Genomic DNA, 55,411 nt, shown 5'->3' with positions numbered 1-55,411 from the left:
CATACGGCACGGTCCCGCCGAGCACGAGTACGACCGGATCAAGGAGGACGGGCCGTGAACCACGGTGAGTGGAAGACCCGGCGGGCCAGGAAGCTCCTGGGTGAGACGGTCGAGGAGTCCGCGGCCTACGGGGAGGCGGGGTACGCGTTCGCGCTCGGCCAGGCGGTCTACGACCGGCGCACCGAGCTCGGGCTGTCCCGGACCGAGCTGGCGAGACGGGCCGGGATGACGCAGCCGCAGGTGTCGACGATCGAGGGCGGCGATTCTCTGCCGACCCTGCCGCTGCTCCGCCGGCTCGCGCGGGCGCTGGACGCGGCACTCACCATCGACCTCGACGGGGACGCCTCCTCGTTCGTGTTCTCGCCGCACGGGGAGCGGCCGCAGGGCGGCGGGGCAGCCGCCTGGCTAGGGGCGGTTGGTCAGGGGGGTGGTGTGGTGGGTGATGAAGGCCTGGGCCTGGTCGGGGGTGAGGGGGTGGGCGAAGAGGTAGCCCTGGCCGAGGGGGCAGCCCATGGCGGCGAGGAGGTCGCGCTGCTCGGGGTGCTCGATGCCCTCGGCGATGACCTGGACGCCGAGGGTGTCGGCGATCCGGGTGATGCCCTCGACCAGGGCGTACTGCTGCTGGGAGAGGCCGAGGCCGTCGATGAAGGACTTGTCGATCTTCAGCACGGAGATGGGGAACTCGCGCAGGTAGGAGAGCGAGGAGTAGCCGGTGCCGAAGTCGTCGATGGCGATGCCGACGCCGAGTTCGCCGAGGGTGCGCATGTCGGTGCGGACGCGGTCGTCGCGGCGCATCAGGACGGACTCGGTCAGCTCCAGGACCAGGGACTGCGGCGGGATGCCGGAGCTGCCGAGGGCGGCGCGGACCACGTCGACGAAGCCGGCGTCGCGGAACTGGCGGGCGGAGACGTTGACGTTGACGCGTAACGGGGGCAGGCCGGCGGTGGCGCGGGCCGGGGTGCTGAGGGCGTGCCAGGCGGCCGCCTCCTGGGCGGCGCGCTCCAGCACCCAGGCGCCGAGCGGCACGATCTGGCCGCTCTCCTCGGCGAGGGCGATGAACTCGTCCGGCAGCACCATGCCGCGCCGGTCGTGCGGCCACCGCACCAGGGCCTCGAAGGCCACCAGATCACCCGTCTGGAGGTCGACGATCGGCTGGTAGTACAGGCGGAAGGCGGATTCGGCGATCGCCGTGTCCAGGTTCTCGTTCAGCTCGTGCCGGGCCATCAGCCCGGCCTGCAGCGCCGGCTGGTAGAGGCACCACTGCCGCTTGCCCGCCGCCTTCGCCGAGTACAGCGCCAGGTCGGCGTGGCTCAGCAGCTCGGTGGCGTCCACGCTGTCCTCCGTCGTCGCCACCCCGATCGACGCCGACACCCGCACCGCGCCCGCGCTCAGCTTGAACGGCTCGGCGAACGCCGCCAGCACGCCCTGCGCGATCGCCCCGACGTCGGCCGGCTCCAGCGCGTCCTCCACCAGCACCGCGAACTCGTCGCCGCCGAGCCGGGCCGCCGTGTCGGAGGCGCGCAGCGCGGTGGAGATCCGCAGCGAGACGGCGACCAGCAGCTCGTCGCCGACCGCGTGGCCCTGGGTGTCGTTGACCACCTTGAAGTCGTCCAGGTCGATGAAGAGCACGCCGGTGACGGCGCCGCTGCGCTCGCCGCGGGAGAGCGCGTGGCCGACCCGGTCCAGGAAGAGCACCCGGTTGGCCAGTCCGGTCAGCGAGTCGTGGAAGGCCCGGTGGGTGAGTTCGCGCTCCATCTGCCGCTGCTCGGTGACATCGCGCAGGGTGAGCACCAGGCCGCCGACCGTCGGGTCCTCGCGCAGGTCGTTGCAGCGCACCTCGACCTCGATCGGCGAGCCGTCGGCCCGCAGCAGCCGCCAGTGCTCGCGCTGGGTGTCCAGGCCGGAGCGGGCGCCGCCGGCGACGGCGGGGCTGCGCATCCGGGCCAGCGCCTTGCCGACCGAGCGGCTGTCCTCGGGCGGGACGAGGTCGGTCAGCAGCGTGCCGTCGAGGCGGGGGTAGCCGAGGACGCGTCCGGCGGAGGAGGCCGAGGCGTAGCGCACCGAGTCGTCGCCGTTGAGGATCAGGATGACGTCGTTGGCGCTCTGCACCAGGGTGCGGAAGTAGGCCTCGCTGTCGCGCCGGGTGATCTCCTGGCTGAGCATGACGCGCTCGACGGCGAGGGCGGCCTGCGCGGCGAGGATCTCCAGTGAGCCCCAGAGGCTGGTCAGCTCCTGCTCGGTGCCGGTGACGATCAGCGCGCCGATCAGCGGGTCGCCGGAGGGGCGCTCGGCGAGGGTGAGCGGGCAGAGCAGGGCGCTCGGCATGCCGTCGAGCCGGACGGCCAGCTCGTTGCCGATGTCCTCGACCGGCAGCAGTCGGGTCTCCCGGTAGGCGGCCAGGGCGAGCACCTCGTCGGAGTCGCGCTCCGCGCCGAGGTGGTGGCGGCCGGCGCCGCGCTCGGCGTGCCGCACGTGCAGCACGCCGCCCTCGGTGACGGCGAGCAGCGCGACATGGCCCGGCTCGGTGGGCATCAGGGTGGAGGCGGCGGCCTGGACGGCGTCGGCGACCTCCTCGACGCTGACCGCCGCGGTGAGCGCGGAGCCGGCCTCGCGCAGCGCGCGCTCGCGGGCCACGGCCTGCCGGCGGGCGCGCACCACGACCGCCAACCGGGCGAGCACGAGCAGGTAGAGGACGGCGGAGAAGGCGCCGATCACCCCGGCGTTGCTGGTGTTGCCGTTGCTGGCCTCGACCATCAGGATGGTCGGCGCGACCAGCGAGGCGCCGGCCAGCAGGGCGAGCCGGCCGGGGCCGATGTCCGGCTGCTGGCTGGGGATGGGCCTGGTCAGCTCGACCATCGAGGGGTGCAGCGCGGCGGCGCCCCAGGCGGTGTAGAAGGCGGCCCAGCCGAGGTCCACGGGCGTGCCGATGTGCCAGTCGCCGTGCAGCACGATCAGCCCGTACAGGATGTCGGAGACCAGCAGGCCGACCGTGCCGGCGGCGAGCAGTTGCAGCGAGCGGCTGACCCCGCCGCGGGGCACGATCAGCCGCAGCAGCAGGGCGAGCACCACGACGTCGCCGAGCGGGTAGGCGATCGAGACGGCCTTCTGGAACCAGTCGAGGTCCGGGTTCCGGGCGTAGGGCAGGATCAGGTAGATCCAGACGAGCAGCGCCAGGCCCATGGTGAGGATGAGCGCGTCCAGCAGGCTGGCGCGGTCCTGATGCGCCGTCCGCCAGCGGATGAAGCCCAACACGCCCGCCGCGTAGAGCAGGTACTCGGCGAGGTAGAAGCCGTCGGCGATGGACGGGAAGGGGCTGCCCAGGTGCAGGAACTGCATCTGGACGACCTGCACCACCTCGCCGGCGGTGAAGCTGAGGTTGGCCAGCGCCAGCAGGTACCAGTAGACGGCGTGGGAGGGGCGGTTGAGGCGGACGCCGGCCACGATGGCGGCGACGCCGCCCAGGCCGATGCCCGTCCACCAGATGATCCGCTGGGAGGGGTTGGTGTAGTAGATGCCGGTGAACAGCACCATCCACGCCAGGTAACAGACCATCAGGCGTTGGCGCCGACGTGTCAACGAGCTACCTCCTCCTCGGCGTCACCGCTCCCGCCCGGAGACGGGCGGCGAGGCGGGTTCCGGGCAGGGGCTCGCGAGCGTCCGAGCCGGGCCGGGGAGGTCCGGTCTGACGTTCGAAATGGGCCTTGAGTGCGTATAGTCGGAAATGTCGCACCTCCCAGCATTCTGCCGCCACAGCACGAGGTCAAGCCGGTGGATGACGCAGTAGAGAGCGCACGGGGAGCACGTCCCGGAGTGCGGTCCGGACGTCACGCCGTGCTGGTCAACGAGGACGGTCAGTATGCGATCTGGCCGGGTGACCTCACCGTGCCGGGCGGCTGGCGCACGGTCTTCGGGCCCGCCCCGCACGAGGAGTGCCGCCGCCACGTCGACCGCGCGTGGCGCCCCGCCGGCCTCGGCGTCGGGCACGGCGCGGGGACGGACGGCGCCCGGACGGACGGCGCCGGGACACCCGGGACGGGCGCCGGGACACCCGGAGCGGGGACCGGGTTAGCGGCCCGCACCGTGCACGGACTGGTCCGGGCGCGCGCCGCGCACGACCCGCGCGCCCTCGCCGTGCTCGACGAGGACGAGGCGCTCGACTACGGCGAGCTGGACGCGCGCAGCGACCGGCTGGCCGCCGTGCTGCGCGGCCTGGGCGTGGGGCCCGAGCGGATCGTCCCGGTCTGCCTGGAGCGCGAGGCCGACCTGGTGACCGCCTGGCTCGCCGTGCTCAAGGCCGGCGGGGCCTTCCTGCCGCTGGACCCGGCCCACCCGCAGCGGCGGCTGGCCGCCCTGGTCGCCGAGTGCGGGGCACGCCTCGCCGTCGCGGCGGAGGGCCGGCGCTTCCCCGGCGTGCGGATGGTGGCGCCGGGGGAGGGCGTCGAGGGCACCGCGCCCGTACCGGACGTGAGCGGGCCCGACGACCTGGCGTACCTGGTCTACACCTCGGGGACCACCGGCACCCCCAAGGGCGTCGCGGTCACCCACCGCGCCCTGGCCTTCACCCTCGACCGGGTGATCGACGCCTACGGGCTCACCCCCCGCGACCGGGTGCTGCAGGTCGCCGCGCTCGGCTTCGACACCTCGCTGGAACAGGTCTTCGCGACCCTGGCCGCCGGAGCCACCCTCGTCCTCGGCGGCGCCCGCACCTGGGCGCCCACCGAGCTGGCCGAACGGCTGGACGACCTGCGGCTGACCGTCGCCGATCTCACCCCCGCCTACTGGCACCACCTGCTCGGCCTCTTCCCGCCCGGCGGGCCCGCGCCCGCCGCCCTGCGGCTGATCGTGGTGGGCGGCGACACCGTGCACGAGGACGACTGCCGCGCCTGCCTGGAACGGCTGCCCGGCGTGCGGCTGGTCAACGCCTACGGCGTCACCGAGGCCGCCGTCACCTCCACGCTCGGCGAGATCACCCCGCGGGTACTGGCCGCGCCCGGCCCGCACGGACCCGGCGCGCCGGTGCCGATCGGCCGGCCGCTGCCCGGGGTGCGGGTGCACGTCCTGGACGCCCGGCTCAGCCCCGTCCCGCCCGGCGAGAAGGGCGAGATCCACCTCGGCGGGCCGGGCCTGGCCCGCGGCTACTGGAAGGCACCCGGAGCGACCGCGGAGGCCTTCCTGCCCGACCCCTACGCCCCCGCCCCCGGCGCGCGCATGTACCGCACCGGCGACGCCGGACGCTGGCGCGCCGACGGCACCCTGGAGGTCCTCGGCCGCTTCGACGACCAGTTGAAGGTCCGCGGCCACCGCGTCGACCCCGCCGAGATCGAGTCCGTGCTCGCCGCCCACCCCGACGTCCGGCAGGCCCGGGTCGCCGCCGACGGCGGCGACGACACCCGCGTCCTCACCGCCTACTACACGCTCACCGAGCGGGCCGTCTCCGGCCCCCGCGCCCGGCGCGGCCGGATCCGCGCCTACCTCGCCGAACGGCTGCCCGACTTCATGGTCCCCGCCGCGTTCGTGCCGCTCGACAGCATGCCGCTCACCCCCGCCGGCAAGATCGACCGCCGCCGGCTGCCGCTCGCCCCGCCCCGGGTGCGGCCCGGCGGCGCGCCGCCGGACCGGGCCGCGCCGGCGCCCGTCCACGCCGACCCGCCCCCCGACGCCCCGGCGGTCCGGAGCGGCATCGCCCAGCTCTGGTCCGAACTCCTCGGTGTCGAGGAACCCGGCCCCGCCGGCGACTTCTTCGAACTCGGCGGCGACTCCCTGCTCGCCATGGAGATGCTCGCCCGGGCCCGGATCATGTTCGGCATCGACGTCACCCGGATCCGCCACCTCACCCGCGCCCTGCTGCGCGACGCCACCCTGCGCGCCTTCGCCGCCGCCACCCACGCCGCCCGCACCGGCACCGTCACCCCCGGCCCCCGCGAGGCCGCCGTCGACTGGAGCGCCGAAGCCCGCCTCGACAGCCCCCTGCGGCAGTCCTGGAGCCCCGCGCCCTCCCGCGCCGAACCCGCCGAGATCCTGCTCACCGGCGCCACCGGCTTCTGCGGCGCCCACCTGCTGGACGCCCTGCTGCACACCACCGACGCCCGCGTCCACTGCCTGGTCCGCGCCCCCGACGAGGAACACGCCCTCGAACGGCTGCGCGCCGCCCAGCAGCGCTACCTGCGCCACGACCTCGCCGACCGCCGCGTCCTGCCGCTCGTCGGCGACCTCGCCGAACCGCGGCTCGGCCTGACCCGGCAGCGCTTCGAGCACCTCGCCGACAGCCTCGACGCCATCCACCACCTCGGCGGCCAGGTCAACTTCATCTACCCCTACCACCAGCTGCGCGCCGCCAACGTCGCCGGCACCCGCGAGGTCGTCCGCCTCGCCGGACACTCGCGCGGCATCCCCGTCCACTACCTCTCCACCCTCGCCGTCCTCGCCGGCTTCGGCCCGGCCGGCGTGCACGAGGTCGCCGAACGCACCCCGCTCGCCCACCCCGAGCGGCTCGCCGTCGGCTACGTCGAGAGCAAGTGGGTCGCCGAACAGCTGCTCCACCACGCCGCCGCGGGCGGACTGCCGGTCACCGTGCTGCGCACCAACGACGTCACCGGGGACCTGCGCACCGGGGTGATGAACACCGGCACCGAGATCTGCGCGCTGATCAAGTACATCGCGGAGAGCGGAAGCTGCCCGGACGTCCGGCTGCCGCTCGACTTCGTGCCCGCCGACCGGTTCAGCCGGGCGCTGTGCCGGATCGTCGCCCACGCCCCCGCCATCGGGGAGGTCTACCACCTGACCTCGCCGCGCCCCGCGGACCTCGCCGACCTCGCCGACCGGCTGCGCGCCCGCGGCCACCCCGTCGACCGGATCCCCTACCGGCCGTGGGTGCAGGGTCTGGTCCGGTTCGCCGCCGGCCACCCCACCCACCCGATGACCCCGTTCGTGCCGCTCTTCGTCGACCGGGTGCCCGGCACCGAGCTGTCCATCAGCGAGCTGTACTTCCGCCCCACCTTCCCCCGCTTCGACCGGGCCAACACCGAACAGGCCCTGGCCGGCAGCGGTGTGGAACTGCCCGCCGTGGACGACGCCCTGCTCGACTTCTACCTCGACCGGCTGACCGCGGAGGGCTTCCTCGCCCCGCCGCAGGAGGCCTCGCCGCTGGAGGCCCTGCGATGACCGCCACCGCCCCCGAGGAGCTCTTCGCGACGCTCGACGTCGACCGGGCGCCCGCCGACGGCCCGGCCGCGTTCGGCGCCGACCTCGCGCCCGCCACCCTGCTCGCCGCCTACCGGCGCGGGCTTTTCCCGCTGCCCGCCGCCGACCCCTACGCGAGCGCCTTCAACGAGGCCCGCTCCGAGGCGGCGGTGGCGGCCGGCCGGGTCCCGCTGCTGCCCGGGCCCGACCACGGCGGCGACGGCGGCGGCCCCGACGGCGGCCCCGGTGGTGCGGACCCGTACGCGCTCGCCTGGTGGTCGCCCGACCCGCGGCCGCTGCTCGCCGCCGACGGCGTCCAGCTCGGCCGCAAGCTCTCCCGGCTGCTGCGCAACCGCCTGGACTGGTGGACCACCGCCGACCAGGCCTTCGAGGAGGTGCTCGCCGCCTGCGCCGAGGGGCGCGAACCCCCGTGGCTCACCCCGGAGTTGCAGGAGGCGCTGACCGGGCTGCACCGGCTCGGCGCGGCCCACAGCGCGGAGGTGTGGCAGGACGGGGAGCTGATCGGCGGGGTGTTCGGGATCGCCTCCGGGCCGGTGCTCAGCCTGGACTCGATGTTCCACCGCCGCCCGGACGCCGCCCGGGTCGCCGTCGCCGACCTCGCCGCCCGCTTCGCCGCCGCCGGCGGCCGGCTGCTGGACGCCCAGTGGGACTCCCCGCACGTGCGCTCGCTCGGCGCCGCCCCGCAGCCCCGGTCCCGCTACCTCGCGGCGCTCGCCGAGGACGCCGGGCCCCTCCACCCGCTGGACACCAGCCTCCTGCCGGCCGCCCGGCTCGCCCCCGAACGGCCCCGCCAGCCGCGCCCGCACGGGCTGCCGCGCGACCACCGGCACCCGTACCGCAACGCCCGCCGTCCCTGACCGACCGTCACCCGCCGTTCTTCGACCCGACGGTGATCCGGGTGGTGGTGGTGCGGACCGGACCGGCCGGGCCGCCGGCGGTGAGCGTCGCGGTGTAACTCCCGGCGGCCGGGTAGTCGTGGTCGACGGACCCGTACCCGGGGTCGACCGCGCGCGGCGCGCTGCCGTCCCCGAAGTCCAGCGTCGCGGCGCCCGGCACCCAGCCGGCCGAGTACCCGACCGCGAACCGCGCGTTGAGCGGGTGGCCCGCCCGGGGGCGGGGGCGGGCGCTCAGCTGGACGCGCAGCGGGTCCTGGAGCTCGATGGCGCCGCGGTCCCGGTAGCCCCAGGCGGTGGGGCTCGGGAAGCGCGGGTGGTCGGCCGGCTCGGCGCCCAGGAGGTCGGTGGCCAGGGTGCCGAGGGCGTTCGGGTCGGCCGCGTCCGTCACGCCCGTCACGGCGGCCGGGGTGTAGTCCTCGCGGTCGGCGGCGAACCCCGGGTCGACGGCGTTGTCGCTCGCGCCCTGCCCGATGGCCCGGAAGGCCTCGGGGGTGGCGAACGGGGTGCCGCCCCAGGAGTAGGCGTACGGGCCCGACGGCACGATGGTGTTGTAGTCCACCCTGGTGCTCCGGATCGATTCGGCCGACACCACCAGCGGGATCGCGGTGGGCGGAGTGCCGCCGCAGCGCGGGGCGGGACGCTTGGCCAGGATGTTGTTCTCGGCCACCGACCCGGTGGAGGCACCGGCGAACTCCAGGTCGCTCCCGCAGTTCCGCCCGAAGGTATTGCCCACCACGATCGTGCCGGGCGCGTCGGTGACCAGCACGCCCCGGCCCGCGCCCCCGGTGATCAGGTTGGTGGTGACGACCACGCCGGAGGTCCCGGCGTCGACCGCGACGCCGCTCACCGGCGCGGCGGAGATCCGGTTGCGGCTCACCGTGACGTACGAGCCCGCCCCGGTGATCCGGACGCTCGGGGTCGCCGCCGGGAAGGCCCGCACGCCGCCGCGGACCGGGTCGCCCGCCGCCACGTCGTTGTGGTCCACGGCGATCCGGGTCGAGTCCTTGACGAGCACGCCCTCCTGCGGGGCGTCCAGGCGCAGGCCGGTCACGGTGACGTCGTGCACGCCCTCGAACACGAAGGCGTGCGGAGCGGGGGTGGACCCCCGGCCCCAGTGCCGCGTCCCCACGGAGGTGTTCGGCGCGTGCACGGTCGGCTCGGCGCCCTGGAAGACGATCGGACGGCCGGGCTCGCCGGAGCGCCGGACGGTGACCTGGCCGGTGAACCGGCGGTCCGGCGCGAGCTGGACGGTCTGGCCGGGTTCGGCCACGTCGGCGGCGGCCTGGACGGTGCAGAACGGCCGGTCCCGGGTGCCGGTCCCGGAGTCCGAGCAGTTCGAGCGGGGGCCGTTGTCGACATGGAGCACGGTGTTCTCGGCGTGCGCGGTGCTTTCGGCGTACGCGGTGCTTTCGGCGTACGCGGTGGACGGGAGCACGGTCCCGGTGACCGCGGAGCCCGCTATCGCGAGGGCGAGGCCGACCTGACGGGATGTTGGCATGGGCGAGATCCTTCTGGAGTCGTCAAGCTGACGTATCGGCAGAAACCTTGCGTGCAGGGGTGGATGCGAGAGTCGCCACGAGTATCCCCGGCCCCGCGCGCCGCCTCAACCGTCGGCCGGCCGCGCCCCGCACCGCCGGTCGGGGGGTCGTTCCGGCGCGCACCGGTTTGGGTGGCGGCGCGCGGGGGGACTGGAGCGGACATGTTGTCAGTTGTGGTGGCCCCCTGGGGCGATGAACCGGTGTTCGAGCGGAACGGGGACGAGCCGCACGACGCGGCGAGCACGATGAAGGTGGCCGTGCTGGCCGCGCTGCGCCGGGCCGGCGCGGATCCGCGGGAACCGGTGTCGGTGGTGAACACCTTCCTCTCGCGGGCCGGAGGGGAGTTCGCCAATGATCCGGACTGGGACAGCGACCCGGTGCCGTGGACGCTGCTCGGCGCCACCGTGCCGCTGGGGCTGCTCACCGAGCGGATGATCACCCATTCCTCCAACCTCGCCACCAACCTCTGCCTGGCCCGGGCCGGGCACGCGGCGGTGGAGGAGGTGTGGCGGCGGGCCGGGGCCGCCCGCAGTGCCAGCCCGCGCGGGATCGAGGACTACCCGGCGCGCGACGCGGGCGTGCACAACCTGGTCACCGCGCGCGACCTGGTGAGGCTACTGCAATCCCTGGACGGCGAACCGGAGTTGCTGGAGCTGCTGGAGCGCAACTCCTTCCGGGTCGACCTGGCGGCCGGGCTGCCGCCGGGGACCAGGGTGGCGTTCAAGAACGGCTGGTTCCCCGGCGTGCGGCACTGCGTCGCGCTGGTCCACCCGGAGGACTGCCCGCCGTACCTGCTGGCCGTCTGCTACACCGGCCCGCTCGCCTCGGGCGCCGACGAGGCCGCCGCCGACCCGGCCGCCCGCCTGCTGGCCCGGGTCTCGGCGGCGGTGTGGGAGCGGCGGCACGCGATCAGCGCCGTCGGTGCCGGCTCAGCCGCGCCCTAGCTCCTCCAGGCCCGCCAGCGCCGGCTCGTTGAGCAGGTTGATCCGCACGAAGCCGGGGTGGCCCGGGAGTTCGAAGTAGCGGCCGTCCAGCGCGAGCAGGCGCTCGGGCGGGGCGGTGGGGCGGGCGAACAGGAAGTAGCCGGTCTCGATCCGCTCCTGGTCCTCCAGCAGGCCGGCGGCGGTGAGGCGTTGGTGGTTGGCGCGGACGTGGTCGAGCAGCCGGTGGTTGCCTTCGAGCAGCATCAGGTCGGCGGCCCGGTGCGCGAACAGCCGGTCGGCCAGGGTGACATCGCCGTGCAGGTTGAGGTGCAGCTCGGCGAGCTGTTCTCGCAGCGGCTCCGGAACCAGCAGGTGGGCGCAGCGGTAGCCGTGGATGGACAGGTACTTGGTGGGGCAGACCATCCGCAGCGTGAGGGCGGCGGGCAGCGCGGCGGAGTGCTCGCGCCGTCCGCCGTCCCAGCGCATGTACTGGAAGGTGCCGTCGACGAACACCAGGGAGCCGGTGGCGAGTTGCCACTCGGCGAGCCGCTGGAGCACCGGCTCGGGCACCCGCCGGCCGGTGTACCAGACCGGGTCGGTGAGCAGCAGCACGGTCCGCTCGTCCGGCAGCCGCAGCTCGAAGCCGCTCTGGTGGGCGTGCCCCTCGGCGACCGGGACCGGCTCGATGCCGAACCGCCGGAAGAAGTAGGCGAACTTGTAGTAGACCGGCGGCAGGTAGTGGATCCGGGTGCGGCCGGTGGTGCGCAGCCAGGTGCAGAAGGTGCCGACCAGCGCGCTGGAGCCGCCGGCCGGGACGACCTGGGCCGGGGAGCACGGTTCGGCGTCGTAACTCTCGTGCAGCCGGGCGATCTTGGCGCGCAGCGCGGCGTCCTCGTCGATCCCCGCGTAGCGGCTGACGTCGCCCAGCCGGTACGGCGGGGTGTGCGCGAGGTCGCCGAGGTAGTCGGCCACGAAGGGGTGGCCGCCGTTGTAGTCGGAGACGAACAGCCGTCCGTCCGGGCGCTGCCGGGCCCGTTCCACGGCCTCGTGCAGGTCGAGCATGCGGAACAACGACGGCGTCATCCGTCCCCCCTCGGGCGCTGGCCACTTTGTCGGACGGGTGTCAAGTCTGTCCGGGGCCCGGCGCGGACACAAGTCCGCACCGGGCCCGGGTGGTTCGCGTGCGGGCGACCGGGCGGGAGGGGCGTCCGGGTCAGTAGGGCTTGACAAGGACGTGCGCCGCGCCGGGGATGCCGACCTTCAGCAGCTCGTCCTCCTCCGGGGTGGTCGGCGTGCCGGTCTCCTGCTTGAGGATCGCCCGGGACAGCGCCTGCACGAACATGGCGCGCGGCCGGCGCCGCTCCTCCCAGGCGGCCAGCGCCGCGGGCACCGACTCGGCGGCGTCCAGGCTCTGCGCCAGCACCAGGGCGTCCTCGACGGCCATCGCGGCGCCCTGCGCCAGGTGCGGGGTGGAGGCGTGCGCGGCGTCGCCGGCCAGCACCACCCGACCGACGTGCCACGGCTCCTCGACGGTGACCTGCGAGATCCGCGAGTACACCACCGCCGCCGGGTCGGTGACCTGCGCCAGCGCCTCGGCGATCGGGCCGCCGAAGCCGGCCAGCCGCTCGCGGAGCTGCTCGTGGGCGCGCTCCGGGTCCGGGCGGAAGTCCTCGGCCTCGGCGAACACCGAGCCCAGGTACATGAGGTCGGCGCTGATCGGGGTCAGCAGCGCCTTGGCCGCGAGGTTGCCGGTGGACATCACCACGCCCTGCACCTCGGGCGAACGCGGCAGGGTGACCCGCCAGTTGGCGAAGCCGGTGTACTCGGGCGCGTACTTCTCGCCGTAGAGCCGCTTGCGCAGCGGCGAGCCGATGCCGTCGAAGCCGACCACCAGGTCGTAGCGGGCGCTGCTGCCGTCGGACAGGGTGACCGCCACCTCCTCGCCCTCGTCGACGAGTTCGGCGACGGTGGTGCCGAAGCGCAGGGTCGCGCCGGCGGCGGTGGCGGCCTCGCCGAGCACCCGGGCCAGGGCCGGGCGGGGGATGCCGTTGTTGGACGGCGCGTCGTCCATCCGGGGCTGCGGGATCTTCGCGACCACGCCGCCGGCCGGGTCGCAGATGGTCAGCACCTCCCACTCGAAGCCGGCCGCCAGGCACTGCTCCAGCACGCCGATCCCACGCATCACGTGCAGCGCGTTGGAGGGCTGGATGATGCCGACGCCGAGCGCCTCCAGGGCGTCGCGCAGCTCGACGACGTCGACCCGGTGGCCGCGGGCGGCGAGCGCGGTGGCGGCGGTCAGGCCGCCGATGCCGGCGCCGTGGACGAGGACGCGCAGGGGTGGGGTCATGGTGGTACTCCAAGAGGAAGGGGGGAGGAGAGGAAGGCGGCGGGGGGCGGCTTGGGGAAACGTTTCAGCGGACCGGGGTGCCGGCCGACAGCTCCATCAGGTGGTCGACCAGCGCGAGCAGCAGGTCCCGCCCGAACAGCCGCACCCGCACGTCGCCGACCAGCATCGGCACCTGCGGGTCGAGATCCAGGGCGGCCCTGATCTCCGCCACGGTGCGGGTGTTCTCGCCGTGGAAGCAGTTGATCGCCACCACGAACGGGATGCCCCGGCTCTCGAAGAAGTCGATCGAGGCGAAGCTGCTCTCCAGCCGGCGGGTGTCGACGATCACGATGCCGCCGAGCGCGCCGTTCACCAGGTCGTTCCACATGAACCAGAAGCGTTCCTGGCCCGGCGTGCCGAACAGGTAGACCACCAGCTCCGGGCTGACCGTGATCCGCCCGAAGTCCAGCGCGACCGTGGTGGTGTCCTTGTTGTCCACCCCGGACAGGTCGTCCACGCCCTCGCTGGCGCGGGTCAGGTACTCCTCGGTGCGCAGCGGCGCGACCTCGCTGACCGAGCCGACCAGGGTGGTCTTGCCCACCCCGAAGCCGCCGGCGATCAGGATCTTCAGCGCCGCGGGCGCCGCGCCGGTGAGGGGGGACGGGGAGGAGGGGAGAGGTGCGGATGGTGCCATGGTTCAGAGCCTCCGGAGTCCTTCGCGTACGGCCGTCAGCAGCCCGAGGTCCAGGCCGCCGTCCCCCGAGGCCCGGGCCACCGAGATCGGTGCCCGGGCCCGCAGCAACCCCTGGGCGATCAGGTCGCCCAGGAGGATCTTGGTCACCGAGACCGGCAGGTCGAGCCCGGCCGCCACCTCGGCGACGGCGGCCGGCCGGCGGCACCGCTCCAGGATCCGGCGGTGTTCCGGCTGCAGCCCGCGGACACCGGACGACCGGGCGGCCAGCACCGGATCGGCGAGCTCCTCCACCGTGGTCAGCAGCGTGATCAGGGTGAGGTGGTCGTGCTCCGGCGCCGTCCGGCCGCGGGTGATGGTGTACGGGCGCACCATCGTCCCCGCGCCGTAGTCGTCGTCCTCGTCCTCGTCGGGCAGCTCGCTCCAGTGCGGCCTCACCGTGGCGTCACCCCCGGTTCCTGGCGGCGAAGGCGTCGAACTCGCTGCGGACCGGGGTGCTCAGCTTCTGGCCGACCTGCTGGACGAGCTGGTGCATGGCCACCGACATCACCTCGGCGTCCACCTCCTGGTCGGCGACCACCGCCAGGTGGGTGCCCTGGGCGGCGGCGATGACGAACAGCCAGAGCTCGGCCAGCTCGATGATCACCTGGTGCACCGGGCCGCCGTCGAAGAGCTGGCCGATGCCCCGGGCGAGGCTCTGCTGGCCGGTGGCGACGGCCGCCAGGCGCTCGGCGTCGGCGCGGTCGATCGAGCGCGAGTGGCTGACCACCAGGCCGTCGTCGGAGAGCAGCACGGCGCTGCGCGTCCCGGGCACCGAGTCGACGAGTCCGTCCAGCAGCCAGTCGAGGTCCTGGTGGGTGGCGATGGTGCGGTTCATGACTGCTCTTCCGTCCTCGTGGTTCGGGGGTCCGCGGCCGGCAGGGCCCAGGGGGAGGGACCCGGCGCGGGAGTCGGGGGGCCGGTGACGGCCGCGGGGGCGGCCGGGCCGGGCGGCAGGCCGCGCTGCGCCGCGGTGTGGTCCGCGGCGGTGCGGTCGGGGCCGCTGTGGTCGTGTGCGCTGTGGTCGGGGCCGCCTCGGCCGGGGTCGGTACCGGGCCGGGGGTCGCCGAGGCCGCGGGCGGCCCGGGATTGGCGCTGGAAGGCGCCGACCGTGGCGCCCGAGCGGCGGGCCGGGCGCTGGAACGGGCCCGCCGCCGGGCCGGTGGCGCCGCCGGCGTTCGCGGTGCCGCCGGGAGCGCCGGCATAGGGGGACCGGGGCGGCGGGGGGACGCGCAGCTCGGCGGCCAGGCTGGCCTGGCGGACCCGCTGCGGCAGCGGCGGCTGGGAGCCCGGCACCGGCGCCGCCGGAGCCGTCGGCGCGGCCGGGGTGGTCGGCGCGGGGGCCTGGGCCGGCCGGTCCGCCGGGCCGGTGCCGTCCTCGCGGCGCCGCTCGGCCAGCCGGTAGTGGTCGGCGGGCCGGTACTGCTCGTCGGCGTACGGGGCCTCGGCGGGCGTCACCGTCGCGTAGGCGATGTCCGGGTAGGCGGGGTCGTCGTACCCGGGCTGCGCGGGCCCGCCGTACGGCGCGCCGTGCTCGGCCGGTCCGCCGCCCGAGCCGGCGAGCGGGTACAGGTAGCCGTCGGTGCCGTCAGTGCCGCCGTGCGCGAAGGCTCCGTCGAAGCCGTCGAACCCGTCGAAGCCGACGTACCCGGCGCCCTCGACGGCGCCGTCGCCGCCGGGGTGGGAGTCGTCGAAGCCGTCGCGGACCGGGGCCTTGAACACCTCGTCGTCCGACGGCGGCACGTACTCGACGTAACCGAAGGCCTGGGCCGCCGGCGCCGGGTGGGCGCCGGGGGTGAACCAGTCGGCGCCCGTCGGGTCCGGGTCCGCCCCGGGCGCCGTGCGGGCCGCGCGCTCCTCCGCCTCGTCCACCGCGACGACCGGCGAGGACGCCGGCGCCGTCGGGGCCGAGGGGGCCGTCGCGGCCGAGGGCATCTCGGTCACCGAGGCGAGCGGCGCGGGCTCCTTGCGCTGCTCGGGCCGCTGGCGCCGGGCCAGCGGGATCGGGGTGACGTCGGCGCCGTCCGGCAGCCCGGCGTCGCCGTCCAGCACGTACTCGCCGGGGACGAGCACGACCACTCTGGTCCCGCCGAAGGCCGACGGGCGGAACTCGATCTGCAGGCCGATCGCGGCCGCCAGCCGGCCCACCACGTGGAAGCCGAGGCGGATGTCGTCGCCGCGCGCCAGCATGTCCGTGCGCGGCGGGTCGTCGGCGAGCGCGGCGGCCATCAGCGCGTTGGCCGCGTCGTACTGCTCCAGGTCCATGCCGAGGCCGCGGTCCTCGATCTCGATCGCCAGCCCGCGCCCGACGACGGCTGCCCGCACGTCGACCGGCGTCGGGGGCTTCGAGAAGCTGGCCGCGTTCTCCATCAGCTCGGCGACCACGTGGGCGACCGGGCCGACCGCCCGCTCGGAGAGCCACGGGTGGCCCTCGACGTCCAGCACGATCCGGCGGTACTCCTGCACCTCGCCCTGCGCCGAGCGCAGCACGTCCAGCAGCGGCACCGGCTTGCGCCACTTCCGCTGCGGCTGGCCGCCGGCCATGATGACCAGGTTCTCCTCGTAGCGGCGCAGGCGGGCCGTCAGGTGGTCGAGGTCGAACAGGCCCTCCAGCACCTCCGGGTCCTCGTGCCGGCGCTCCAGGGCGTCCAGCTTGCGCAGCTGCTGGCCGATCAGCAGCTGGGTGCGGCGGGCGATGCGCTGCAGCAGCCGCTCGAAGCCCCGGTGCTGCTCGGCCTGCCGCACGGCGGTCTCCAGCGCGGCGGTGCGGGCCAGGTTCATCGCCTGGCCGAGCTCGGCCAGCTCGTCGCCGCCGCGGGCGTGCGCCCCGGCGGTGATCGCCCGGCTCTCCGCCTCGACGTCGACCTGCTCGCCGCGGGCGAGCCGCTCGACCACCTCGGGCAGGGTGCGCTCCAGTTCCTGCGCCTGGTGGTGCAGGTCCTTGATCCGGCGGCGCAGCGAGCGGGTCAGCCGCCAGCTGGCGAGGACCACCGCGATCACCGCGAGCAGGCCGATCACGGCGGTCAGCGCGACCCGGGTGAGCAGCGAGAGGATCGAGCCCTTGCCGACCTCGACCACGCCGTCGGTGCGGGTCTCCATCAGCTTCACCAGCTGCGGGTTGATCTGGTCGACGGCCTGGCGCCACTGGTCCTGCAGCTGCGGCAGCCGCACGGTGCCGGTCGCCTCGGCGGCGGCCGGGCGGGTGAGCGCCTGCTCCACGGAGGCCTTGGCCTGCCACGCGGCGCCGCTCATCAGCTCCGACCAGGCGCCCCGCTCGTCCTCGGGGAGATAGGGGACGATCTGGACGGTGAAGAGGTGGTCCTGGGCGCCGATCGCCGCCTGGACGAGCTGGTGGTCGGAGGCGCTGAGCTTGCCGGAGGGCCAGCCGCGGGCGAGGATCGCGTCCTCGCGGGCCAGCATCTCCTTCGCCCAGAAGGCGTTGACCAGGGTCTTGGAGATCCAGGTGACCTCGCCGGTGTCGACGTGGCTGAGCGCGGTGAACAGCCGCAGGTCGACGGCGATCAGATCGGTGTAGTACGCGTAGACGACCTGCTGGTCGACGCCGCCCCGGTCGACGGCGGCCCGCTGGTCGCCGAGCTTCTCCATCGCGCGCCGGGCCTCGGCGACGGCCGAGAGCACCTCGGCGGGCGCGCTGTCGGCGGTCTCCCGGGACAGCGCCTGGAACTTCTGCACGGCCTCGTCGGTGAGCTGGCGCTGGCGCTTCAGCTGGTCGGTGACCGTGCCGGGCCGGGCGAGCGCCTCGGCGCTGAGCCGGCGCTCCTCCTGGAGGTTGTAGTAGACGATGTTGGACGGCTGTCCCGCCTTCTGGGCCAGCAGGCCCTGGGCCGCCAGGCGCTGGAAGTCGAAGAAGGTCACACCGCTGGTGACCGCCCACAGGACGGCCAGGGCGATGCTGGGGACGAGGGCGAGGACGAGCAGAGCCGTCCGCAGTGACAGGCGCGGACGACGCCTGCGGGGGGCCTTCGGCGTCGGGGGCCGCCGATTCGCACGCGCGCGCAGAGCTGACTCCTTGGGGCTGGCGGCCGGCCCGGGAGGGGCCGTGCCGACCGGGGCACGGGCTTTATGACGAGGCGATACTAGTCATACGGTGTGTGAGGAGTGAAAGCCCGTTCGATCTTCGGGCGGTGCACACACAAGTCCTTAACACGGCCGCAGCAGGGGGTTCACGGCCCTTCGGAGCGCCGGTCGGCGTCCCGTCGGGCGGGCTCGCCGGCGTCCCGCCGGGGCGGTGCCGGACGTGCCGGACGTGCCGGCGCGGCCGCTCCGTGCCCGCTCGTACCGGCCCCCCGGGCACGTCCCGGTGGATGGAACGGGGTTGTCCCGACCGGTGGTTCACCGCTACGGTACCCGGCATCATGCAGACGTGGAGCCTTCTTCTCGGTGGCCGCAGCGGGGTCTGACAGACCGGCACCCCGCTGCGGGTCGCCGTGCTGCCGGTCGTCGTCCCCTCGACACCGAACCAGGGAAGGACGCCGCACCCCGTGCGCTCCACCGAATCCGCACAGAACGTCAAGCCGTTCGCCACCCTCCGGACGCCCGCCGGACCGGTCCCGGCCGACGCCCCCGCCTGGAACACCCAACGCGGGAGCGCCATGCCGTTCCACCGCTACCGCCCCGCCCACGCCCGCGTCCCGCTGCCGGCCCCGGACGCCCTGCCCGGCGGGCGCCAGTGGCCCGCCCGGCGGCTCGAACGGGCCCCGCTGTGGGTGCCGGTCGACCTGCGCGACGGCAACCAGGCGCTCGCCGAACCGATGGACCCGGCCCGCAAGCGCCGGATGTTCGACCTCTTCCTCGCGATGGGCTTCAAGGAGATCGAGGTCGGCTACCCCTCCGCCAGCCGCACCGACTTCGACTTCGTGCGCCACCTCGCCACCACCCCCGGCGCGGTGCCCGAGGACGTCACCGTGGTGGTCTTCACCGCCGCCCGCGCCGACCTGATCGACCGCACTTTCGAGTCCGTCGCGGGTCTGCCCCGGGTCGTCGTCCACCTCTACACCGCCACCGCCCCCGTCTGGCGCGACCTCGTCCTCGGCCGCGACCGCGCCCAGGTACGGGACCTGGTCACCGCCGCCGCCGAACGGATGGCCCGCCGGGCCGGCGACCACCCCGGCATCCGCTTCCAGTTCTCGCCCGAGGTCTTCAACCTGACCGAGCCGGACTACGTGCTGGAACTGTGCGACGGCCTCACCGAACTGTGGGACGCGAGCCCCGACCGGCCGGTGATCCACAACCTGCCCGCCACCGTCGAGATCGCCACCCCCAACGTCTACGCCGACCAGATCGAGTACCTGCACCGGCAGCTGGCCCGGCGCGACGCCGTCATCCTCTCCGTCCACCCGCACAACGACCGGGGCACCGGCGTCGCCTGCGCCGAACTCGCCCTGCTGGCCGGCGCCCAGCGCGTCGAGGGCTGCCTGTTCGGCAACGGCGAGCGGACCGGCAACGTCGACCTGGCGACCCTCGCGCTGAACCTCCACACCCAGGGCGTCGACCCGATGGTCGACTTCTCCGACATCGACGAGATCCGCCGCACCGTCGAGCACTGCAACCGGCTGCCCGTGCCCGAACGCCACCCCTACGCCGGCGACCTCGTCCACACCGCCTTCTCCGGCACCCACCAGGACGCCATCAAGAAGGGCCTCGCCCACCACGCCGCCACCGCCGCCCGACTCGGCGTCCCCGAGCGGCAGGCGCCCTGGGACGTCCCCTACCTGCCGATCGACCCGGCGGACCTCGGACGCGACTACGAGGCGGTGATCCGGGTCAACAGCCAGTCCGGCAAGGGCGGCATCGCCTATCTGCTTCAGACCGGGCACGGGCTGGACCTGCCGCGCCGGCTGCAGATCGAGTTCTCCCGGGTGGTCCAGGAGTCCACCGACGACAGCGGGCGCGAGATCACCGCCGACGAGCTGTACGCGCTGTTCGCCGCCACCTACCTGGACGCGGTGCCGGCGTCGGCGCGCTGGCACACCGGGGAGGCCGGCGGACGGCACCGGGCCTCGCTCGAACTCGCCGGCGCCGCGCACCGCGGCGAGGGCAACGGGCCGCTGGCCGCCGTCACGGCGGCGCTCGGCGCGGCCGGGCACGCCGTGGACATCCTGCAGTTCACCGAGCACGCCGTCCGCACCGGCCCCGACAGCGACGCCGTCGCCTACGTCGAGGCGCGGGTCGACGGGCAGGTGGTCTGGGGCGCCGGGCGGGACTCCTCGGTGCTGGCGGCCGGCGTCCGGGCGGTGCTCAGCGCCGTCGGGCGGGCCGTGCCCACCGCCGTCGGGCGGGCCGGCGCCGCGCCGGCGGCGGTGGGGCAGGATGGGGCGATGACCGACGACACGTCCCTGCCCAGCCGCAGCCGGGCGGTGGCCGACGCCCTCGCCGAGGCCGGCCTGCCCGGGGAGATCCGCGTCCTGCCCGACTCCGCCCGCACCGCCGCCGAAGCGGCCGCCGCCCTCGGCTGCGAGGTCGGCGCCATCGCCAACAGCCTGGTCTTCGTCTGCGACGGCGCGCCCCTGCTCGTCATGACCAGCGGCGCCCACCGCGTCGACACCGCCCACCTCGCGAGCGCCCTGGGCACCGGCCCGATCACCCGGGCGAGCGCCGCCCAGGTCCGCGAGGCCACCGGCCAGGCCATCGGCGGCGTCGCCCCCGTCGGCCACCCGGCCCCGCTGCGCACCGTCGTCGACACCGACCTGGCCGGCTACGACCTGCTGTGGGCCGCCGCCGGACACCCGCACACGGTGGTGCCGATGACGTACGAGGAACTGCTGAAGCTGACCGGTGGCACGCCGGCGGCGGTCGTCCCGCCGCAGGAGTAGCGGCGGGACGACCGGTGTGGTGCCGGGACGACCGGTGTGGTGCCGGGACCGCCCGCGGACGGGCGGTCCCGGTCCGGTCACCCGATGCCGAACGCGGCCGCCCAGCGGGCGGTCCCGGACGGCAGCGGGTGGCGCTCCGGATCCAGGCCGAGCGCCATCCACGCCTCGTCCGGGGCGTCGACGGTGAGCGCTATGCCGTGCGCCGAGGCCCGGCCGAAGCCGAACCGCGGGTAGTACGACGGGTGCCCGAGCAGGATCACATACCGCTCGCCCCGCGCGCGGGCGGCGTCCAGCACCGCCCGGACGGCGGCCGAGCCGGCGCCGGCGCGCTGGCGGTCCGGGTGCACCGACACCGGCCCCAGGGCGAGCGCCGGCACCTCGCCGATGAACGCGCGGGTCAGCACGACATGCCCGACGGGGGAGCCGGCCGGGTCGGCGGCGTCGGTGACGACGACCGACAGGCCGTCGAGCCACCCCTCGTCGGCGCGGAGCGCGTCGAGGATCCCGGCCTCGGCCGGCCGCCCGAACGCGGCCAGCGTCAGTTCACGGACGGCCGGGACGTCCGCGGGGGTCTCGGCGCGGGTGCGCCAGGTGGTGGGGGAGGTGGAAGCGGAAGAAGACATGGGAAACCCTTGGGAGGGGGCCCCGGAGAGCGAGGTGTCAGACCGGGACCCGGGGAGTGAGGACAGTCCGGGTGCCGCGCAGCACATGCGCAGCGGCTATCACCGTGACCACGGTCCACCTCCCCCTTCTTCCGCCGGTTCCGCCGGTTCCGCCGGTTCCGTCGGTTCCATCGACTCGGACGAGCCCGACAGGCCGTCCGGCCGGGCTCGTCGGGGACCGTAACACGCGGTCCGGACGGGGTGCGAGCGATTTTCCGCTCAGCGTCGGCGGGAGGCGCGGGCGACCAGGAGGAGGAACAGGCCGCAGGCCGTGACCAGCAGCCAGCCCGGCCGGGAGGCGGCGGTCAGGTCGGCCGGGGTGGTGCCCGCTCCCGCGAGCAGGCCGCCGGCGGCGGCGATGCCGACGGCCGAGCCGAGCTGGCGGGCCGTCGAGGTGATCGCCCCGGCCACCCCGGCGCGGTCCGCCGGCAGGCCGCCCACGGCGGTGTTGGTGATCGGGGCGTTGGCGAAGCCGAACCCGGTGCCCAGCAGCAGGAGGGCGAGCAGCAGCAGCGGCACGTCCGCCGCGCTGCCGTCGGACAGGTAGCCGCGCACCAGCAGCAGCGCCCCGCCGCCCGCCGTGAACCAGGCCGCCAGCAGCAGCGGCCGGCGCGGCCCGCCCCTGCTCACCAGCACACCCGACAGCGGCGCGCACACCGTCGCCCCGAGCGCCATCGGCAGCGAGGCCAGCCCGGCGGCCAGCGGCGTCCACCCGCGCGCGTGCTGCAACTGGAAGGTGGTGAGCAGCAGGCTCACCGTCAGCGCCACGAACACCGCCACCGCGCCCAGGACGGCCGTGCTGAACGCCGGCCGCCGGAACAGCCCGAGGTCCATCAGCGGCTCGGCCCGGCGCCGCTCGGCCACCACGAACCCGGCGGTGGCCGCCGCCGCGACCGTGTACCCGGCGAGCGCCCACGGCGAGGACCAGCCGAGCCGCGGCCCCTCGATCAGCACGGCCACCGTCGCCGACACCGCCGCGGTGAGCAGCAGCTGGCCCGGCAGGTCGAGCCGGCGGGTGCGCGGCGCGCGCGACTCCGGCACGAACAGCACGCTCAGCACCACGGCCGCCGCCACCACCGGCACGTTCACCCAGAACACCGACCGCCAGCCGAACGCCGCGACCAGCGCGCCGCCGGTCACCGGCCCGGCCGCCATGCTCAGCCCGAACACCGACGCCCACACCCCGATCGCCCGGGCCCGCTCCCGGGGGTCGGGCATGGCGTTCACCACGATCGCCAGCGCCACCGGGCTGAGCATCGAGGCGCCCACGCCCTGCACGGCGCGCGCCGCGACCAGCGTGCCCGTCGACGGCGCGAGCGCGCAGCCGAGCGAGGCGAGGCCGAAGACCAGCAGCCCGCACTGGAACACCCGCCGCCGCCCGAAGCGGTCGGCGAGCGCGCCGGAGGTGATCAGCAGGCTGGCGAGGACGACCGTGTAGGCGTCCACGATCCACTCCAGATCGCGGGTGCCCACGTGCAGGCCGCGCCCGATCGCGGGCAGGCCGACGTTGACGATCGTGGTGTCCAGGCCGACCAGGAACAGGCTCAGCGCGCAGACGGCGAGCACCGTCCAGCGGCGGCGGGCGCTGAGGAGGACGGGCGGCGGTGGTGCGGTCGCTGCGGTGGTGGTGCTGCTCATGGGGCGGGGCCCGCCTTCCGGTCGGATCGTCGTAACGGCGCGCCCATGCTGGAGCCGGGTGACGACATCGGCCCAGCGTCCTTGCCGAAACCGCAAACCGGTGGCCGGGAGGCAGAATCGGCCCCATGGACGCCGACCCCACCACGACCGACGACGTCGCCGAGACGATCGCCGCCATCGGGCCCCGGCTGCGCGCGCTGCGCCTCGCCCGCGGCCTCACCCTGGAGGCCCTCGCCACCACCACCGGCATCTCGGTGAGCACCCTCTCCCGCCTGGAGTCCGGCCACCGCCGCCCCACCCTCGACCTGCTCATCCCGCTCGCCCGCGCCCACCGCATCGCCCTGGACCACCTCATCGCCGCCCCCGCCACCGGCGACCCCCGCCTCCATCTGCGGCCCCGCCACCGCGACCCCGGCAGCGTCCTCGTCCCGCTCACCCAGTACCCCGGCCGCGTCCAGGTCTTCAAACAGGTGCTCGCCCCGCGCGAACCCAGGCTCGTCAGCCACGCCGGCTACGAGTGGCTCTACGTGCTCGCCGGCGAGCTGCGCCTGCTCGTCGGCGGCCGCGACCTCACCCTCCACCCGGGCGAGGCCGCCGAGTTCGACACCGCCGAACCCCACTGGTTCGGCCCCGCCGGACCGGACGCCGTGGAGATCCTCCACCTCTACGGCCCGCACGGCGACCAGGCCGTGCTGCGCACCGGCGCCGCCCCCGGGTAGGTGCACGGGGGCGGGAGTCAGCGGGCCGCCCGGTGGGCGGAGCGGTGGGCGGAGCGGTGGGCCGGGTGGCCGGCCAGGGCCAGCGAGACGGCTTCCAGCGCGCTGGTGAACGAGACCTCGCTCAGCACCCCCGGGGCGGCGACCTGGTCGCCGACCAGGTAGACGCCGTCGCCGCGGTCCACGGCCGGGCGGTCGCGCCAGGTGGTGCCGGGCCGGTCCACGGCGCCGGTGCGCCCGGCGGCCACCGCGGCGCGGCGCCAGAGCAGCCGCTCGGGCCAGTCCCGGAAGCCCAGGTCCAGCAGGTGCTCGGCCCGGGCCAGCCCCGACTCCCTCGACTCGTCAGGGGCCAGCGGCAGTTGGGCCTGGACCAGCTGCTCGCCGGGAGGCGCCAGGCTGTCGTCCTGGGTGCTGAAGCGCTCCGCCCAGCCGGTGCCGTCGAGGTCCGAGACGAAGAAGGCGTCGCCCCGCCGCGACCGCAGCGCCACGTCGAGCAGCAGCGTCCGGCCGCTCGCCCCGTACAGGCCCGGGTCGTCCAGCAGCCGGCGCGCCGACTCCAGGGAAGTCGCCACGACGATCGGGTTGTTGGTCGGCGGCAGCGCCCCCAGCCGTGAGCCGGTCTCGATCCGCACGCCCGACTCCCAGGCGCGGGCCGTCATCCGGTCGATCACCGACTGCCAGCCGCCCACCGGGTACACCGCCTCCGGCGGCAGGCTCGCGGCCCGGCGCAGCCGCTCCTGGGTGAACGCGGCCGACAGCAGCCCCGGGTCGTGGTGGAAGGTCGCGACGGCCGCGAAGTTGGCCGCCGCCCGGGCCGTCCGCTCACCCGCCACCTCGCTCGCCCAGCCCAGGAAGGTCCGGCCGACGGGCGCGTCCCGGCGGGCCGCCAGCCGGGACAGCGCCAACGGCGGCAGCGCGCGCGTCCGGCCGTCGAGGAGGTAGCGGGTGCGCAGCAGCGCGCCGAGCGGGATCCGGGCCAATGGCCCGACCAGCCCGCGCCGGCGCAGCCACGCCCAGTGCGGGCCGCGCCGGTAGAAGGCGTGCGGCCCCTCGTTCGCCCGGTACGGCGCCCGGGTGGTGCGCGCCCGGCCGCCGAGCCTGCGGTGCGCCTCGTGGAGCGTCACCTCGGCGCCGGCCTCGGCGGCCGCGATGGCCGCCGTCAGACCGCCGAAGCCCCCGCCGATGATGGTGATCCGCCGCCGTGCCATGGGCCCGTCCTCCGTCGCTCGTCGCTCGTTGCTCGTTGCTCGTCGCTGTCCGGCCGGTTCCGGTCGACCCGGTGGCGGACGCTGTCGAGGCTGTGAGGCTGTCGAGAGGGAGACGACGCGGCGCGCCCGGATGTGACAGCCGGTCGGGCGGGATGTCCGGGGCGGCACGGGTCCGGCGCCGCCGGCGTGTGCGGGGACGCCCGGGCGGCGCGCGTCCGGGGGCGGGCGCCGGATGGGTTCCCGTCAAGTCGGCGCGGGGTGTTTCCGCAGGTCGGTGGTGGTGTGGGGCCGCCGGGGCGGCGTACACGGGGAGGAGCGGACGGGGTGCGCGTGGCCGGATCGCGGCGGTGCGGTGGTGCGGGTACCGAACAACGGCCCGCCGCTGTCGGTCGCCGCTGCTAGACCGAAGGCTGTCGCTCGGGAGGAGGAGGCAGATATGGCAGGTGACGGCGAGTGGGTCCGGGTGCGCGCCCACGTCCGGCGCAGACCCGGTTCGGGCGGTGGCGGGAACGGTGGCGGTGCGGGGCGGCGGACCAGCGGGTGGGTGATCGCCGGGGCGCTCGCCGCCTTCTACCTCCACGGCCACTTCGTCGGCCACCGCGACGACGCCGCCGCGCCGCCGGCCCCCGCGTCCTCCGGCACGGTGGCGCCCTGATGGCGGGCCGCTTCCGCGCCCCGCGCGGACCGGTGGAGCGGCTGGCGGCGGCGCTCGTCGCCGTGGCGGCCGCGGTCGCGGTGCTCGGCGCCACCCAGGCGCTGCTGCGGTCCTGGGTGTTCCTCGCCGCCGTCGCGCTGCTCGCCCTCGCCGGCGCCGGGTGCGCCCCCGTGCTGGAGCGCACCCGCGCCGAACGGCGGGCCGGCCTGCGCCTCAGCCTCGCCGAGGTGGACGCGATGGGCGACCGGGACTTCGAGTACGCGCTGCGCGACCTGCTGGTCCGCGACGGCTGGACGGCCGACAAGGTCGGCGGGCAGGGCGACCGGGCCGCCGATGTGATCGGCCACCACCCCCGGCACGGCCGGATCGTCCTCCAGGCCAAGCACACCACCGTCGGCGCCAAGGTCGGCGTGCGGGTGATGTACCAGGTCAAGGGGACCGCCGGTCCGGTGCACGGCGCCGACGTCGCCGTGGTCGTCACCAACGGCGGCCTCACCCGCGACGCGATGGCCCGGGGCGACCGGTACGGGGTCCACTGGGTCGACCGCGCCCGCCTGGAGAGCTGGGCCGCCGCCGGCCGGCCGCTGCACCACCTGCTGCCGCTGCCGCTGCCGCGCCGCCCGCCGGGGTAGCGGTCGTGGCCCACGTCGCTTCGCGTTCCCGGGAAGTCGCGTTGCCGGAACCGGGACGGCCTGGTTCGATCGGGCGTATGGACCAGGACGCCAACCCCGAGATCGCCGCCACCCTGCGCCAGATCGGCCCCCGGCTGCGCCGGCTGCGCGAGCGCAAGGACATGTCGCTGGCCGACCTCGGCCAGGCCACCGGCATCTCCAAGAGCACGCTGTCGCGGCTGGAGTCCGAACAGCGCAAGCCCAGCCTGGAACTCCTCCTGCCCATCGCGGCCGCCCTCGCCGTCCCGCTGGACGAGATCGTCGCCGCCCCGCGCGTCCAGGACCCGCGCGTCCACCAGCACCCCGGGCGGGCCGACGGGCGCACCTTCGTCCCGCTCTCCCGCCACCGCACCGAGCCCCGGGCGTTCAAGATCACGATCCCGGAGGCCCAGCACACCCCCTCGCTCGCCACCCACACCGGCCACGAATGGCTCTACGTGCTCTCCGGCCGCCTGCGGCTGCTGCTCGGCGAGCACGATGTCGTCCTCGCCCCCGGTGAGGCGGCCGAGTTCGACTGCCAGAACCCGCACTGGTTCGGCTCCACGGGTACGGGCGACGTCGAGGTCCTCAGCCTCTTCGGCAAGCAGGGCGAACGCCTCCACCTGCGCGCCCGCTCCCGCCCGAAGGAGGCGACGTGGGGGTGAGGGGTCTGACGGGTCCGCTTCGGACGAAGCGGTGGCAGCGCGCCGCCGTGGCCGTCTGGGCGGTGCTGGTCGTGGTCGGGGGCGCCGTCACCCTGCTGCTCGGCGACGGACGGGACGACCCGGCCCCCCGCCCGCCGGCGGCGCCGGGCCCTTCGGCTCCCTCGGGTTCGGCCACAGCGTTCCTCTCCTCCCTCGTGCCCGACCCCTGCACCCGCCCCCACACGATCTGCGCCTTCGCCACCGAGGCCCCCTGAGCCGCGCCCCCTGAGCCGCGCCGGCGGAGCGGGAAGACGGCGGAGCGGGAAGTCGGCGGATCCGACTTCCCGCTCCGCCGGGCCTCGACGGCCCGGTCCTCCTCGTCCACCCGGCCGGATCTCCCGACGTGGAGCGCTATGTCACCGACTGCCGCCCCGTAGCCCGGGTCGACACCGGCCACACCGTCCCCAACGGGGAACAGCACGCCCCCATCCTCCGCTGCCCCGGCCCCCACCGCCCCTGGTCCGCCCTCCGGCCAACCCTGCGCCACTACTACTGAGCCCGGCGGGCGTGGGGCCGACTTCCCACTCCGGGGTGGCGGGCATGCTGCTCCTCCACTGCCCCGGGGCGGGCTGTGCCAGGTGGGGGGTCAGGAGGCGGCGTGGAGGGGGGTCGGGGGTGGGGTGGGGAGGCCGGCGCGGTGGGCGAGGGCGGCGGCTTCGCCTCGGGAGGCGACGTCGAGCTTGGCCAGGATGTTGGCGACGTGGAACTTCACCGTGGACTCGCTGATGTGCAGGGCGTGGGCGATCTCGCGGTTGCGGCGGCCGTGGGCGAGCTGGTCCAGGACCTCCAACTCCCGTGGGTGCAGGCCCACCAGCGGGTCGGTCGAGGTGCCCGAGCAGGCCTCCGGGGCGTGCCGGGGCAGGTCGACGGTCACCGTGGTGCCCCAGCCCGGGACGGCGTCGACCGTCAGGCGGCCCGCCAGGGCGGCGATCAGGTCGGCGGTGCGGTGGACGGCGAGCGAGTCGGCGGTCAGCAGACCCGGGCCGTCGTCCCGCACGACCGCCCGCAGGCCGTTCTCGACGAACTGCCACCGCACGTGCAGGCGGCTCAGGCCGTCCTGCTCCAGCATGGCGAGCACGGTGGAGCGGACCGCGGCGCGGGCCGTGTGCGCGGTGTCGGCGGGGACCGAGCGGTCCCCCTCGACCGGGGCCAGCAGGTCCAGGCGGACCGGGCTGTGCCGCAGCAACGGCCTGACCGTGTCGGCGAGTCGGGCGAACGCCGTGGCCGCCGGCTCCTCGCTCAGCTCCCGGTCGAGCGCGGCGGCGCCGCGCAGGTCGAGCAGCGCGGTCACGGCCAGCTCGGCGGCGTTGCGCCGGGCCGTGGCGTCGTCCAGGGCGGCGGAGCGCAGCGGCGCGAGGATCGCCGAGAGCGCGGAGGCGTGCGCGCCGCCGAGCTCGGCGATGGTGCGCGCCCGGGCGCTCGCCGAGGCGCGCGAGGCGGCGGCGTGCGTGGGCGCGGCGTCGACGGCCCGGTGGTGGGAGTGCGCGGTCAGCAGCTCCCACAGCTGCTGCAGCACCCGCAACGCCCGTTCGGGCAGCGGCGCCTGAGTGCGGCCGCCGCCCCCGTCCACCCCTGCCGCGCGGACCAGGACCAGCAGCGCGCCGTTGCTGCCGGCCGGCGCCGCCGCCACGGCGACCGCCGGGCGCGGGCGCCCGCCGAGCACCGCCTCGCCCTGCCAGGGCCGGCCGGGCGTCACCTCCTGGCCGAGCCGGGCCAGTTCGGCGCCGGTGATCGCCGCCGAGAGCTCCTCGGGACCGGTGACGCTCGCGGGGGAGTGCGTGCAGATCCCGCTCAGCTGCGCCAGCGCGAGGTGCGGGACGAGCGGGGCGAGCACCTCGGAGATCCTCGGCATGAGCCTCGACCGGGGCGTGCGCAGCACCTCGGCCGTGAGGGCCAGCGCACCCACGGGGTCGTCCCAGGACCATCCGCCGGGCCCCACTGCCCCGTCGTCGCTGTGCCCGTGCCCGTGCCCGTCCCCGTGCCTGTCCCCGTGCCCGTCTTTACCGTCGCCGCGCGGCTGCTCCACCATGCCGGCCAGCGTAGTTCGCGCCCGTTCCCCACCGGCCTGGCCGAACGGACAGGTGGAACCACCCGAACGACGGGGCGGACGGCCCGGCCTCCCGTACCAGGCTGGAGCCGTCACCGGGACGAGCCAAGTCCCCAGGAACGAACGGTGGGCATTCCCATGGGTAACACTTCGAACGCCGGCGCCCTTCCGGCCAAGGCCATCGGCTTCGCCGAGTACGGCGGCACGGACGTCCTGCGGTCGATCGAGGTCGAGGTGCCCGCGCCGGGCCCCGGCCAGGTGCGGATCGCCGTGCGCGCCGCCGGCGTCAACCCGCTCGACCACAAGGTCCGCTCCGGCGCGCTGACCGGGTTGTTCCCGGTCACCCTTCCCGCCGTCGTCGGCTACGAGGTCGCCGGCGTGGTGGAGTCCGTCGGCGCGGGTGTCACCGAGTGGCGGCCCGGCGACGAGGTGCTCGGCGCGGTGCACGGCGGCGGGTACGCGCAGTACGCGGTGGCGGAGGCGGACCGGCTGGTCCGCAAGCCGGCCGCGCTCGGCTGGGCGCGGGCCGCGGCGATCCCGGTGGCCGCCGAGACCGCCTGGCGCTCCCTCGACCTGCTGGGCGCCGAGTCCGGCCACACGCTGCTGGTGCACGGCGCGGCGGGCGGCGTCGGCACGCTGCTGCTGCAGTTCGCCCGGGCCCGGGGGATCCGGGTGATCGGCACCGCGAGCGAGACCAACCACGCGTACCTGCGCGAGCTGGGCGCCCTGCCGGTGGCGTACGGCGAGGGGCTGGCCGAGCGGGTCCGCGCCGCCGCGCCCGGGGGTGTGGACCGCGTGCTGGACGCGGCCGGGGCGGGCCTGCTGCCGCTGTCGGTCGAGCTGGCGGGTGACGCTGAGCACGTGCTGACCATCGCCGACTGGCAGGGCGCCGAGCAGCACGGGGTCCGGTTCACCGGTGGCGAGGCGACCGCGACGTACGACCGGCCGGCGCTGAACGGTGCGCTCGACCTGTTCGAGGCGGGCGATCTGACGCTCCCGCTGCACCGGGAGCTGCCGCTGGCGGAGGCGGCCGAGGCGCAGGCCGAGAGCGCGCGTGGCCACCTGCGGGGGAAGATCGTCCTGATCGTTCCCTAAGTCCGGATTGGTCTGATTTTCACTCGTTTGGAATAATCCGACGCTCGGAATCCCCGTGATCACGGGGTTCAGCCGGTCGGCCGACATGCGCTCGCCCATTCGAGTGCAGAGGGTTGACCGGGAGCGACGGGCGGCACCAGGCCGTCCGCGCGTACGAGGTCAGGAGGACCCGGATGGACAGGCGAGCGGTAGTCGGCGAATTCCTCGGAACGCTGTTGTTGGTGCTGCTGGCGGTGGGCGCTGCGGTGCTGGCCGGGGAGGCCATCGGCTCGGTGGGCATCGCCCTCGCGTTCGGCCTCGTGCTGCTCGCGCTCGCTTACGCGATCGGCCCGATCTCCGGCTGCCACGTGAACCCGGCGGTGACGCTCGGTTTCCTGCTGGCCCGCCGGATCGACGGCCGCACGGCGGTGTCGTACTGGGTGGCGCAGGTGCTCGGCGGCATCGCGGGCGCGGCGCTGGTGCTGCTGCTCGCCAAGCAGGTCCCGGGTCTGGAGACCCACGGCAAGCTCGGCACCAACGGCTGGGGTGACCGCTCGCAGGTCCACATCAACGCCGGCGGCGCCTTCCTGACCGAGGTCGTGCTGACCTTCCTGCTGGTCTACGTGGTCCTCGCGGTCACCCACCGGCTCGCCGCCACCGGCTTCGACGGGCTGCCGATCGGCATGGCCCTGGTGGTCGTGCACCTGGTGGGCATCCCGCTCACCGGTACCTCGGTGAACCCGGCGCGCAGCCTCGGCCCGGCCCTGTTCGCGGGCGGCCCGGCACTCTCGCAGCTGTGGCTGTTCCTCCTCGCCCCGCTGGTCGGCGGCGCCCTGGCGGCCGGCGTGCACCTGCTCACCCACCCGCAGCCCAACCTTCCCGCGGCCGAGGCCCTCGCCACGGACGCCCGGGCCGCGGCGTAGCAGAACCCGGGGGGTGTCCGGGGGGCGGGGGGTGTCACCGATCGGCGCCGAGCGGTTACAGTTCGGCGTCATGGAGGATGTGAAGAGCACGGCCGCCCGGGGGTCCGGTGGGCGGTTGGCCGGGAAGTCCTGTGTGGTCACCGGCGCCGCGAACGGGATCGGCCGCGCGGTCGCCGAACTCTTCGCCCGCGAGGGCGCGGCGGTGGTGGCCACCGACCTCGACGGTGACGGCCTGCGGCGGCTGGCGGAACAGCTGCCGCAGGCCGTCACCACGGTGGTCGGCGACGTGTCGAGGGACGAGGACGCCCGCCGGATGATCGCCGCCGCCGTCGAACGGCACGGCCGGCTCGACGTCCTGGTGGCCAACGCGGGGGTGATCCCGCTGCTGGAGATCACCGAGGCGGGGGCCGACGACTGGGACCGCGTGATGGCGGTCGACGGGCGGGGCATGTTCCTCACCTGCAAGTACGCCATCGAGGCGATGGCGCCGGGACGGGAGGGGACGTCCGGGGGAGCGGCCGGGGGAGCGATCGTCTGCGTCTCGTCCATCTCCGGCGTCGCAGGGCAGCGCGGCCAGGCCGTCTACGGGCCCGCCAAGTTCGTCGCCTCCGGCCTCACCAAGCACCTCGCGGTGGAGTGGGCCGACCGGGGCATCCGGGTCAACGCCGTGGCTCCCGGCACCATCACCACCGAGCGGGTCGCCCGCCTGCGGGACGAGCCCGGTGGACCCGAGTACCTCGCCGCCATCGAGCAGCTCCACCCGATGCGCCGCCTCGGCTCCCCGGCGGAAGTGGCCTCCGCCGTCCTCTTCCTCGCCTCCGACGAGGCGTCCTTCATCACCGGTGCCGTACTCCCGGTGGACGGCGGCTACCTCGCCCAGTGACGGTCAGCGGCCCCGGGGGGTCGTCGGCGCCATGGTCCCGGTGAGGGCGGAGACACCGTCCGCGCCGTGACCGGCCGCGACCGCCCGTTCGGTGAGGGCGAGGGCGGCGTCGAGCACGCCGGTGTCCAGGCCGCGGGCGCGGGCCGTGCGGGCGACGTGCGCCAGCCCGGCGGCGGCCGAGGCGACGGTGGCCCGCTCGCCCGGGTGCCGGCCCTCGTCCGCGTGGCGCGCCCAGTCCTCGATCAGCGCCGGCAGCATCCGTGGCAACCCCTGGGCGTACGGGGCGAATTCGGCGGCCGAGAGGCCCTCGGCGCGGGCCAGCGCGAGGGCGTGCAGACAGCCGTGCGCCGTCGTCCAGAACAGGTCGAGCAGCGCGGTGTCGTACGCGGCGGCCCGGCCGGGGTCGGTGCCGACATGGTTCACCGTCCCCGCGAGCGCGGCCAGTTCGGGCCGGTGCGCGCGGAACACCGCGTCCTCGCCGCTGCACACGATCACCCCGTTCGGCCCGCCGATGGTCGGGGTGGGGCTGAGGATCGCGGCGTTGAGCACCCGCGCGCCGTACCGGGCGGCCAGGTCGGCGCTGCGGCGCGCCTCGTCCGGGCCGACCGAGGTCGTGTAGACCAGTGTCCGGCCGGCCAGCGATCGGCCGGCGGCGTCGAGTACGGCCCGCGCGGCGGCGTCGTCGCGGACGCAGAGCAGGACGAGCGGGCTCGCGGCGACCGCCTCGGCGGCGCTCGCGGCCGTCCGCGCGCCGCGTTCGACGAGGTCGGCGGCCCGGTCGGGCGTGCGGTTCCACAGCGTGAGCGGGTGGCCGACGGCGAGCAGTGCGCCGGCCAGCGCCCGGCCCATCGGGCCGAGCCCGAGCACGGTAACGGGTATGGGGGAGAGAGGGGTTGAGTGGTCAGCGGGGTGCGATCGGTTCTCTGTCACGGCGGTTACGCTAGAGCTTGACGTCGACGTCAGGGTCAAGCGTCGGAGGTCAGGCTTCATGGGCGGCGGCGGGGGTGGCGGGGCGTGCGGATCGGCGAACTGGCGAAGCGGACCGGGGTGAGCCCGCGGGCCCTGCGCTACTACGAGCAGCAGGGTCTGCTCCACCCGGAGCGCCGGCCCAGCGGCTACCGCGAGTACGGCGAGCGGGACGTACGCACCGTCCACGGCATCCGCACCCTGCTCGCCGCGGGCCTCCATTCGGCGGTGATCGGCGAACTGCTGTCCGGGCTGCCCCTGCCGGGCGAGCGCCCGCCCGGACCGACCTGCCCCGAACTGCTCACCGGGCTGGCGCGCGAGCGTGCCCGGATCACCGAAACGATCCGTGAACTCACCGAGGCGCGCGGCCTGTTGGACGAGATCGCGGCCGCCGCGGCGCCGGGCGAGATGATCACCGCACCGCGTCCGGAGCCGTTCTCGGCTCGCCGGGCTCCCCGGAGAAGCTGACCTCGCCCCGGTGCAGGGCGTACACCGCCCCCGCCCCGGCCAGCGTCGGCGGGAGGCTCTGCGCGGTCAGCACCACCGTCCGGCCCGTGGCGGCGGCCGAGGACAGCAGGTGCGCGTGCAGCCGGGCGGCGACGGCCGGGGCCAGCCCGCGGTCCGGTTCGTCGAGCAGGAGCAGCCTCGGGGCGGCGGTCAACGCCCGTGCCACCGCGATCAGTTGCTGCTGTCCGCCGGAGAGCGTGCCGGCCCGCCGGGGGAGCAGCGCGGAGAGCTCGGGGAACAGTTCCAGCGCTTCGTCCGTGGCGCCGCCCCGGGGGCGGGCGCCGACGGCGAGGTGCTCGGCGACGGTGAGGGAGGGGAAGACGGCCCGCTCCGCCGGCACCAGCGCGAGCCCGAGCCGCACCCGCTGGTGCACGCCGAGCGCGGTGACGTCCCGCCCCCGCCACACCACCCGCCCGGCGGCCGGCCGCACCAGCCCCGCCAGCGCGTGCAGCACGCTCGTGCGGCCGGCCCCGTTGCGGCCGAGCAGCACGGTCACCCGCCCGGAGGGCACGGCCAGGTCCACACCGTGCAGCGCCTCCAGCGGGCCGTACCGCACCCGCACGGCCTGCAGCGCGACTTCGACGGGCATGGGGCCGGCCTCCCGGGGGTCGAGTGCGGGTTGAGGGTTGGAAGTTGGAAATCTGTCAGCTGATATCTGTTATCTGTTATCTGAAATCTGTCAGTTGTCATTTGTCAGTCGTCAGCCGTCACCTGCTCCGTCATCCGCCCCAGGCGCGGATCACCCGGGGGTCGGCCAGCACCGCCGCCGTCGGACCGGCGGCGACCACCCTGCCGTCGGCCATCGCGTAGACGGTGTCGGCGAGCTCGGCCACGAGCTCAGGGTCGTGCTCGACCACCAGCAGCGCCATGCCGTCGTCGGCCAGCCCGCGCAGGACGGTCAGCAGCCGGGCGGTCTGCGCGGTGTCCAGGCCCGCTGCCGGCTCGTCCAGCAGCAGGACGCGCGGCTCGCCGGCCAGTGCCCGCGCCAGTTCGACCAGCCGCAGCACGCCCGTGGGCTGCCCGCCGGCGGGCTCCGCCGCCACCGCGCCCAGCCCGAACAGGGCGAGCGCGCGCGCCGTCCGGCCGTCCGCCCCGCCGGACCGCTGTTCGGCGCCGACCCGCACGTTGTCCGCCACGGACAGCGTCGGGAACACGGCGATCTGCTGGAACGTGCGGGCCAGCCCGAGCCGCACCCGCTCGTGCACGGGGAGCCGGGTGACGTCCCGGCCGCCGAGCAGGACCCGCCCCGCATCGGGGTGGGCGGTCCCGGCCAGACAGTCGAACAACGTGCTCTTCCCCGCACCGTTCGGCCCGATCAAAGCCGTCACCCGCCCCGGCGCCGCGACCAGATCGACCCCCGCCACCGCCTCGATCCCCCCGTACCGCCGCACCACCCCGCGCGCGGTCAACCGGGCGGCGAGCGGGCAGGGCGGCCGGGCGGTGGAGCGGCGGAGCCGGATCATGGCTCGGCCTGCCCGGGCGCCTGTCGGCCCGGTGGGGCCGGTGGGGTGGTGGCGGGGCCGGTCGGGACGTCGCGGAGGGGTCCGGCGGCGGTCGCTGCGCTCGCCACCCCGCGTGCCGTCAGGCAGGTGGCGGGGTGGAGGCGGATCGTGGTTCGGCCTCCCCGTGGGCCTCGGCGCGGGTGGCGATCAGTGCGGGAGCCTGCCGGGGCCGCGCGGCCGGGCGTCCGGTGGGTGGGGGCGGGGTGGAGGACGGTCATGGTCCGGCCTCCCCGGGGGAGTCGGGGCGGGGCGGGTGGCGGGTGGTGATCAGTGTGCGCAACCGGCGGCCGGCCGGGGTCAGGTGGCCGGGGGGTGTGGTGGGCGGTGGGGCGGCGGCGTGGGTCAGCCGGGTGGTGGCGAGGCCGGCCAGGCCGCCGGGGAGGCGGCCGATGGCGGCCGCCAGCGCGCCGACCGCGACGGCGGACACCCCCGCCGCCGTTCCCGCGTCCAGACCGGTGATCAGGGCCGCCGCCAGGATCGCGCCCAGGGCGCTGTCGGCGCCCGCGACGACCACGGCCGCGAACCAGAGCAGCCCGAGCACCGGGTCGAACGCGGCCGCGTCGAAGGCCCGCCCGGCCATGCCCATCAGGCCGCCGCCGAGCGCCGCCAGCGCCGCCCCCGCCACGAAGGCGAACAGCTTGAGCCCGGGCACGTTCACGCCCGCCGCGGCGGCCCCGGGCTCGTGGTCGCGCATAGCGCTCAGCGCCCGGCCGGTGCGCCCGCCGTGCAGCGCCCGCACCACGGCCGCTCCCAGCCCGAGCAGCAGCAGTTCGGCGACGTAGAAGGCACGGTCGCCGGCCAGGAACGCGGGCCGGTCCAGAATCAGCCCGGTGGTGGCGTACGGCTGCTGGAAGACGAAGCGGCTCAGCGTCGTGCCGACCGCGAAGGTCACCAGTGCCAGGGCCAGGCCGCGCCGCCGGATCGCCGGCCAGCCGGTGAGCAGGCCGAGCGGCGCGGTGGCGAGTACGGCGAACAGCAGCGCGGGCGCGGCCGGCAGGGCGGGCAGGCCGGGGATCCGCCCGGACATCAGCAGCGCCGTCCCGAGTGCGCCCAGCCCCGCGTACCCGGCCTGGCCCAGCGAGATCTGCCCGCCGTAGCCGGTCACCACCACGATCGACAGCAGCACCAGCGCCAGCGCCGGTACCAGCAGCGCGCTGCGCAGGTCGTTGCCGCGGAAACCGAGCGGCAGCAGGAGCAGGACGAGGCAGACCGCCCGCGCCGCCCAAGCACCCCCACCCCCACCCCCACCCCCGCCCCCGACGCCGCCCCGGGCCCGCCCCGTCGGCGGCGGGACGGGCCGGCCGTCCGGCCACCCCCGCCCGTCGGCGAGCCCGGGGCCGGCCAGCAGCGCGGCGGCCAGCAGCGCCACCACGAACAGGTTCGCCTGCACCGCCTGCACCAGCGGCAGCAGCTGCCCGTCGGGCCGGAACCGGGTCAGCTCCGCCTGCAGAACGCCCAGCCCGAGCCCGGTCACCACCGCGACCGGGATGCTCCGCAGCCGCGCCGCCACCGCGACCGCCATCGTCTCCATGACCAGCAGCGGCAGCCCGTACGGGTCGAGCAGCAGATACGGCGCGAGCGCGATCCCGACCAGTCCGGCGGTGAACGAGCCGAACGCCCACCCGGCCGCCGATACCCGGTCCGCGTCCACCCCGGCCAGCTCCGCGAGCCGGCGGTCGTCCACCACCGCCCGCAGCCGCAGGCCGAACGGGGTGAACCGGGTGCTCGCCCCGACCGCCAGGGCGAGCACCAGGATCGCGCCCAGCTGCGCCACCGTGTCCGGGCGCAGCGTGTGCCCGCCGGGCAGCGTGATCGGCTCCCCGCCGAGCGGGGACGGCGCACCGCCCACCGGCGCGGCGCCCCACACCAGCACCACCACCCCGATGAGCAGCACGAACACACCGAGCCCGGCCACCATCGTCTCGGCCGGTCCGGCGCCGCGCCGTTGCAGCGGCCGGTACACCAGCACGTCCAGCAGCACCCCGAGGGCGGGCGCCACCAGCAGCAGGCAGCAGGCCACGGCCGGCCAGACCGGCCAGTCCCGTTCCACGACCAGGTCGCGCAGCAGGTAGGCGACGAGCATCGCCTGCGCGCCCTGGGCGAGGTTGAGCACGCCGGTGGCGCGGTGACAGACGACCAGGCCGATGCCGCTGAGCGCGGCGGCGCTGCCGACGGTCAGGCCGGCGAGTGCGAGGTCGACGGTGAGGCCCGTCGAGTCGAGGCCGGTCGAGCCGAGGCCGGTCGAGGCGAGGTCCGCCGTCGCGAGGCAGGCCGATGTCAGGACGTCCATCGGGCCGCCGCCTCAGCCGGTCGGCGGGCGCGGATCGCCCGGACGGGTGGTCGTGGGCCCGGCGGGAGGCCCGTCGGCCGGCCCCGGGTCGCAGAGCCGGCAGGGCGTGAGCCCCCGCCCCCGGACGGCGGAGGCGTCGACCGGGGCGGCGGTGGGTTTGCCCGCGACCAGCGGGCAGTCCGGGCGGTGGTAGAGCGTGCCGCCGGGCACGGCCAGCGGGGGGCCGGTGGCGCCGCTCTCCGGGGGCGTGACGGGCTCGCCGGGGTCGACGAGCAGGGCGTACAGCTGCTCGATCCGGCGGTCCGTGGTCGTGGCCGTGGTCGTGGCCGCGGGAGCGACCCCGGACCCGGACCCGGCCCCGGCCGGCGGCGACGGTCCGGCGCGGGCACGGCCGGACGGGCGCAGCGCGACCAGCACGACGCCCGCCACGATCAGCGCCGCGCCCGGGACCGTCGCCGAGGCCAGGTACGGGATCTGCTGCTCGACGAAGTGCTCGCCCGACACCCCGTACCAGCCCAGCACGCACAGCACCGCGCCCACGGCGACCAGCGCCCATCCGGCCCATCCGCCGCTCTCCCGCGCAGACCGCACCGCACGGGCCGCCGCGGCCTTCGAGCGGTGCGCGGCGCTCTGCCGCCCGGATTGCGATTCGTCCATGGATCCGCCTTGATGGTGTCACTTGTGACGTTTCCAGGATCGGCCTGGAACAGCATCCGGAGCGGGGCCGGGCCCCGTCCGTCCGGCCGTCGAGAGGAAGACCATGCACGTGAGGCAGAGCGGCACCCGGCGGCCCGGCACCTGGCGGCCCGGCGGCCCGGTCCTGCGGTCGGCGGGCGTCCTGCTCGCGCTGCTGCTGGCGGGCACGGTGGCGGCGTGCGGCAGCAACGGCGAGTCGAAGTCCTCGACGGCGAGCCCCTCGCCGCCCGCCACCGCCACGGCGACCGGCACCGCGACGGAGACCGCCACGGCCACCGGGACCGCCACCGGGAGCCCCACCGCCACCGCCACGGTCACGGGGACCGCGAGCCCGGGGGCGACCGCGCCCGCCGATCCGGCGGCGGCCACCACCGCGATCACCAACAACTGGCAGAAGTTCTTCGACCCGACCACCCCGATCCCCGAGAAGGCCTCACTGCTCCAGAACGGTGACGTGCTGCTGCCCGTCCTGGAGGGCTTCGCCCAGGACCCGCGGATCGGCCAGGTGAAGGCCAGGGTGACGAACGTGGAGTTCACCTCCGCGACCGGGGCCACCGTCACCTATGAGCTGTCCCTCCAGGGCAGCGTGGTCGAGCCGGCCGCGACCGGCCAGGCGGTGCTGGAGAACGGCACCTGGAAGGTCTCCCGCTCGACCCTCTGTGGTCTGCTGGCCCAGGCCGCCGGCGCCACCGGCACCCCGATCCCCGGATGCAGCTGACCCCTGCCCCACGGCGACGCGCCGCCCCGGCCCGCGCCCTCGCCCCCGTCCGCACGCCGCTCCTCGCCCGCGTCCTTCCCCGCGTCCTCGCGCCCGTCCTCGCGCCCGTCCTCGCACTGGTGCTCGCCGGGGCGGCCGGCTGCGGGACGCGCCTGCCGCCCGGTGCCTTCGGCGCCCGCCCCACCACGGCGGGCGCCACCGGGACCGGCGGTGGCAACGGCAACCCGGCCTCCGACACCGGCGTCACCCCCGACGAGATCCGGATCGGCATCGTCACCTCGCTCACCAGCCCGGTCGGCAGCGAGGTGTTCAGCGGACCGCGCTACGGCGCCCAGGCCTTCTTCCGGTCCCTCAACGACCACGGCGGCCTGCACGGCCGCACCGTCAAGCTCGTCACCTGCGACGACGGCGGCAGCGGCATCGGCAACCAGGACTGCGTGCACCGGCTGATCGACCAGTCGCACGTCTTCGCCTTCGTCTCCGGCAGCGTCCTCGACTACGCGGGCGCCCCCTACGTGAGCGGCAAGGCGGTGCCGGACGTCGGCGGCCAGCCGATCGGCACCGCGTACGACCGCTGGCCGCACCTGTACGGCGTCTACGGCAGCAGCGCGCCGCGCGACGGGCACGCCGTCGGCTGGAACGGCACGCTCTACCAGTCCACCGAGGTGTTCCGTTTCTTCAAGCAACGGCTGGGCGCGACCAGCGCCGCCGTGGTCGCCTACAACCAGGCCGACTCCGCCCGCTACGCCGCCCAGCTGCGCGCCGGTCTGGAGGCCGAGGGCTACCGGGTGCTCATGCAGACGGTGGACTTCGCGCTGCCGAACTTCCAGGCGGTGGCCGCGGCCGTCCGGGCGGACGGCTCGCAGTTGCTGTTCGACGCCATGGACACCCGGGGCAACGCGGCGCTCTGCCGCTCCCTGGACGAGGCCGGCGTGCGCGTCACCGCCAAGGTGACCAATGTGCAGAACTGGTCGGAGACCGTCCGCACCGACTACCAGGCCTCGCCCGCCTGCCGCAACGCGCTCTGGGCGACCTCCTCCTCGCTCAACTACGAGGACGTCCGGTACCCGGCGGTGGGCGCCTTCCGCGCGGCGATGGCCCACTACTACCCGGACCGCGAGCCGCTGCTGTCGGCCTGGGAACTGGAGGGCTGGGCGGGCGCGCAGTGGCTGGCCGACGCGATGGACTCCTGCGGAGCGGAGCTCACCCGGGCCTGCGTCGAGCGGTTCATGAACCGCCCCGGGCCCTACGACGCGCACGGGCTGCTGCTGCCCGCCTCCTTCGTCCCGCAGCCCCCGCCGAGCGGGCCCACCCGGGCCTGCCTGAACGCGGCCCGCTGGCAGGACTCCGCCGAGGGCGGGCGCGGCGGCTGGGTCACCCAGGTGGAGTCCATGACCACCACCTGCTTCGACGTGCCGCAGCTGCCCTACAAGCCGTGAGCCTCCCGGCACCCGGAGGGTTCAGAGGAGGCCGGGGCCCGCGCCGAGGCGCTCGACCACGACCATGGCGGCGTCGTCGTCCAGCCGCCCGCCGACGTGCGCCAGCAGGTCGCGGCGCAGGTGGTGCAGCAGCGCGGCCGGGCGCTCGCCGGCGTGGGCGGCGGCCCGGTCGGCGACCCGCTCGGACAGCGGGTAGAACCGCCGCCCCGCGTCGCGGGCCTCGATCACGCCGTCGGTGTAGACCAGCAGCCGGTCGCCGGGCAGGAACGGGAACTCCTCCACCGCGTAAGGCCCCGGGGCCAGTTCGCCGAGGCCGAGCGGGGGCGCGGTGCGCCCGGGCTCCAGGGTGGTGACCCGGTTCCCGTGCAGGAGCAGCGGCGGCGGATGGCCGCAGTCGACCAGCCGGACCACCGCCTCGTCGTCCGGGATGTCCAGGACGAGGGCGGTGATGAAGGACTCGCCGCTGTCGTCCGCGGCGGCGGGGGGAGCGGCGGGCGCCTCGCCGAGCGGCGGTGGACTGGGCACCTGCCGCAGCAGCGGCGGGAGCCGGAGCTGCGGCTGCTCCTGGAGGTGCAGCCGCTGGGCGCGTTGCTGCTCGGCGAACTGGGCGAGGTCCCAGGCGATGCTGCCGTCGAGGTAGCCGACCAGGCCGGGCAGGTCGGCGTGCAGGTGCGCGGCGGCCCGGAAGGCGCCCAGCAGCAGCGCGGCGTCGCCGAGCGAGGACAGCCCCTTGCCCCGGACGTCGCCGATCAGCAGCCGGGTGCCGGCGGTGGTACGGGCCGCCGCGTAGAGGTCGCCGCCGACCTGCGCCTCGGCCTCGGCGGCCAGGTAGACGGAGGCGAGGTGCAGCGGGCCGATCCGGTCGGGCAGCGGGCGCAGCAGGACGCTCTGGGCCGCCTCGGAGACGGAGCGGACCTGGGCGAGTTCGCGTTCGTGGCGGTCGCGCAGCGCGCGCAGGGCGACGATCAGGGCCGAGACGGCGACCAGGGCGCCGAGCTGGGTCTCGTGGTTGGCCGTGGTGACGCCGTCGCGCAGGATGCCGATGACGGTCAGCGCGGCGATCGCCAGGACGGCGACGACGGCGGTGGCGCGGGCGCCGGCGACGGAGGCGGTCAGGGCGGGGGCGACGATCAGCAGCGGGCCCAGGTGGATCTCCGGCGGGGACAGCACGTCGACCACCGTGATCAGCACGATCAGCGCCAGCGGGATCGCGGTCAGCGCCCGGCGGTCGGGCCGCCAGGAGCGACGGCGGTCGCGGGAACGCCGGTCGTCGGGGTGCCCCGGGCGGGTTTGTCGCTCCCGGGGAGGCTGCCGAGGTGGCACCCCTCCTCTGTACACCGTCCGGGCGGTCCGCCGCACCCGGAGGCCGGTCCGGGCCTCCGGGTGCGGCCCAGGGGGCCCGGGGTGCGGCGGGTCAGCCCTCGGCGCCGTAGCGGGCCAGGTAGTCGGCGAACCGGGCGACGTCCTCGTCCGCCCAGTCGTTGAAGCGGGCGGTGAAGGAGAGCCGCCGCTGCTCGTTGGCCACCCGCAGCAGGGTCAGTCCGGCGTCGGTGGCGAGCAGGATCTGCCCGCGCTGGTCCTCCGGATCGGTCTCGCGGCGCAGCAGCCCGAGCTTCTCCAGGGCGGTGACCTGGCGGCTCACCGTGGACTTGTCGAGCATGAAGTGCGCGGCCACGTCGGCGGCCCGGCAGCCGCCGCGCTCGGTGATGAGGTCCAGGATGCTGTAGGTGACCAGCGAGAGGTCCGGGTGCAGCTGGGACGCCTTGTGCCGGGCGCGGCGGGCGAAGGCGGTCAGCTCGCGCTGGATGGTGGCGATCGACGTCTCGCGGTCGGGTGACGTCTCGCGGTCGGGCACGGTGACCTACCTCCTCGGGGCCCCGGAAATTTGTTGCACTATACAACGACCTCGGACGTGGAGGGGCGACGGGCCTGCCAGGCGCGCGCGGCCGCGATCCGGCGGGTGGCGCTCGGATGAGTGGCGAACAGTAGCTCAAGCACCCGGGGCGGGTCGACGTCGGACACGTTGGCCAGCGCCAGTCTGCGCTGCATCGCGATGAACTGCTCGGTGTCCCCGGTCAGTTCGAGGGCGTGCCGGTCCGCGCGCGTCTCCACCGCGCGGCTCACCGCGCACTGCACCGGGCCGGACAGCGCGCCCAGCAGCGCGGCGACCGCCGCCAGCAGCGGCAGCGACCGCGGATCGGCGGCGTCCGTCGCGCCCGCCGCCGACAGCAGCGCGTCCCGGCCCGACGCCAGGCCGAGCAGGGCCACCACGACGGCCGCGCCCACCGCGCCCAGCACCGTGCCGGTCAGTACGTCCCGGTGCTTGACGTGCCCCAGTTCGTGCGCCACCACCAGCTCCACCTCGCGCGGCTCGGCCGTCGTCAGCAGCGTGTCGTACGCGACGATCCGCCGGGTGGCGCCCAGGCCCGACACATAGGCGTTCAGCGCCGTCGTGCGGCGCGAGGCGTCCGCCACCAGGACGTCCCGCACCCGGACGCCGTCCCGCTCGGCCAGGCCCAGCAGCGCCTCGCGCAGCGGGCCCGGCTCCATCGGCGTGAAGCGGTTGAACACCGGCTCGACGAGCAGGGGGTAGAGGAAGGACAGGGCGGCGGTCAGCAGCGCGGCCGCGCCCGCCGCCGGCAGCCACCAGTACTCCGGCGAGCGGTCGGTGAGCGCGTACAGGCCGAACGCCACCGGGAGGGCGAGGGCCAGCGTCAGCGCCAGGCCGCGCACGGCGTCCACCGCCCAGCCGGCCCAGCCCTGGGTGACCAGGCCGAACCGGGCCCGCACCGAGCGGGCGCCCGCGCCGAACGGCAGCTGCGCCAGCTGCCCGAGCAGCACCAGCGCGCCGGCTCCGGCCAGCACCTCGGCCGTCCGCGAGCCGCCGAACCAGCCCCCGACCGCCGACACCAGCCCGGCGCCGGCGGGCGTCAGACCGAGGACCAGGGTCAGCGCCAGGCCGGCGAGCCGTCCACCGAGCGCCCACGGGAGCTGGGCGCGGCGCAGCGCGCGGCCGCGGGCGCGCTGGGCGGGCGTGAAGTCGGCCGCGGCGGCGGGGCGGTCGCCCGGAGTCGGGCTGACAGAATCTGTCATCTGTTATCCGTCATCTGAAATCTGTCAGCTGTCAACTGTCAGCTGTCCGGGGTGGCCGGCGGGCGTCGGCCGTCGATCGTCATCTTGTCCTTCGGCCGTCAGGATGTCACTCCTCGGCGGGCCCGGTGGCGCTCTGGGTGCCCGCGCGGAGCAACTGGTGACCGAGGTCGACCAGGGCCCGGCCGACCGCGAAGTCGTCGCCCACCGCCGGTGCCGGGGCGTCGTGCGGATTGCGGCGGGGGAGCGCGTCGCTGTGCAGCACGGTGCCGTCGGCGTCGAGCACCGCGTGCACCCGGGTGGTGTCGCGGTCCTCGAGCACATGCAGGCTCAACTGCCAGTCCTTGGTCCGGGCGGCCGGCGCCCCGCCGCCCGCCGCCGCCCCCGTGCTCGCCGCGAGCGGCTCGGCCGCCGCGGCGGTGCCGTCCGCGCGGACGATCACCACCGGGCATGAGCCGTGCACGGCGCAGCGCGCGCTCACCGACCCCAGCAGCGTCCGGGCGAAGGTCCCGCGGCCCCGGCTGCCGAGCACCAGCAGATCGGCGCCCTCGGCCGCCTCCAGCAGCACCTCGGCCGCGTGCCCCAGCACCAGGCTCTCCTCGACCGGCACCGGCCGCCGCGTGCCGATCACCTCGTCCACCTCGACGGTCAGCGTCCGGCGGGCCGACTGCTCGAAGCCGTCGTCCACCATCGGCGCGAACCAGCCGTACAGCGACGGGTACTCCCACGCGGCCACCGCGTGCACCGTCGCCCCGGTCAGCACCGCCTGCCCGACCGCCCAGCGCAGCGCCGCCTTGGAGGGCGCCGAGCCGTCGATCCCGACCACGATCCGCCGCCCGGTGCCCGTGGTCCCGTTGCCGGCCATGGCCCACACCACCCACCTGCGTCCGCGGCGCCCGCGCCCTCGCGGGGCCTCCACGTTTCCACGCTGCGCCGCCGTCCGGGCGCGGCGCCAGGGACGGGATGGCCAAGACCGGCCGCCGGGTTGGGACGGGAGGGCCCGACCGGTCGGGGCCGGCCGGTGGGGTCCGGCCGGAGTGTCGAACGCCGGGCGACGGGCCGGTGTCGGTTGTGGAGGCGGGGCGAAGAGCACGCGGGGGAGTGACGTAGGCTGACCGCTCCTGGACCGACCTTGGGGGACCCCACATGCGCCGTGCCGCGGCCGCCGTCGCACTGCTGCTCGCCCTGATACCCGTGGCCGCCTGCGGACCGGACGACCCCGATCCGGCCACCGTCAAGGCCTCCAGGTCCGCCAAGGCGGCGGCCGACGCTGCCGCTGCCGCGAAGGCCTCGCCGGGCGCGTCCGACGGCTCCGGCACCCCCGGTGACCAGGCGTCCGGCGACGGCGCCGCGCCCCGCCCCGACGGCAGCATCACGGTGGCCTTCGCCGGGGACGTCCACTTCGAGGGCCGCACCGAGGCCCGGCTCGCCGTGCAGCCGCCCGAGACGGCGCTCGGCCCGATCGCCAAGACCCTCTCCGCCGCCGACCTCGCCGTGCTCAACCTGGAGACCGCGATCACCGACCGCGGCGCCCCCGAGCCGAAGACGTACACCTTCCGCACCTCGCCCAAGGCGCTCGCCGCCCTCAAGGACTCCGGCGTCGACGTCGTCTCGCTCGCCAACAACCATGCCGTCGACTACGGCGCCGACGGCCTCGCCGACACCCTGGCCGCGAAGGAGTCCTCGCCCGTCCCGGTCGTCGGCTTCGGCCGCAACTCCCAGGAGGCGTACGCCCCGTACATCACCACCGTGCGCGGGGTGAAGGTCGCGGTGGTCGCGGCCAGCCAGGTCGAGGACCTCACCAACCAGAAGTGGCGGGCCGGCGCGAACAAGCCCGGCATCGCCTCGGTGCTGGACGCCACGGCCCTGGTCAAGGCGGTCGGAGAGGCGAAGCGGCAGGCACCGGTGGTGCTGGTCTACCTGCACTGGGGCGACGAGGGCAAGGCCTGCCCCACCGGCCCGCAGACCGCCATCGCCAAGAAGCTCGCCGCCGCGGGCGCGACCGCCGTGGTCGGCACGCACGCGCACACCATGCTCGGCTCCGGCATGCTCGGGAACACCTACATCGGGTACGGGTTCGGCAACTTCCTCTGGTACGGCACCTCCAACTACGCCAACTCCAACGAGACCGGGGTCACCACGCTGACCGTGGGCCCGGACGGCAAGGTGCTCGGCGAGGCGTTCGCCCCGGCGACCATCGACGACAAGGGCGTGCCGGTGCCGCAGTCCGGCGCCGCCGCCGCGGCCGCCCTCAAGCGCCGCGACGGCCTGCGCGGCTGCACCGGCCTCGGCCCCGTCCCGGGCGCCGGCTCCGGCTCGGGCGCCGCGAGGACCCCGGGGCCCACCGCTCCCGCCTCCGCTCCGACCTCCGCCAAGCGCTGAGCGTTCAGGGTCAAGGTCCGACGGCTGAGTGCTGTGGGCTGCGGGCTGGCGGTCCGGAGGAGGCGAACGGTGATCGAGGCGGAACTGAAGGCGGTCCTGCGCGCACCGGGAGCGGTGCTGCGCCGGCTGGAGGACGCGTACGGGCCGGGCCGGGTGGAGGTGTACCGGGACACCTACTACGACACCCCCGACGGTCGACTCGCCGCGGGCGACCGGGAGTTGCGCGTCCGCGAGGTGACCGGAGCGGACGGCGGCCGGACGGTGCTGCTGACGTACAAGGACGCCCGGGTGGACGCGGTGTCCGGGTCGAAGCCGGAGCACGAGATGCGGGTCGCCGACGGCGAGGCCGCGCACGCGATCGTGCGCGGCCTCGGCCATCGGCCGGCCCTCGCCTTCGAGAAGCGGTGCCGGAACTACGCGTTCGAGCACGAGGGCCGCCGGATGCTCGCCACCCTGGTGCGGGTGACGGAGCTCGACGGGGTGTTCCTGGAGGTCGAGACGGCCGCGGCGGACGAGCGCGAGCTGCCCGCCGCGCTGGCCGCCGTCCGCGCGGTGCTGGCCGGCCTCGGGGTGCCGGAGGCGGACCTGACCTCCGAGCTGTACACCGAAGCGGTAGCGGCCTCCCGCCGCCGCACGTCAGCAGATTGACGGTCCGTCAACCCTTGTGGTCCGCCTCGCCGTGCTTCCAGTAGCCCTTGCTGTGGACGTGCTCGCGCGGCAGCGCCCAGTCGGTGAGCAGGTGGCGGCGGACGGTGGCCACGGCGTGGGCCTCGCCTGCCAGCCAGGCCGTGCTGCCGGCCGGGACGTCGGTGGCGAGCAGGGTGTCGGCGAGCGTGCGGCCCTTCGGCAGGTCCGGGTCGCGGGTCAGCCAGTGGACCCTCAGGCCGGGGCGCTCGGGTAGCGGCAGGGCCGTCCCGGTGGCGTCGCCGACCTCGATGAACAGCGAGGCCGGGACGCTCGGCGGGAGGTCGTCGAGGATGGTCAGCGCGGCGGGCAGGGCGCTCTCGTCGGCGGCGAGCAGCGCGTGTCCGGCGCCTTCGAAGGAGGGCCGGCGGCCGCGCGGTCCGGCCAGCCGGGCCGGATCGCCGGGCCGGGCGACCTCGGCCCAGCGGGAGACCGGACCGTTGCCGTGCAGCACGATGTCGATGTCCACCTCGCGCTCGGCGGGGCGGTGGTGGCGGATGGTGTAGGCCCGGGAGTGGCCCTCGGGAAGGTCCAACTTGACCCACTGGGTGGGGTGTTCGATGCCGAGGGTGTCCAGGGTGGGGCCGGCGAAGGTGAGCCGGAGGAGGGCGGGGGTGAGCGGGGTGACGGCGACGACCCGTACGTCGAAGGTCGGCCGGGGGCGACGGAACACGGTGGTCTCCTGGCTGGGATCAGGTGGCGCCGGCGGCGGGCCCGGAGGTGAACACGGGCGGCCGGGGGCGGCGCGGTCGGGAGGAAGCGGGGTGTCAGCGGGGCAGGTGCTGGTCGAGCAGCGCGTCGACGAACGCGGCGTCCAGCGGGCGGCGCAGCACCAGGGCGCGGTGGTAGAGCGGGGCGAGCAGGGCGTCCAGCAGCACGGCGGCCTCGTCGCCACCGCCCGCACTGTCGGCGTCGGCGAGCCCCAGGCAGGCGCGGGTGTGCGCGACGTCCCGGGCGCGCAGCTCGTCCAGGAACCCGCCGTGCAGCAATTCGGCGGTGCGGGCGTCCAGTTGGGCGTGGCCGAGGAGCGCCCGCAGGACCTGGCCGGCCGGCTCCGTGCCGAGGAAGGCCGCGAACCGGTGGACGTAGGCACGCAGGTCGGCGGGGCCGGAGGGCGTCTCGGCGGGCCAGGCCAGGGCGGTGCCGGCGTCCAGGACGAGGTTGTCGAAGAGGATGTCGACCTTGGACTTCCACCACCGGTAGATGGTCTGCTTGGCGACCCCGGCGGCGGCCGCGATGCCCTCGATGGTGAGGCCCTCGAAGCCCACCTCCACCAGGAGGTCGTCGGCGGCGTTCAGCACCGCCAGGCGCGCGGCCTCGCTGCGCCGTCCGCTGCCGCCCGAGGCGGTGGCGCGGTTCGCGGTGGCGGGGCGGGGCTGGGCGGCGATGGCGGGCTGGTCCTTGTCCGGGGGCGGCTGCGGGCCGGTGGCGATGGTCGCGGCCATCCTCTCACGCCTCCTCGGGACGCGCGGCGGGTACCCGCCGCGCCCCCTTCGGCCGCCGGACCAGGCCGGCCGCGATCACCAGTGCCAGCAGGGCGACCACGGCGCTGAAGACGACCCCGCCGGTGCGCAGGCCGGTCGCCCGGATCAGCACGCCGACGCCGATCACCGGCAGCGAGAGCATGGTGAAGAGGATCGCGAAGAAGGCGGAGACCGTCTCGCCGCGCTGCTGCGGCGCCACACCGCCGTTGATGGTGCCGAGCCCGGTGCCGATGGCGGTTCCGGTGGCGAGGCCGTTGACGCAGGCGCCGAGCAGCAGCGGCGGCAGCGTCTCGCCGAGCAGCGCGACGGCGATGAGCCCGGCGGCCAGCACCAGCCCGGCGCAGGCCAGTGGGAGCGCGCGGGCGGGCGGCAGCACGCGCACCAGGAGCTGGCCGAGGGCGGTGCAGAGGAAGGCGAGCGCGACGACGAGTCCGGTCAGCGCGTGGTGGCGCAGGTCGAGCACGGTGGCCAGGAAGAGCCCGCTGACCGCCGTCAGCACGCCGGTGACGGCGAATCCGGCGCCCCCGGCGAGCGCGGCGCGCAGGAAGGCGGGGCGGATCGCGGCCGGGACGTGCAGCGGCTGGAGGCGCAGCCGGAACCGGGAGGCGGCGCGCACCTCGGCGGACACCGTCTCGGGGACGGCGAGCAGGCCGAGCAGGGCGGCGCCGGTGAGGACGAGGGTCACCGTCCAGGGCAGCCGCAGCGGCGAGCCGGCCCACTCGGCGAGGATGCCGGCGAACAGGGTGCCGCCGGCCAGGCCGCCCATGTTGGCGGCGAGCGCCAGGGTCTGGGCGCGCAGGCGGCGCTCCGGTGGGGCGAGGTCGAGCAGGGCGGCGGTGGCGGCGCCGGTGACCAGGGCGGCGCCGAAGCCGGACAGCACCCGGGCGGCGAGCAGCCAGGGCAGCGAGTCGGCGGCCTCGAAGAGCCCGGCGGCGGCCGCGGCCAGCAACAGGGCCGTCAGCATCACGGGCCGGCGCCCGATCTGGTCGGAGAGCCGGCCGAGGGCCAGCAGTCCGGCGACGACGCCGAGCGCGTAGACGGCGAAGATCACCGTGACGGTGAACGTCGAGAAGCCGAAGGCGTGCTGGTAGAGGGGGTAGAGCGGGGTCGGGACGGTGGTGCCGGCCATGGTGACCCAGAAGGCGAGGGCGACGGCGGCCGGGGCGAGCGGGCCGCCGGGGCGTCGGGGTGGGGCGGAGGACATGGGTGCTCCTCGGGCGGAGGCGAAGGGGGATCGACAAAATGGACGCAACGTTGCGTCTCGATCCGATGGTGCGACCGTAACACTGGACGCAACGTTGCGTCCAGGTTCATGGCCGACAGCCGGAGGGTCCGGCGCTCAGTCCGGGGCGGCCGTGCGCAGTTGACGACCCCGCAGGAGTCGTCCGGCCTCGCGCGACCCCTCGGCGGACCCGAACGATTGTGTTAGGTTAGCCTTGCCTAATGTCGCTGGTCGGAGGGGATTTTCCTGTGCAGCAGTCCGAACTCGCCGGCGCCGTCGCGATCGTCACCGGCGCCGGGCAGGGCATCGGCGCCGCCGTGACGCGCGCCCTCGTCGCCGCCGGCGCCGTCGTCGCCGCGGCCGACCGCAACCCCGGTCCGCTCGCCGCGCTCGCGAACGAGTCGGCCGGGCGCCCGGGCGACGGCCCGGCCGCGCGCGGCCCCGTCCACCCCTACCTGCTGGACGTCTCCGACGCGGCCGCCGTCGAGTCCACCGTCGACCTGATCGAGAATCAACTCGGGCCGGTCGGCATCCTGGTGAACGTCGCCGGAATCCTGCGCACCGCGCCCGTGATCGAATTGAGCGACCAGGACTGGGCCGACACCTTCGCCGTCAACACCACCGGCGTCTTCCACACCTCCCGCGCGGTCGGGCGGCGGATGGCCGGACGCGGCGGCGGCGTCATCGTCACCGTCGGCTCCAATGCCGCGGGCGTGCCGCGCACCGGCATGGCCGCCTATGCGGCCTCCAAAGCGGCGGCCACCATGTTCACCCGCTGCCTCGGCCTGGAACTCGGCCGCTCCGGGGTGCGCTGCAACATCGTCTCGCCCGGCTCCACCGACACCGAGATGCAGCGGGCCCTCTGGCAGGACGACGCGGCCGCCGCCGAACAGCGCGTCATCGACGGCGACCTGGCCGGCTACCGGGTCGGCATCCCGCTCGGCCGGATCGCCCAACCCGCCGACATCGCCGAGGCGGTGGCCTTCCTGGTCTCCGACCGGGCCCGCCACATCACCATGCACGACCTCTACGTGGACGGCGGCGCCACCCTGCGCGCCTGACACCCCGGCGGTCCGGGCAACCGGACGACCGCACGGGCCGCGACCCGGGACGAGCAGCGCCCGGACCACCGCCCCGCGGGACCCGATGCCCACGGGATCGGCCGCCCCACGGGATCGGCCGCCCCGCCGGACCCGCCGCCCCACCGGGGCCGCGCACCCCCACCGGGGCACGCGCCCCGAACCACACCACCCGCCGGCCGCCGCGACGAGCGAAGCCCGGCGGCCACTCGCAGACTGGGAGAATCCAGGTGACCACGGTGCACCACGCCCCCGCCGGGACGGACCACACCGTCATCGGCGCGGCCAGCGGGCTGCTGGGCCAGTATCGGGCCGCGCCCGACGAGGCGTTCTTCGCCTCCCCGACCCGCACGCTGCTCGCCGAGGGCGTGCACGCCCGGGTGCCCCAGGACGGGCGCCCGCTGGTCGAGCGGGTCACCGACACCCTCGCCCGGGCCCGCCGGGACGGCGTCGAACACCCGCTGGTGGTGGGCGCGGTGGCGTTCGACCACGACAGCCGGGCCGAACTCGCCGTCCCCGCCCGGCTGCGCAGTTGCGGCGCGCTGCGCGACGACCCGCTGATCGCGCTGCCCGCCCCGGCCGCCGACCGGATCGACTGGAACGTCCGCCCGATACCCGCCCCCGAGGCGTACGGCGCCGGCGTCGCCGAGGCCGTGCACCGGCTCCAGGACGGCGAGTTGAGCAAGGTGGTACTCGCCCGCACGCTGGAACTGCGAGCCGACCGCCCGCTCGACCTGCCCGCGATCCTCCAGCGGCTCGCCCGCCGCGACCCCGGCGGTTACACCTTCGGCGTCCCGGCCGGCGACGGCCGCACCCTGATCGGCGCCAGCCCCGAACTGCTGCTCTCGCGCCGCGGCACCGCCGTCGTCGCCAACCCGCTGGCCGGCTCGGTGCCGCGCAGCGCCGACCTCGGCGAGGACGTCCGCCGCGCCGCCGCGCTGCTGGAGTCCCCCAAGGACCTGCACGAGCACGCCTTCGTGGTGGACGCCATCCGCGCCGCGCTCGCCCCGTACTGCCGGACCCTGGACGTGCCGGAGCGGCCCACCCTGGTGCGCACCGCCGCGATGTGGCACCTGGCCACCACCATCACCGCCGAGCTGGCCGACCCCGCCGTCTCCGCTCTCGAACTCGCCGTCGCGCTGCACCCCACCCCGGCGGTCTGCGGCAGCCCGACCCCGCTCGCCCGCGAGGCGATCCGCGCGATCGAGCCGTTCGACCGGGGCCTGTACGCGGGCATGGTCGGCTGGGGCGACGCGGACGGCGACGGCGAGTGGGTGGTCACCCTGCGCTGCGCCGAGGCCGACGAGCGGACCCTGCGGGTGTTCGCCGGCGCCGGGGTGGTCGCCGAGTCCCGGCCGGAGGCCGAACTCGCCGAGACCAGCGCCAAGTTCCGTACCTTCCTGGACGCCGCGGGAGTGCCGCGGTGAGCGACCTGACCACCCCGGGGGACACCGTGACCGAACCGCTCGACCTCGACCCGACGGGCCCGCTCGACCCGATGGAGCGGGTGCTCGCCGGATTCACGCCCTACCCGGACGAGTTCGCCGAGCGCTACCGGGCCGCCGGCCACTGGCGCGGCGAGACCTTCGGCTCGATGCTGCGCGAGCGCGCCGCCGCCCACCCCGACCGGATCGCGATCGTCGACCCGGCCGGCGGCACGGGCGAGGACCCCACCCGCCGCTGGACGTACGGCGAACTGGACCGCCGCGCCGACCGGATGGCCGCCGGCCTGCGCGCCCGCGGCCTTCGCCGGGGCGACCGCGTGGTGGTCCAACTCCCCAACACCGCCGAGTTCTTCGAGGTGGTCTTCGGCCTCTTCCGGATCGGCGCGCTGCCGGTCTTCGCGCTGCCCGCGCACCGGTACACCGAGATCTCCTACTTCTGCGCCTTCACCGGCGCCGTCGGCTACGTCGTCCCGGCGGTCGAGGGCGGCTTCGACTACCGCGAACTCGCCACCCGGGTACGGGCGGAGACGCCCTCGCTGCGGCACGTCCTGGTGGCGGGCGGCGACGCGGGCGAGCACACCCCGCTGGCCGACGTCCCGGTGGACCCGGTGGACCCGGTGGACCCGGCGGGTGCGGAGGGCGCGGAGGGTGCCGCAGCCGTCGAGCCGCAGCCCGGGGACGTCGCCTTCCTCCAGCTGTCCGGCGGCAGCACCGGGGTGCCCAAGCTCATCCCGCGCACCCACGACGACTACATCTACTCGCTGCGCGGCTCGGTCGAGCTCTGCGGCCAGGACGAGCGCAGCGTCTACCTCATCGTGCTGCCCGCCGCGCACAACTTCCCGCTCAGCTCGCCGGGTTCGCTCGGCACCCTGTACGCGGGCGGCCGGGTGGTGCTCTGCCCGCAGCCCAGCCCCGAGACGGCGTTCCCGCTGATCGAGCGCGAGGGCGTGACCATCACCGGCCTGGTGCCGCCGCTGGCACTGCTCTGGCTGGAGGCCGCCGAGCGACGCCGGGAGGCCGGCGAGCCGACCGGGCTGGAGAGCCTGGAGGTCCTGCTGGTCGGCGGCGCCAAGTTCAGCGAGGAGGCCGCCCGGCGGGTGCGCCCGGTGCTGGGCTGCACCCTCCAGCAGGTGTTCGGCATGGCCGAGGGCCTGGTCAACTACACCCGGCTGGACGACCCGGAGGAGGTCGTGGTCACCACCCAGGGCCGGCCGATCTCCCAGGACGACGAGGTACGGGTGGTCGACGACCGGGACGCGGACCTGCCCGACGGCACCACCGGCCACCTGCTCACCCGCGGCCCGTACACCATCCGCGGCTACTGGAACGCGCCCGAGCACAACGCCGCCTCCTTCACCGCCGACGGCTTCTACCGCACCGGCGACCTGGTCCGCCGCACCGCCACCGGCCACCTGGTGGTCGAGGGGCGGGCCAAGGACCAGATCAACCGGGGTGGCGAGAAGGTCGCCGCCGAGGAGATCGAGAACCATCTGCTGGCCCACCCGGCCGTGCACGACGCGGCCGTGGTCTCGATGCCCGACCCCTACCTCGGTGAGCGCACCTGCGCCTACGTGGTGCTGCGCGAGGAGCACCGCGCGCACCCGCCGAAGTCCGTCGAGCTGAAGCGCTTCGTGCGCGGGCGCGGACTGGCCGACTTCAAGGTGCCGGACCGCGTCGAGTTCGTCGACGCCTTCCCCGCGACCGGCATCGGCAAGGTCAGCAAGAAGGACCTGCGCGCCGCCATCGCCGCCTCGCTCAGCACGCCCTGACCCGCCCCGAATCCTTCGAACTCACTGACCCCGCACTCCCTGACACAGCTAAGGACGCACTGCCGTGGGCCTGCCCCGCATCCCCTCCTATCCGATGCCCGCCGCCACCGACCTGCCGGCCAACCGGGTCGACTGGACGGTCGACCCGTCCCGGGCCGTACTGCTGGTGCACGACCTGCAGAACCACTTCCTGGGCGCCTTCGACACGACGGCCTCGCCGGTCACCGAGCTGTTCGCCGGCATCAACCGGCTGCGCGCCTGGGCCGCCGAGCACGGCGTGCCCGTCGTCTACTCGGCGCAGCCCGGCGGCCAGAGCCCCGAACAGCGCGGCCTGCAGCAGGACTTCTGGGGCCCCGGCATCCCGGACGACCCGCGGGCGGCGGCCATCGCCGACGCCGTCGCCCCGGTCGAGGGCGACCGCCTGCTCACCAAGTGGAAGTACAGCGCCTTCGTCCGCACCGACCTGGACGAGCTGCTGCGCGAACAGGGCCGCGACGAGCTGGTGATCACCGGCGTCTACGCGCACATCGGTGTGCAGGCGACCGCGTGCGACGCGTGGATGCGCGACGTGCGGGCCTTCGTGGTGGCCGACGCGGTCGCCGACTTCGGCGCGGACGAGCACCGCGCCGCGCTCACCTGGGTGGCCGGGCGCTGCGGCGTGGTCACCACCACCGACGCCGTACTGGAAGGGAAGTGACGGGCATGGCCTTCACCGTGGAGCGGATCCGGGCCGAGGTCGCCGAGCTGCTCGGCGAGGACCCGGCGGACATCCCGCTGGACGAGAACCTGGCGGACTGGGGCCTGGACTCGGTGCGGCTGATGGCGCTGGCCGAGCGCTGGCGGGCCGAGGGCGCCGAGGTGGCCTTTCTGCAGCTGGCGGAGCGCCCGGCCGTCGAGGCCTGGGCCGAGCTGCTCGGCGCGTCCTGATGGAGCCCGGCACGGGGACGGCCCGGACCGGCGGGACGCGGCGGTGGCCGGCGACCACGGCGATCGGCCCGTTCGAGGCGCAGGCCGCCCGGACGCCGGACGCCCCGGCGCTGCTTCCGGCCGGGGGTGCGGCGGTGGGCTACGGCGAGCTGAACGCGGCGGCCAACCGGATGGCGCGCTGCCTGGTGGACCGCGGCGCCCGCCCCGGTACGGTCGTCGGTCTCGCGCTCACCCGCCCGGCCGACCTCGTGCCGGCGCTGCTGGCGGTGGCCAAGGCGGGGGCGGCGTACCTGCCGCTGGACCCGGACGACGCGCCGGGGCGGCTGGCCTGGCTGCTGGCGGACGCGGCGCCGGTGTGTGTGCTGGGGGAGGGGGCGCCGGGCGCGGAACGGCCGGCCGCCGCCGAGCTGGCCGGCCGGGCGGTCACCGACCCGCCGCGCGCGCTCACCCCGCAGCACCCGCTCTGCCGGGCGTACGGCCCGGGCGGGCGGCCGGCGGGGGTGTGGACGACGCATGCCGAGGTGGACCGCCGGGTGCGCGAGCTGCAGGCCGCGTACGGGCTGGGGCCGGGTGACCGGGTGCTCCAACTGGGGCTGCCGCTGTGGGAGTTCCTGTGGCCGCTGCGGACCGGGGCGGCGCTGGTGCTGGCCGATCCGGACCGGCCGGGCGAGGTGGGGGAGCTGGTCCGCGAGGCCGGGGTGACGGCCCTGCGCGCCGCCCCGTCGGTGCTCGGCGAACTCGTGCCCGAGCCGGGCCCGCTGCACCTGGTCCCGGAGCGCGGCTGACGGCGCGTGCGGTGGACGCTGACGGGCTGACCGCTGACAACTGACAACTGACAGATTTCAGATGACAGATAACAGCTGACAGATTCTGAAATCTGTCAGCTGTTATCTGTCAATCGTCAGCTGTCAACCCCTAACTCGCCCCGCCCGCTACCGCCGCGCCGCCGCGAAGTCCGCCGCCGTCCACGCCATGGCGACGGCGCCCTCCATGATCGCCCGGTCCGCCTGCGGTGAGACGGCGGCCTCGGCGAACGCCGCCTCGTGCGGCCCGCAGGCGCCGCCGGTGATGTCCAGCACCGGGTGGATGGCCGGCACCGCGTGCGAGACGTTGCCCATGTCCGTGCAGGCGAACGGCCCGCTCTCGACCGGCTCCGGACGCCCGACCGCCGCCGCGTTGGCCCGCCACAGCGCGAGCAGCCCGGCGTCGCTGCGGAAGTCCAGGTAGTCCGGCTCGGGCCGGGTCAGCTCGACCTCGCACCCGGTGGCCAGCGCGCCCGCCCGGAAGCAGTCCTCGACCCGGGCGCGCAGTTCCGCGAGGTCCTCGGCCGCCGAGGCGCGGATCTCGTACTCGGCGGTGGCGCTGTCGGGGATGAGGTTGGGCGCAGTCCCGGCGGCCGTGGTGATGCCGTGCACCCGCCAGTGCGGCGGCAGTTGCTGGCGCAGCAGCCCGAGCGCGACCTGGGCGACGGTGAGCGCGTCGGCGGCGTTGCGCCCCTCGTGCGGGTTGAGGCTCGGGTGGGCGGCGCGGCCGGTGTAGCGGACGGAGAGGGTGCCGAGCGCGAAGGAGTGGAAGTCGGCGACCTCCACCGGGCAGGGGTGGACC

49 protein-coding genes and 2 pseudogenes (2 of these 51 running past the window's edge) are annotated in these 55,411 nt (G+C 75.7%); 26 read left to right on the top strand and 25 right to left on the bottom strand.

Going from position 1 to position 55,411, the window contains the following annotated elements; genetic code table 11:
• Both ABTX81_RS12465 and ABTX81_RS12460 read left to right on the top strand, forming a co-directional pair.
• On the top strand, window positions 1-68 hold the 3' end of the coding sequence (locus ABTX81_RS12465) for a TetR/AcrR family transcriptional regulator (protein WP_350543603.1). 610 nt of this gene lie to the left of the window's left edge; the window shows 68 of its 678 coding nt (coding positions 611-678); its start codon lies beyond the left edge, outside the window; its stop codon occupies window positions 66-68.
• Window positions 55-369 (top strand): annotated as a pseudogene (locus ABTX81_RS12460) (helix-turn-helix domain-containing protein); the annotation flags it as partial. The gene ABTX81_RS12465 and the pseudogene ABTX81_RS12460, both read left to right, overlap by 14 nt.
• A 36-nt stretch (window positions 370-405) precedes the next feature.
• Here the strand turns inward: ABTX81_RS12460 and ABTX81_RS12455 are convergent.
• Window positions 406-3,576: a putative bifunctional diguanylate cyclase/phosphodiesterase gene (locus tag ABTX81_RS12455; protein ID WP_350543601.1), complete on the bottom strand. Its 3,171-nt coding sequence runs from the start codon at window positions 3,574-3,576 to the stop codon at window positions 406-408.
• 234 nt (window positions 3,577-3,810) lie between these two features.
• Between ABTX81_RS12455 and ABTX81_RS12450 the strand changes: the two genes are divergently transcribed.
• Entirely contained in the window at window positions 3,811-7,161 is a 3,351-nt protein-coding gene (locus ABTX81_RS12450; protein ID WP_350543599.1) for an amino acid adenylation domain-containing protein, read from the top strand.
• A complete protein-coding gene (locus tag ABTX81_RS12445) occupies window positions 7,158-8,057 on the top strand; it encodes a leucyl/phenylalanyl-tRNA--protein transferase (RefSeq protein ID WP_350543597.1) in 900 nt (299 codons plus the stop codon). The genes ABTX81_RS12450 and ABTX81_RS12445 overlap by 4 nt, the downstream gene beginning before the upstream one ends.
• A 7-nt stretch (window positions 8,058-8,064) precedes the next feature.
• On the opposite strand, the gene ABTX81_RS12440 is transcribed toward ABTX81_RS12445, so the two are convergent.
• Window positions 8,065-9,594 carry a right-handed parallel beta-helix repeat-containing protein gene (locus ABTX81_RS12440; RefSeq protein ID WP_350543595.1) on the bottom strand — a complete coding sequence of 510 codons (1,530 nt, stop codon included), beginning with the start codon at window positions 9,592-9,594 and terminating at the stop codon, window positions 8,065-8,067.
• Between the two features lie 201 nt (window positions 9,595-9,795).
• Between ABTX81_RS12440 and ABTX81_RS12435 the strand changes: the two genes are divergently transcribed.
• Window positions 9,796-10,578, top strand: a complete 783-nt coding sequence (locus ABTX81_RS12435) for a serine hydrolase (RefSeq protein ID WP_350543593.1) — start codon at window positions 9,796-9,798, stop codon at window positions 10,576-10,578.
• On the opposite strand, the gene ABTX81_RS12430 is transcribed toward ABTX81_RS12435, so the two are convergent.
• From ABTX81_RS12430 to ABTX81_RS12405, 6 genes are all read right to left on the bottom strand, one after another.
• The gene (locus ABTX81_RS12430) at window positions 10,564-11,640 is read right to left on the bottom strand and encodes an aminotransferase class I/II-fold pyridoxal phosphate-dependent enzyme (protein WP_350543591.1); all 1,077 of its coding nucleotides are present in this window, start codon (window positions 11,638-11,640) and stop codon (window positions 10,564-10,566) included. The two genes, ABTX81_RS12435 and ABTX81_RS12430, sit on opposite strands and share 15 nt — an antisense overlap.
• A gap of 130 nt (window positions 11,641-11,770) precedes the next feature.
• A complete protein-coding gene (locus ABTX81_RS12425; protein ID WP_350543590.1) occupies window positions 11,771-12,904 on the bottom strand; it encodes an FAD-dependent monooxygenase in 1,134 nt (377 codons plus the stop codon).
• A gap of 64 nt (window positions 12,905-12,968) precedes the next feature.
• On the bottom strand, window positions 12,969-13,577 hold the full coding sequence (locus tag ABTX81_RS12420) for a GTP-binding protein (protein WP_350543589.1): 609 nt from the start codon (window positions 13,575-13,577) through the stop codon (window positions 12,969-12,971).
• A 3-nt stretch (window positions 13,578-13,580) separates the two neighbouring features.
• Window positions 13,581-14,012, bottom strand: coding sequence for a DUF742 domain-containing protein (locus tag ABTX81_RS12415; RefSeq protein WP_502892758.1), 432 nt, complete (start codon window positions 14,010-14,012; stop codon window positions 13,581-13,583).
• Window positions 14,013-14,019: 7 nt separating this feature from the next.
• Complete coding sequence (locus ABTX81_RS12410) at window positions 14,020-14,451, bottom strand: roadblock/LC7 domain-containing protein (protein WP_350543588.1); 432 nt, start codon at window positions 14,449-14,451, stop codon at window positions 14,020-14,022.
• On the bottom strand, window positions 14,448-17,489 hold the full coding sequence (locus ABTX81_RS12405) for a sensor histidine kinase (protein ID WP_350543587.1): 3,042 nt from the start codon (window positions 17,487-17,489) through the stop codon (window positions 14,448-14,450). The genes ABTX81_RS12410 and ABTX81_RS12405 overlap by 4 nt, the downstream gene beginning before the upstream one ends.
• 737 nt (window positions 17,490-18,226) lie before the next feature.
• On the opposite strand from ABTX81_RS12405, the pseudogene ABTX81_RS12400 reads away from it, so the two are divergent.
• Both ABTX81_RS12400 and ABTX81_RS12395 read left to right on the top strand, forming a co-directional pair.
• Window positions 18,227-19,894, top strand: a pseudogene (locus ABTX81_RS12400) (2-isopropylmalate synthase); the annotation flags it as partial.
• 57 nt (window positions 19,895-19,951) lie between these two features.
• Window positions 19,952-20,446, top strand: a complete 495-nt coding sequence (locus ABTX81_RS12395; protein WP_350543712.1) for a YbaK/EbsC family protein — start codon at window positions 19,952-19,954, stop codon at window positions 20,444-20,446.
• Window positions 20,447-20,523: 77 nt separating this feature from the next.
• Here the strand turns inward: ABTX81_RS12395 and ABTX81_RS12390 are convergent, their stop codons facing one another.
• Entirely contained in the window at window positions 20,524-21,069 is a 546-nt protein-coding gene (locus tag ABTX81_RS12390) for a GNAT family N-acetyltransferase (protein ID WP_350543586.1), read from the bottom strand.
• A 258-nt stretch (window positions 21,070-21,327) separates the two neighbouring features.
• The gene (locus tag ABTX81_RS12385) at window positions 21,328-22,746 is read right to left on the bottom strand and encodes an MFS transporter (protein ID WP_350543585.1); all 1,419 of its coding nucleotides are present in this window, start codon (window positions 22,744-22,746) and stop codon (window positions 21,328-21,330) included.
• Window positions 22,747-22,871: 125 nt separating this feature from the next.
• Here ABTX81_RS12385 and ABTX81_RS12380 point away from each other — a divergent pair, with 125 nt between their 5' ends.
• Window positions 22,872-23,465 (top strand): helix-turn-helix domain-containing protein, encoded by a 594-nt coding sequence (locus ABTX81_RS12380; RefSeq protein WP_350543584.1) that lies wholly within the window; start codon window positions 22,872-22,874, stop codon window positions 23,463-23,465.
• A 17-nt stretch (window positions 23,466-23,482) separates the two neighbouring features.
• On the opposite strand, the gene ABTX81_RS12375 is transcribed toward ABTX81_RS12380, so the two are convergent.
• On the bottom strand, window positions 23,483-24,802 hold the full coding sequence (locus ABTX81_RS12375) for an NAD(P)-binding protein (protein WP_502892763.1): 1,320 nt from the start codon (window positions 24,800-24,802) through the stop codon (window positions 23,483-23,485).
• A 304-nt stretch (window positions 24,803-25,106) separates the two neighbouring features.
• Between ABTX81_RS12375 and ABTX81_RS12370 the strand changes: the two genes are divergently transcribed.
• From ABTX81_RS12370 to ABTX81_RS12355, 4 genes are all read left to right on the top strand, one after another.
• On the top strand, window positions 25,107-25,325 hold the full coding sequence (locus ABTX81_RS12370; protein WP_350543580.1) for a hypothetical protein: 219 nt from the start codon (window positions 25,107-25,109) through the stop codon (window positions 25,323-25,325).
• Window positions 25,325-25,957 (top strand): restriction endonuclease, encoded by a 633-nt coding sequence (locus tag ABTX81_RS12365; protein WP_350543578.1) that lies wholly within the window; start codon window positions 25,325-25,327, stop codon window positions 25,955-25,957. The genes ABTX81_RS12370 and ABTX81_RS12365 overlap by 1 nt, the downstream gene beginning before the upstream one ends.
• A 77-nt stretch (window positions 25,958-26,034) precedes the next feature.
• Window positions 26,035-26,640 (top strand): helix-turn-helix domain-containing protein, encoded by a 606-nt coding sequence (locus ABTX81_RS12360; RefSeq protein ID WP_350543577.1) that lies wholly within the window; start codon window positions 26,035-26,037, stop codon window positions 26,638-26,640.
• Window positions 26,637-26,894, top strand: coding sequence for a hypothetical protein (locus tag ABTX81_RS12355; protein WP_350543575.1), 258 nt, complete (start codon window positions 26,637-26,639; stop codon window positions 26,892-26,894). The genes ABTX81_RS12360 and ABTX81_RS12355 overlap by 4 nt, the downstream gene beginning before the upstream one ends.
• Before the next feature lie 371 nt (window positions 26,895-27,265).
• Here the strand turns inward: ABTX81_RS12355 and ABTX81_RS12350 are convergent, their stop codons facing one another.
• On the bottom strand, window positions 27,266-28,585 hold the full coding sequence (locus ABTX81_RS12350) for a helix-turn-helix transcriptional regulator (protein WP_350543573.1): 1,320 nt from the start codon (window positions 28,583-28,585) through the stop codon (window positions 27,266-27,268).
• A 279-nt stretch (window positions 28,586-28,864) separates the two neighbouring features.
• Between ABTX81_RS12350 and ABTX81_RS12345 the strand changes: the two genes are divergently transcribed.
• The 3 genes from ABTX81_RS12345 (at window position 28,865) to ABTX81_RS12335 (ending at window position 31,606) form a co-directional block, all read left to right on the top strand.
• Entirely contained in the window at window positions 28,865-29,821 is a 957-nt protein-coding gene (locus ABTX81_RS12345) for an NADP-dependent oxidoreductase (RefSeq protein ID WP_350543571.1), read from the top strand.
• Window positions 29,822-29,994: 173 nt separating this feature from the next.
• Window positions 29,995-30,723: an MIP family channel protein gene (locus ABTX81_RS12340; RefSeq protein ID WP_350543569.1), complete on the top strand. Its 729-nt coding sequence runs from the start codon at window positions 29,995-29,997 to the stop codon at window positions 30,721-30,723.
• Between the two features lie 70 nt (window positions 30,724-30,793).
• On the top strand, window positions 30,794-31,606 hold the full coding sequence (locus ABTX81_RS12335; protein WP_350543567.1) for an SDR family NAD(P)-dependent oxidoreductase: 813 nt from the start codon (window positions 30,794-30,796) through the stop codon (window positions 31,604-31,606).
• Between the two features lie 3 nt (window positions 31,607-31,609).
• Here the strand turns inward: ABTX81_RS12335 and ABTX81_RS12330 are convergent, their stop codons facing one another.
• Complete coding sequence (locus tag ABTX81_RS12330; RefSeq protein ID WP_350543565.1) at window positions 31,610-32,473, bottom strand: NAD(P)-dependent oxidoreductase; 864 nt, start codon at window positions 32,471-32,473, stop codon at window positions 31,610-31,612.
• Between the two features lie 147 nt (window positions 32,474-32,620).
• Here ABTX81_RS12330 and ABTX81_RS12325 point away from each other — a divergent pair, with 147 nt between their 5' ends.
• On the top strand, window positions 32,621-33,040 hold the full coding sequence (locus ABTX81_RS12325; RefSeq protein WP_350543563.1) for a MerR family transcriptional regulator: 420 nt from the start codon (window positions 32,621-32,623) through the stop codon (window positions 33,038-33,040).
• Here ABTX81_RS12325 and ABTX81_RS12320 read toward each other — a convergent pair.
• The 4 genes from ABTX81_RS12320 to ABTX81_RS12310 form a co-directional block, all read right to left on the bottom strand.
• Window positions 32,985-33,668 (bottom strand): ABC transporter ATP-binding protein, encoded by a 684-nt coding sequence (locus ABTX81_RS12320; protein ID WP_350543561.1) that lies wholly within the window; start codon window positions 33,666-33,668, stop codon window positions 32,985-32,987. The two genes, ABTX81_RS12325 and ABTX81_RS12320, sit on opposite strands and share 56 nt — an antisense overlap.
• 130 nt (window positions 33,669-33,798) lie before the next feature.
• On the bottom strand, window positions 33,799-34,542 hold the full coding sequence (locus ABTX81_RS39635) for an ABC transporter ATP-binding protein (RefSeq protein ID WP_502892757.1): 744 nt from the start codon (window positions 34,540-34,542) through the stop codon (window positions 33,799-33,801).
• 253 nt (window positions 34,543-34,795) lie between these two features.
• Window positions 34,796-36,871 carry a branched-chain amino acid ABC transporter permease gene (locus ABTX81_RS12315; protein ID WP_502892756.1) on the bottom strand — a complete coding sequence of 692 codons (2,076 nt, stop codon included), beginning with the start codon at window positions 36,869-36,871 and terminating at the stop codon, window positions 34,796-34,798.
• Between the two features lie 12 nt (window positions 36,872-36,883).
• On the bottom strand, window positions 36,884-37,528 hold the full coding sequence (locus ABTX81_RS12310) for a hypothetical protein (protein WP_350543559.1): 645 nt from the start codon (window positions 37,526-37,528) through the stop codon (window positions 36,884-36,886).
• 103 nt (window positions 37,529-37,631) lie between these two features.
• Here ABTX81_RS12310 and ABTX81_RS12305 point away from each other — a divergent pair, with 103 nt between their 5' ends.
• Window positions 37,632-38,285 carry an MTB12 C-terminal domain-containing protein gene (locus tag ABTX81_RS12305; protein ID WP_350543557.1) on the top strand — a complete coding sequence of 218 codons (654 nt, stop codon included), beginning with the start codon at window positions 37,632-37,634 and terminating at the stop codon, window positions 38,283-38,285.
• Complete coding sequence (locus ABTX81_RS12300; protein ID WP_350543555.1) at window positions 38,276-39,724, top strand: ABC transporter substrate-binding protein; 1,449 nt, start codon at window positions 38,276-38,278, stop codon at window positions 39,722-39,724. The genes ABTX81_RS12305 and ABTX81_RS12300 overlap by 10 nt, the downstream gene beginning before the upstream one ends.
• A gap of 21 nt (window positions 39,725-39,745) precedes the next feature.
• Here the strand turns inward: ABTX81_RS12300 and ABTX81_RS12295 are convergent, their stop codons facing one another.
• The 4 genes from ABTX81_RS12295 to ABTX81_RS12280 all read right to left on the bottom strand — a co-directional run bounded on the left by ABTX81_RS12295 (window position 39,746) and on the right by ABTX81_RS12280 (window position 43,679).
• Window positions 39,746-41,047, bottom strand: coding sequence for a PP2C family protein-serine/threonine phosphatase (locus tag ABTX81_RS12295; protein WP_502892755.1), 1,302 nt, complete (start codon window positions 41,045-41,047; stop codon window positions 39,746-39,748).
• A 91-nt stretch (window positions 41,048-41,138) separates the two neighbouring features.
• Window positions 41,139-41,579, bottom strand: coding sequence for a MarR family winged helix-turn-helix transcriptional regulator (locus tag ABTX81_RS12290; protein ID WP_350543553.1), 441 nt, complete (start codon window positions 41,577-41,579; stop codon window positions 41,139-41,141).
• A 38-nt stretch (window positions 41,580-41,617) separates the two neighbouring features.
• Window positions 41,618-42,817: a M48 family metalloprotease gene (locus tag ABTX81_RS12285; protein WP_350543551.1), complete on the bottom strand. Its 1,200-nt coding sequence runs from the start codon at window positions 42,815-42,817 to the stop codon at window positions 41,618-41,620.
• 106 nt (window positions 42,818-42,923) lie between these two features.
• The gene (locus tag ABTX81_RS12280; protein WP_350543549.1) at window positions 42,924-43,679 is read right to left on the bottom strand and encodes a universal stress protein; all 756 of its coding nucleotides are present in this window, start codon (window positions 43,677-43,679) and stop codon (window positions 42,924-42,926) included.
• 281 nt (window positions 43,680-43,960) lie between these two features.
• Between ABTX81_RS12280 and ABTX81_RS12275 the strand changes: the two genes are divergently transcribed.
• The gene (locus ABTX81_RS12275; RefSeq protein WP_350543547.1) at window positions 43,961-45,196 is read left to right on the top strand and encodes a CapA family protein; all 1,236 of its coding nucleotides are present in this window, start codon (window positions 43,961-43,963) and stop codon (window positions 45,194-45,196) included.
• 69 nt (window positions 45,197-45,265) lie between these two features.
• A complete protein-coding gene (locus ABTX81_RS12270) occupies window positions 45,266-45,844 on the top strand; it encodes a class IV adenylate cyclase (protein ID WP_350543545.1) in 579 nt (192 codons plus the stop codon).
• A gap of 7 nt (window positions 45,845-45,851) precedes the next feature.
• Here ABTX81_RS12270 and ABTX81_RS12265 read toward each other — a convergent pair whose 3' ends face one another.
• The 3 genes from ABTX81_RS12265 to ABTX81_RS12255 form a co-directional block, all read right to left on the bottom strand.
• Window positions 45,852-46,553, bottom strand: a complete 702-nt coding sequence (locus ABTX81_RS12265; protein WP_350543543.1) for a siderophore-interacting protein — start codon at window positions 46,551-46,553, stop codon at window positions 45,852-45,854.
• 94 nt (window positions 46,554-46,647) lie between these two features.
• On the bottom strand, window positions 46,648-47,325 hold the full coding sequence (locus ABTX81_RS12260) for a TetR/AcrR family transcriptional regulator (protein WP_350543541.1): 678 nt from the start codon (window positions 47,323-47,325) through the stop codon (window positions 46,648-46,650).
• Window positions 47,326-47,329: 4 nt separating this feature from the next.
• Window positions 47,330-48,568: an MFS transporter gene (locus ABTX81_RS12255; protein ID WP_350543539.1), complete on the bottom strand. Its 1,239-nt coding sequence runs from the start codon at window positions 48,566-48,568 to the stop codon at window positions 47,330-47,332.
• 239 nt (window positions 48,569-48,807) lie between these two features.
• On the opposite strand from ABTX81_RS12255, the gene ABTX81_RS12250 reads away from it, so the two are divergent.
• The 6 genes from ABTX81_RS12250 to ABTX81_RS12225 all read left to right on the top strand — a co-directional run bounded on the left by ABTX81_RS12250 (window position 48,808) and on the right by ABTX81_RS12225 (window position 54,591).
• On the top strand, window positions 48,808-49,647 hold the full coding sequence (locus ABTX81_RS12250; protein ID WP_502892754.1) for a 2,3-dihydro-2,3-dihydroxybenzoate dehydrogenase: 840 nt from the start codon (window positions 48,808-48,810) through the stop codon (window positions 49,645-49,647).
• A 242-nt stretch (window positions 49,648-49,889) separates the two neighbouring features.
• Window positions 49,890-51,092: an isochorismate synthase DhbC gene (gene dhbC, locus ABTX81_RS12245; RefSeq protein WP_350543708.1), complete on the top strand. Its 1,203-nt coding sequence runs from the start codon at window positions 49,890-49,892 to the stop codon at window positions 51,090-51,092.
• 71 nt (window positions 51,093-51,163) lie between these two features.
• Complete coding sequence (locus ABTX81_RS12240; RefSeq protein ID WP_350543706.1) at window positions 51,164-52,879, top strand: (2,3-dihydroxybenzoyl)adenylate synthase; 1,716 nt, start codon at window positions 51,164-51,166, stop codon at window positions 52,877-52,879.
• 64 nt (window positions 52,880-52,943) lie between these two features.
• Window positions 52,944-53,576 (top strand): isochorismatase family protein, encoded by a 633-nt coding sequence (locus ABTX81_RS12235; RefSeq protein ID WP_350543535.1) that lies wholly within the window; start codon window positions 52,944-52,946, stop codon window positions 53,574-53,576.
• 5 nt (window positions 53,577-53,581) lie between these two features.
• On the top strand, window positions 53,582-53,806 hold the full coding sequence (locus ABTX81_RS12230; protein ID WP_350543533.1) for a phosphopantetheine-binding protein: 225 nt from the start codon (window positions 53,582-53,584) through the stop codon (window positions 53,804-53,806).
• The gene (locus tag ABTX81_RS12225) at window positions 53,806-54,591 is read left to right on the top strand and encodes an AMP-binding protein (protein WP_350543531.1); all 786 of its coding nucleotides are present in this window, start codon (window positions 53,806-53,808) and stop codon (window positions 54,589-54,591) included. The genes ABTX81_RS12230 and ABTX81_RS12225 overlap by 1 nt, the downstream gene beginning before the upstream one ends.
• 147 nt (window positions 54,592-54,738) lie before the next feature.
• Here ABTX81_RS12225 and ABTX81_RS12220 read toward each other — a convergent pair whose 3' ends face one another.
• Window positions 54,739-55,411: the 3' portion of a M20 family metallopeptidase gene (locus ABTX81_RS12220; RefSeq protein WP_350543529.1), read on the bottom strand. The gene runs 500 nt beyond the window's last position; the window shows 673 of its 1,173 coding nt (coding positions 501-1,173); the start codon falls outside the window, past its right edge; it ends in the stop codon at window positions 54,739-54,741.

The sequence above is a fragment of the Kitasatospora sp. NPDC097605 genome, from assembly GCF_040302725.1.
Taxonomy (GTDB): Bacteria; Actinomycetota; Actinomycetes; order Streptomycetales; family Streptomycetaceae; genus Kitasatospora.
Note: the sequence above shows the minus strand (reverse complement) of the source record. Positions and strands in the feature narration are given on the sequence as shown.

What these genes read in the sequence shown, in the direction of transcription:
- ABTX81_RS12445 (WP_350543597.1), top strand. Translation starts at nt 7,158, where the DNA reads ATGACCGCCACCGCCCCCGAGGAGCTCTTCGCGACGCTCGACGTCGAC.
- ABTX81_RS12440 (WP_350543595.1), bottom strand. Translation starts at nt 9,594, where the DNA reads ATGCCAACATCCCGTCAGGTCGGCCTCGCCCTCGCGATAGCGGGCTCC.
- ABTX81_RS12435 (WP_350543593.1), top strand. Translation starts at nt 9,796, where the DNA reads ATGTTGTCAGTTGTGGTGGCCCCCTGGGGCGATGAACCGGTGTTCGAG.
- ABTX81_RS12430 (WP_350543591.1), bottom strand. Translation starts at nt 11,640, where the DNA reads ATGACGCCGTCGTTGTTCCGCATGCTCGACCTGCACGAGGCCGTGGAA.
- ABTX81_RS12425 (WP_350543590.1), bottom strand. Translation starts at nt 12,904, where the DNA reads ATGACCCCACCCCTGCGCGTCCTCGTCCACGGCGCCGGCATCGGCGGC.
- ABTX81_RS12420 (WP_350543589.1), bottom strand. Translation starts at nt 13,577, where the DNA reads ATGGCACCATCCGCACCTCTCCCCTCCTCCCCGTCCCCCCTCACCGGC.
- ABTX81_RS12410 (WP_350543588.1), bottom strand. Translation starts at nt 14,451, where the DNA reads ATGAACCGCACCATCGCCACCCACCAGGACCTCGACTGGCTGCTGGAC.
- ABTX81_RS12395 (WP_350543712.1), top strand. Translation starts at nt 19,952, where the DNA reads ATGACCGACGACACGTCCCTGCCCAGCCGCAGCCGGGCGGTGGCCGAC.
- ABTX81_RS12390 (WP_350543586.1), bottom strand. Translation starts at nt 21,069, where the DNA reads ATGTCTTCTTCCGCTTCCACCTCCCCCACCACCTGGCGCACCCGCGCC.
- ABTX81_RS12385 (WP_350543585.1), bottom strand. Translation starts at nt 22,746, where the DNA reads ATGAGCAGCACCACCACCGCAGCGACCGCACCACCGCCGCCCGTCCTC.
- ABTX81_RS12380 (WP_350543584.1), top strand. Translation starts at nt 22,872, where the DNA reads ATGGACGCCGACCCCACCACGACCGACGACGTCGCCGAGACGATCGCC.
- ABTX81_RS12370 (WP_350543580.1), top strand. Translation starts at nt 25,107, where the DNA reads ATGGCAGGTGACGGCGAGTGGGTCCGGGTGCGCGCCCACGTCCGGCGC.
- ABTX81_RS12365 (WP_350543578.1), top strand. Translation starts at nt 25,325, where the DNA reads ATGGCGGGCCGCTTCCGCGCCCCGCGCGGACCGGTGGAGCGGCTGGCG.
- ABTX81_RS12360 (WP_350543577.1), top strand. Translation starts at nt 26,035, where the DNA reads ATGGACCAGGACGCCAACCCCGAGATCGCCGCCACCCTGCGCCAGATC.
- ABTX81_RS12345 (WP_350543571.1), top strand. Translation starts at nt 28,865, where the DNA reads ATGGGTAACACTTCGAACGCCGGCGCCCTTCCGGCCAAGGCCATCGGC.
- ABTX81_RS12340 (WP_350543569.1), top strand. Translation starts at nt 29,995, where the DNA reads ATGGACAGGCGAGCGGTAGTCGGCGAATTCCTCGGAACGCTGTTGTTG.
- ABTX81_RS12335 (WP_350543567.1), top strand. Translation starts at nt 30,794, where the DNA reads ATGGAGGATGTGAAGAGCACGGCCGCCCGGGGGTCCGGTGGGCGGTTG.
- ABTX81_RS12320 (WP_350543561.1), bottom strand. Translation starts at nt 33,668, where the DNA reads ATGCCCGTCGAAGTCGCGCTGCAGGCCGTGCGGGTGCGGTACGGCCCG.
- ABTX81_RS39635 (WP_502892757.1), bottom strand. Translation starts at nt 34,542, where the DNA reads ATGATCCGGCTCCGCCGCTCCACCGCCCGGCCGCCCTGCCCGCTCGCC.
- ABTX81_RS12315 (WP_502892756.1), bottom strand. Translation starts at nt 36,871, where the DNA reads ATGGACGTCCTGACATCGGCCTGCCTCGCGACGGCGGACCTCGCCTCG.
- ABTX81_RS12310 (WP_350543559.1), bottom strand. Translation starts at nt 37,528, where the DNA reads ATGGACGAATCGCAATCCGGGCGGCAGAGCGCCGCGCACCGCTCGAAG.
- ABTX81_RS12305 (WP_350543557.1), top strand. Translation starts at nt 37,632, where the DNA reads ATGCACGTGAGGCAGAGCGGCACCCGGCGGCCCGGCACCTGGCGGCCC.
- ABTX81_RS12300 (WP_350543555.1), top strand. Translation starts at nt 38,276, where the DNA reads ATGCAGCTGACCCCTGCCCCACGGCGACGCGCCGCCCCGGCCCGCGCC.
- ABTX81_RS12285 (WP_350543551.1), bottom strand. Translation starts at nt 42,817, where the DNA reads ATGACAGATTCTGTCAGCCCGACTCCGGGCGACCGCCCCGCCGCCGCG.
- ABTX81_RS12280 (WP_350543549.1), bottom strand. Translation starts at nt 43,679, where the DNA reads ATGGCCGGCAACGGGACCACGGGCACCGGGCGGCGGATCGTGGTCGGG.
- ABTX81_RS12275 (WP_350543547.1), top strand. Translation starts at nt 43,961, where the DNA reads ATGCGCCGTGCCGCGGCCGCCGTCGCACTGCTGCTCGCCCTGATACCC.
- ABTX81_RS12260 (WP_350543541.1), bottom strand. Translation starts at nt 47,325, where the DNA reads ATGGCCGCGACCATCGCCACCGGCCCGCAGCCGCCCCCGGACAAGGAC.
- ABTX81_RS12255 (WP_350543539.1), bottom strand. Translation starts at nt 48,568, where the DNA reads ATGTCCTCCGCCCCACCCCGACGCCCCGGCGGCCCGCTCGCCCCGGCC.
- ABTX81_RS12250 (WP_502892754.1), top strand. Translation starts at nt 48,808, where the DNA reads ATGTCGCTGGTCGGAGGGGATTTTCCTGTGCAGCAGTCCGAACTCGCC.
- ABTX81_RS12240 (WP_350543706.1), top strand. Translation starts at nt 51,164, where the DNA reads ATGGAGCGGGTGCTCGCCGGATTCACGCCCTACCCGGACGAGTTCGCC.
- ABTX81_RS12230 (WP_350543533.1), top strand. Translation starts at nt 53,582, where the DNA reads ATGGCCTTCACCGTGGAGCGGATCCGGGCCGAGGTCGCCGAGCTGCTC.
- ABTX81_RS12225 (WP_350543531.1), top strand. Translation starts at nt 53,806, where the DNA reads ATGGAGCCCGGCACGGGGACGGCCCGGACCGGCGGGACGCGGCGGTGG.